Origin of the sequence: Mycetocola sp. CAN_C7, from assembly GCF_015752285.1 — a bacterium.
Classification (GTDB): Bacteria; Actinomycetota; Actinomycetes; order Actinomycetales; family Microbacteriaceae; genus Mycetocola_A.
In genome coordinates this window covers 113,057-170,727 of sequence record NZ_JADOUY010000005.1, presented here as the reverse complement: position 1 = coordinate 170,727, position 57,671 = coordinate 113,057, and the positions used below count along the sequence as shown (strand labels likewise).

The 57,671-nt window shown below is 66.2% G+C and carries 51 protein-coding genes (2 of these 51 running past the window's edge); 15 read left to right on the top strand and 36 right to left on the bottom strand.

Features of this window, described 5'->3' with window-relative positions:
- The 5 genes from glf to IWX78_RS12595 all read right to left on the bottom strand — a co-directional run.
- A protein-coding gene (gene glf, locus IWX78_RS12615) for a UDP-galactopyranose mutase (RefSeq protein ID WP_196833890.1) crosses the window boundary here: on the bottom strand, positions 1-420 show its beginning. Its footprint begins 738 nt before the window's first position; 420 of the gene's 1,158 nt are visible here — the first part of the coding sequence; the start codon lies at positions 418-420; its stop codon lies off the left edge, out of view.
- A gap of 90 nt (positions 421-510) precedes the next feature.
- Positions 511-942 (bottom strand): hypothetical protein, encoded by a 432-nt coding sequence (locus IWX78_RS12610; protein ID WP_196833889.1) that lies wholly within the window; start codon positions 940-942, stop codon positions 511-513.
- Positions 943-960: 18 nt separating this feature from the next.
- Positions 961-2,262, bottom strand: coding sequence for a nucleotide sugar dehydrogenase (locus IWX78_RS12605; protein WP_196833888.1), 1,302 nt, complete (start codon positions 2,260-2,262; stop codon positions 961-963).
- A 26-nt stretch (positions 2,263-2,288) separates the two neighbouring features.
- Positions 2,289-4,316, bottom strand: a complete 2,028-nt coding sequence (locus IWX78_RS12600) for a serine hydrolase (RefSeq protein ID WP_196833887.1) — start codon at positions 4,314-4,316, stop codon at positions 2,289-2,291.
- A gap of 74 nt (positions 4,317-4,390) precedes the next feature.
- A complete protein-coding gene (locus tag IWX78_RS12595) occupies positions 4,391-5,473 on the bottom strand; it encodes a glycosyltransferase family 2 protein (RefSeq protein ID WP_196833886.1) in 1,083 nt (360 codons plus the stop codon).
- Positions 5,474-5,780: 307 nt separating this feature from the next.
- On the opposite strand from IWX78_RS12595, the gene IWX78_RS12590 reads away from it, so the two are divergent.
- A complete protein-coding gene (locus IWX78_RS12590; protein WP_196833885.1) occupies positions 5,781-6,845 on the top strand; it encodes an acyltransferase family protein in 1,065 nt (354 codons plus the stop codon).
- Between the two features lie 6 nt (positions 6,846-6,851).
- Here IWX78_RS12590 and IWX78_RS12585 read toward each other — a convergent pair whose 3' ends face one another.
- Complete coding sequence (locus IWX78_RS12585; RefSeq protein ID WP_196833884.1) at positions 6,852-8,084, bottom strand: glycosyltransferase; 1,233 nt, start codon at positions 8,082-8,084, stop codon at positions 6,852-6,854.
- 146 nt (positions 8,085-8,230) lie between these two features.
- Between IWX78_RS12585 and IWX78_RS12580 the strand changes: the two genes are divergently transcribed.
- On the top strand, positions 8,231-9,385 hold the full coding sequence (locus IWX78_RS12580; RefSeq protein ID WP_196833883.1) for an acyltransferase family protein: 1,155 nt from the start codon (positions 8,231-8,233) through the stop codon (positions 9,383-9,385).
- On the opposite strand, the gene IWX78_RS12575 is transcribed toward IWX78_RS12580, so the two are convergent.
- The 4 genes from IWX78_RS12575 to IWX78_RS12560 are packed head-to-tail and all read right to left on the bottom strand — an operon-like array spanning position 9,382 to position 14,654.
- Positions 9,382-10,521 (bottom strand): glycosyltransferase, encoded by a 1,140-nt coding sequence (locus IWX78_RS12575; RefSeq protein WP_196833882.1) that lies wholly within the window; start codon positions 10,519-10,521, stop codon positions 9,382-9,384. The two genes, IWX78_RS12580 and IWX78_RS12575, sit on opposite strands and share 4 nt — an antisense overlap.
- A gap of 30 nt (positions 10,522-10,551) precedes the next feature.
- Positions 10,552-11,739: a glycosyltransferase gene (locus tag IWX78_RS12570; RefSeq protein ID WP_196833881.1), complete on the bottom strand. Its 1,188-nt coding sequence runs from the start codon at positions 11,737-11,739 to the stop codon at positions 10,552-10,554.
- A gap of 31 nt (positions 11,740-11,770) precedes the next feature.
- Positions 11,771-12,871 carry a glycosyltransferase gene (locus tag IWX78_RS12565; protein ID WP_196833880.1) on the bottom strand — a complete coding sequence of 367 codons (1,101 nt, stop codon included), beginning with the start codon at positions 12,869-12,871 and terminating at the stop codon, positions 11,771-11,773.
- Between the two features lies 1 nt (position 12,872).
- On the bottom strand, positions 12,873-14,654 hold the full coding sequence (locus IWX78_RS12560; RefSeq protein WP_196833879.1) for an ABC transporter ATP-binding protein: 1,782 nt from the start codon (positions 14,652-14,654) through the stop codon (positions 12,873-12,875).
- Positions 14,655-14,760: 106 nt separating this feature from the next.
- Here IWX78_RS12560 and wecB point away from each other — a divergent pair, with 106 nt between their 5' ends.
- A complete protein-coding gene (wecB, locus tag IWX78_RS12555; protein ID WP_196833878.1) occupies positions 14,761-15,822 on the top strand; it encodes a non-hydrolyzing UDP-N-acetylglucosamine 2-epimerase in 1,062 nt (353 codons plus the stop codon).
- A gap of 39 nt (positions 15,823-15,861) precedes the next feature.
- Here wecB and IWX78_RS12550 read toward each other — a convergent pair whose 3' ends face one another.
- The 6 genes from IWX78_RS12550 to IWX78_RS12525 form a co-directional block, all read right to left on the bottom strand.
- The gene (locus tag IWX78_RS12550; protein WP_196833877.1) at positions 15,862-16,986 is read right to left on the bottom strand and encodes a glycosyltransferase family 1 protein; all 1,125 of its coding nucleotides are present in this window, start codon (positions 16,984-16,986) and stop codon (positions 15,862-15,864) included.
- 15 nt (positions 16,987-17,001) lie between these two features.
- Positions 17,002-18,447 (bottom strand): glycosyltransferase, encoded by a 1,446-nt coding sequence (locus IWX78_RS12545; RefSeq protein ID WP_196833876.1) that lies wholly within the window; start codon positions 18,445-18,447, stop codon positions 17,002-17,004.
- Between the two features lie 80 nt (positions 18,448-18,527).
- Complete coding sequence (locus IWX78_RS12540) at positions 18,528-19,676, bottom strand: glycosyltransferase family 4 protein (protein WP_196833875.1); 1,149 nt, start codon at positions 19,674-19,676, stop codon at positions 18,528-18,530.
- 4 nt (positions 19,677-19,680) lie between these two features.
- Complete coding sequence (locus tag IWX78_RS12535; protein WP_196833874.1) at positions 19,681-20,667, bottom strand: Gfo/Idh/MocA family oxidoreductase; 987 nt, start codon at positions 20,665-20,667, stop codon at positions 19,681-19,683.
- Positions 20,667-21,767, bottom strand: coding sequence for a DegT/DnrJ/EryC1/StrS family aminotransferase (locus IWX78_RS12530; RefSeq protein ID WP_196833873.1), 1,101 nt, complete (start codon positions 21,765-21,767; stop codon positions 20,667-20,669). Before IWX78_RS12530 ends, IWX78_RS12535 begins: the two co-directional genes overlap by 1 nt.
- Positions 21,760-22,371 (bottom strand): acyltransferase, encoded by a 612-nt coding sequence (locus IWX78_RS12525; RefSeq protein ID WP_334684726.1) that lies wholly within the window; start codon positions 22,369-22,371, stop codon positions 21,760-21,762. Before IWX78_RS12525 ends, IWX78_RS12530 begins: the two co-directional genes overlap by 8 nt.
- Before the next feature lie 72 nt (positions 22,372-22,443).
- Between IWX78_RS12525 and IWX78_RS12520 the strand changes: the two genes are divergently transcribed.
- Positions 22,444-23,154, top strand: coding sequence for a glycosyltransferase family 2 protein (locus tag IWX78_RS12520; protein WP_196833872.1), 711 nt, complete (start codon positions 22,444-22,446; stop codon positions 23,152-23,154).
- Positions 23,155-23,158: 4 nt separating this feature from the next.
- Positions 23,159-23,524 (top strand): DUF2304 domain-containing protein, encoded by a 366-nt coding sequence (locus tag IWX78_RS12515; protein WP_334684725.1) that lies wholly within the window; start codon positions 23,159-23,161, stop codon positions 23,522-23,524.
- A gap of 28 nt (positions 23,525-23,552) precedes the next feature.
- Here the strand turns inward: IWX78_RS12515 and IWX78_RS12510 are convergent, their stop codons facing one another.
- From IWX78_RS12510 to IWX78_RS12490, 5 genes are all read right to left on the bottom strand, one after another.
- A complete protein-coding gene (locus IWX78_RS12510; RefSeq protein ID WP_196833871.1) occupies positions 23,553-25,514 on the bottom strand; it encodes a DUF6541 family protein in 1,962 nt (653 codons plus the stop codon).
- Between the two features lie 34 nt (positions 25,515-25,548).
- On the bottom strand, positions 25,549-26,532 hold the full coding sequence (gene galE, locus IWX78_RS12505; protein ID WP_196833870.1) for a UDP-glucose 4-epimerase GalE: 984 nt from the start codon (positions 26,530-26,532) through the stop codon (positions 25,549-25,551).
- Between the two features lie 31 nt (positions 26,533-26,563).
- Complete coding sequence (locus IWX78_RS12500; RefSeq protein ID WP_196833869.1) at positions 26,564-27,472, bottom strand: glycosyltransferase; 909 nt, start codon at positions 27,470-27,472, stop codon at positions 26,564-26,566.
- A complete protein-coding gene (locus IWX78_RS12495) occupies positions 27,469-28,422 on the bottom strand; it encodes a glycosyltransferase (protein ID WP_196833868.1) in 954 nt (317 codons plus the stop codon). Before IWX78_RS12495 ends, IWX78_RS12500 begins: the two co-directional genes overlap by 4 nt.
- Positions 28,423-28,504: 82 nt before the next feature.
- Positions 28,505-30,595: an LGFP repeat-containing protein gene (locus IWX78_RS12490; RefSeq protein WP_196833867.1), complete on the bottom strand. Its 2,091-nt coding sequence runs from the start codon at positions 30,593-30,595 to the stop codon at positions 28,505-28,507.
- A 112-nt stretch (positions 30,596-30,707) separates the two neighbouring features.
- On the opposite strand from IWX78_RS12490, the gene IWX78_RS12485 reads away from it, so the two are divergent.
- Entirely contained in the window at positions 30,708-31,844 is a 1,137-nt protein-coding gene (locus IWX78_RS12485) for a glycosyltransferase family 4 protein (protein ID WP_196833866.1), read from the top strand.
- A gap of 9 nt (positions 31,845-31,853) precedes the next feature.
- Here IWX78_RS12485 and IWX78_RS12480 read toward each other — a convergent pair whose 3' ends face one another.
- Genes IWX78_RS12480 through IWX78_RS12465 form a run of 4 tightly spaced genes read right to left on the bottom strand, consistent with a single transcriptional unit; the run spans position 31,854 to position 37,005 of the window.
- Positions 31,854-33,911: an acyltransferase family protein gene (locus IWX78_RS12480; protein ID WP_334684724.1), complete on the bottom strand. Its 2,058-nt coding sequence runs from the start codon at positions 33,909-33,911 to the stop codon at positions 31,854-31,856.
- 30 nt (positions 33,912-33,941) lie between these two features.
- Positions 33,942-35,315, bottom strand: a complete 1,374-nt coding sequence (locus IWX78_RS12475; RefSeq protein WP_334684723.1) for an LCP family protein — start codon at positions 35,313-35,315, stop codon at positions 33,942-33,944.
- The gene (gene purE, locus IWX78_RS12470) at positions 35,312-35,821 is read right to left on the bottom strand and encodes a 5-(carboxyamino)imidazole ribonucleotide mutase (protein ID WP_196833865.1); all 510 of its coding nucleotides are present in this window, start codon (positions 35,819-35,821) and stop codon (positions 35,312-35,314) included. Before purE ends, IWX78_RS12475 begins: the two co-directional genes overlap by 4 nt.
- A gap of 17 nt (positions 35,822-35,838) precedes the next feature.
- Positions 35,839-37,005: a 5-(carboxyamino)imidazole ribonucleotide synthase gene (locus IWX78_RS12465; protein ID WP_334684722.1), complete on the bottom strand. Its 1,167-nt coding sequence runs from the start codon at positions 37,003-37,005 to the stop codon at positions 35,839-35,841.
- 136 nt (positions 37,006-37,141) lie between these two features.
- Between IWX78_RS12465 and IWX78_RS12460 the strand changes: the two genes are divergently transcribed.
- The gene (locus IWX78_RS12460; protein ID WP_196833864.1) at positions 37,142-37,669 is read left to right on the top strand and encodes a GtrA family protein; all 528 of its coding nucleotides are present in this window, start codon (positions 37,142-37,144) and stop codon (positions 37,667-37,669) included.
- Here the strand turns inward: IWX78_RS12460 and IWX78_RS12455 are convergent.
- A complete protein-coding gene (locus tag IWX78_RS12455) occupies positions 37,630-38,184 on the bottom strand; it encodes a PH domain-containing protein (protein ID WP_196833863.1) in 555 nt (184 codons plus the stop codon). The genes IWX78_RS12460 and IWX78_RS12455 overlap by 40 nt on opposite strands.
- 192 nt (positions 38,185-38,376) lie before the next feature.
- Positions 38,377-39,174: a biotin--[acetyl-CoA-carboxylase] ligase gene (locus IWX78_RS12450; RefSeq protein ID WP_196833862.1), complete on the bottom strand. Its 798-nt coding sequence runs from the start codon at positions 39,172-39,174 to the stop codon at positions 38,377-38,379.
- A 99-nt stretch (positions 39,175-39,273) separates the two neighbouring features.
- On the opposite strand from IWX78_RS12450, the gene IWX78_RS12445 reads away from it, so the two are divergent.
- The gene (locus IWX78_RS12445) at positions 39,274-40,890 is read left to right on the top strand and encodes an acyl-CoA carboxylase subunit beta (RefSeq protein WP_196833861.1); all 1,617 of its coding nucleotides are present in this window, start codon (positions 39,274-39,276) and stop codon (positions 40,888-40,890) included.
- Positions 40,887-41,189: an acyl-CoA carboxylase subunit epsilon gene (locus tag IWX78_RS12440; protein ID WP_334684721.1), complete on the top strand. Its 303-nt coding sequence runs from the start codon at positions 40,887-40,889 to the stop codon at positions 41,187-41,189. The genes IWX78_RS12445 and IWX78_RS12440 overlap by 4 nt, the downstream gene beginning before the upstream one ends.
- A gap of 238 nt (positions 41,190-41,427) precedes the next feature.
- Here IWX78_RS12440 and IWX78_RS12435 read toward each other — a convergent pair whose 3' ends face one another.
- From IWX78_RS12435 to IWX78_RS12420, 4 genes are read right to left on the bottom strand one after another with little or no spacing between them, the layout of a single operon-like run.
- Positions 41,428-42,447, bottom strand: coding sequence for a hypothetical protein (locus IWX78_RS12435; protein WP_196833860.1), 1,020 nt, complete (start codon positions 42,445-42,447; stop codon positions 41,428-41,430).
- Positions 42,444-43,763, bottom strand: coding sequence for a sensor histidine kinase (locus IWX78_RS12430; RefSeq protein WP_196833859.1), 1,320 nt, complete (start codon positions 43,761-43,763; stop codon positions 42,444-42,446). The genes IWX78_RS12435 and IWX78_RS12430 overlap by 4 nt, the downstream gene beginning before the upstream one ends.
- Positions 43,753-44,418: a response regulator transcription factor gene (locus tag IWX78_RS12425; RefSeq protein ID WP_196833858.1), complete on the bottom strand. Its 666-nt coding sequence runs from the start codon at positions 44,416-44,418 to the stop codon at positions 43,753-43,755. Before IWX78_RS12425 ends, IWX78_RS12430 begins: the two co-directional genes overlap by 11 nt.
- A gap of 40 nt (positions 44,419-44,458) precedes the next feature.
- Positions 44,459-45,727, bottom strand: coding sequence for a class I SAM-dependent RNA methyltransferase (locus IWX78_RS12420; protein WP_334684720.1), 1,269 nt, complete (start codon positions 45,725-45,727; stop codon positions 44,459-44,461).
- Between the two features lie 74 nt (positions 45,728-45,801).
- On the opposite strand from IWX78_RS12420, the gene IWX78_RS12415 reads away from it, so the two are divergent.
- Together IWX78_RS12415 and IWX78_RS12410 are read left to right on the top strand one after the other, a co-directional pair.
- Positions 45,802-46,449, top strand: coding sequence for a Maf family protein (locus tag IWX78_RS12415; protein ID WP_196833856.1), 648 nt, complete (start codon positions 45,802-45,804; stop codon positions 46,447-46,449).
- 79 nt (positions 46,450-46,528) lie between these two features.
- Positions 46,529-48,298, top strand: a complete 1,770-nt coding sequence (locus IWX78_RS12410) for an acetyl/propionyl/methylcrotonyl-CoA carboxylase subunit alpha (RefSeq protein ID WP_196833855.1) — start codon at positions 46,529-46,531, stop codon at positions 48,296-48,298.
- A gap of 224 nt (positions 48,299-48,522) precedes the next feature.
- On the opposite strand, the gene IWX78_RS12405 is transcribed toward IWX78_RS12410, so the two are convergent.
- Positions 48,523-49,959 carry an NAD(P)H-quinone dehydrogenase gene (locus IWX78_RS12405; protein ID WP_196833854.1) on the bottom strand — a complete coding sequence of 479 codons (1,437 nt, stop codon included), beginning with the start codon at positions 49,957-49,959 and terminating at the stop codon, positions 48,523-48,525.
- 171 nt (positions 49,960-50,130) lie between these two features.
- On the opposite strand from IWX78_RS12405, the gene IWX78_RS12400 reads away from it, so the two are divergent.
- Together IWX78_RS12400 and IWX78_RS12395 are read left to right on the top strand one after the other, a co-directional pair.
- Positions 50,131-50,964, top strand: coding sequence for a purine-nucleoside phosphorylase (locus IWX78_RS12400; RefSeq protein ID WP_196833853.1), 834 nt, complete (start codon positions 50,131-50,133; stop codon positions 50,962-50,964).
- Entirely contained in the window at positions 50,964-52,655 is a 1,692-nt protein-coding gene (locus tag IWX78_RS12395) for a phospho-sugar mutase (protein WP_196833852.1), read from the top strand. Before IWX78_RS12400 ends, IWX78_RS12395 begins: the two co-directional genes overlap by 1 nt.
- A 23-nt stretch (positions 52,656-52,678) precedes the next feature.
- On the opposite strand, the gene IWX78_RS12390 is transcribed toward IWX78_RS12395, so the two are convergent.
- The 3 genes from IWX78_RS12390 to IWX78_RS12380 form a co-directional block, all read right to left on the bottom strand.
- Positions 52,679-52,951 (bottom strand): PTS sugar transporter subunit IIB, encoded by a 273-nt coding sequence (locus IWX78_RS12390; protein WP_196833851.1) that lies wholly within the window; start codon positions 52,949-52,951, stop codon positions 52,679-52,681.
- A gap of 13 nt (positions 52,952-52,964) precedes the next feature.
- On the bottom strand, positions 52,965-53,411 hold the full coding sequence (locus IWX78_RS12385; RefSeq protein WP_196833850.1) for a PTS sugar transporter subunit IIA: 447 nt from the start codon (positions 53,409-53,411) through the stop codon (positions 52,965-52,967).
- A 79-nt stretch (positions 53,412-53,490) separates the two neighbouring features.
- Complete coding sequence (locus tag IWX78_RS12380) at positions 53,491-54,621, bottom strand: adenosine deaminase (protein ID WP_196833849.1); 1,131 nt, start codon at positions 54,619-54,621, stop codon at positions 53,491-53,493.
- Positions 54,622-54,693: 72 nt separating this feature from the next.
- On the opposite strand from IWX78_RS12380, the gene uriH reads away from it, so the two are divergent.
- Both uriH and IWX78_RS12370 read left to right on the top strand, forming a co-directional pair.
- The gene (uriH, locus tag IWX78_RS12375; protein ID WP_196833848.1) at positions 54,694-55,638 is read left to right on the top strand and encodes a uridine-preferring nucleoside hydrolase UriH; all 945 of its coding nucleotides are present in this window, start codon (positions 54,694-54,696) and stop codon (positions 55,636-55,638) included.
- Between the two features lie 200 nt (positions 55,639-55,838).
- Positions 55,839-56,750 (top strand): hypothetical protein, encoded by a 912-nt coding sequence (locus tag IWX78_RS12370; RefSeq protein ID WP_196833847.1) that lies wholly within the window; start codon positions 55,839-55,841, stop codon positions 56,748-56,750.
- Between the two features lie 99 nt (positions 56,751-56,849).
- Here the strand turns inward: IWX78_RS12370 and IWX78_RS12365 are convergent, their stop codons facing one another.
- A protein-coding gene (locus IWX78_RS12365) for a thymidine phosphorylase (protein WP_196833846.1) crosses the window boundary here: on the bottom strand, positions 56,850-57,671 show its 3' portion. The gene runs 486 nt beyond the window's last position; 822 of the gene's 1,308 nt are visible here — the last part of the coding sequence; its start codon lies beyond the right edge, outside the window; its stop codon occupies positions 56,850-56,852.

Here is a 57,671-nt window from a genome sequence, read left to right as displayed (position 1 = left end):
GATGCCCTTTTCCTCGAGGTTCGCTGCGGTCTTCGAATCGAACTCGGCTGCCTGCCCTGCAATCAGTTCGCGCGCTTCCCCAGGCGAATATGCGGCAGAGAAGAACTGGTTGATCGTGCCGAGGTTCACCGGGAGCGGAAAGACGACGCCCTTGTGGTTCGTGTACACCTTGTGCTGGTAGTTGGTGAAGTCCGTGAACCGGTTGACGTACTCCCAGACCGTCGGATTCGACGTGTGGAAGAGGTGGGCACCGTAGTTGTGCACCTCGATCCCGGTCTCAGGTTCAGCCGAGCTGTACGCGTTGCCGCCGATATGATTGCGGCGGTCGATGACGACGACCTTCCGCCCGAGTTCGGCGGCACGCTCGGCGATGGTGAGGCCGAAGAAGCCCGATCCGACGATAACGAGGTCTGCATTCACGGGCTGCTCCTGAGCGGATCGGCGCTGCTGGCGCACGGTCAAAGCCCCAGCCTAACAATCGAAGCGCTGGGTTGGTGTGTGGTGCCGGTGCTACTCGCCAGGTGATTCCTCGATGACGGGGGCGTCAGGCGTTCCCGAGATCGCGCAGGAGAACTCCGCTGGTACGGCGGATTCCCCCGGCGGCGTGAAGGTTCCGGCGAGGTACACGTACCAGAGGCCGCCGTTTTGCTGCGTCGTCCCGGGAACGGTCCAGGTGAAGTCGTCGGCCGCGTACCCGTTGTCTGCCGCCCACTCGGCCTGGAAGTCCACGCACACAGTGGTGAGCGCTTCGGGGGTCCAGTCGGCTGGAGCCGAGGTTGCCGGTGGAGCGCTGGGAGTTTCGCTCGGGCTCGGCGTCGTCGAGCCGCCGCGCGGGATCTCCGATGTCCTCGATGGGGCGGGCTCAGGGCTCGAACACGCCGTGACTGCCAGCCCGGCGAGCAGCACGATGCTGGCGACGGACAGTGCTCGGGTGCGGGTCATGGCCGGTCCGTCCGTTCTCTAGCGTGCGCCGCCGGCGCCGATGACGAGCCGCGGTGTTCCCACCCACGACTCGGGGGAGGTGCAGTTGCGGCCGTCGACGAGCAGACGGATGCCGGGAAGGTCGGATGCCGTGAGGCTTGTGTACTCGGCGTGGTCGGCCTGCACGATCGCGAGGTCGGTCGGCTCTCCGAGCGTGTACGGGGTGAAGCCGAAGCGGGTCAGTTCCTCGTCGGTGTACATCGGGTCGTGAACGAGCACGTGCGCTCCACGGGAGGTGAGAGCGTCGACGGTCGGGAAGACCCCGGAGAACGCCGTCTCCTTGACTCCGCCACGGTAGGCGGCACCGAGCACGACGGCGCGCAGGCCGGTGAGGTCACCGAGGACGCTGGCGGCCTGGTCGACCACACGTTCGGGCATGGAGGCGTTCAGCGTGCGAGCGGTGCGAACGATTTCGGCATCCTGATCGGTGGAGAGGTACAGGCGCGGGTAGACCGGGATGCAGTGGCCACCGACGGCGATTCCCGGCCGGTGGATGTGGCTGTATGGCTGGGAGTTGCACGCGTCGATGACCGAATAGACGTCGATTCCGACCTGGTCGGCGAAGATGGCGAACTGGTTGGCGAGGCCGATGTTGACGTCACGGTACGTGGTTTCGGCGAGTTTCGCCATCTCGGCGGCTTCGGCAGATCCGAGGTCCCACACGCCGTTCGGACGCGGCAGGTCGGCGCGCTCGTCGAAGGTGAGCACGGCGTTGTAGAACTCCGTTGCGCGAGCTGCACCTTCGGGGCTGAGACCACCGATGAGCTTCGGGTACTTCTTGAGGTCGGCGAAGACGCGACCGGTCAGCACACGTTCCGGCGAGAAGACGAGGTGGAAGTCGGTCCCTTCGACAAGGCCTGAACCCTCTTCGAGCATGGGCTTCCAGCGCGTGCGGGTCGTTCCGACCGGCAGCGTCGTCTCGTAGGAGACCAGCGTGCCAGGAGTGAGGTGCTCGGCGAGCGACCGCGTCGCGGCATCCATCCAGGCGAAATCCGGCGCCCAGGTCTCGTCGTTGACGAAGAGCGGAACGACGAGGACGACGGCGTCTGCTCCCGGGATCGCTTCGGCGTAGTTCGTTGTCGCGCGGAGACGGCCGGCGGGAACGAGTTCACTGAGCTTCTCCTGCAGTTGCGCCTCCCCCGGGAAGGGTTCGACCCCCGCGTTGACGAGGTCGACCGCTGCCGGGTTGACGTCGACTCCGATGACGTCGTGTCCGGCGTCCGCGAACTGGACCGCGAGGGGAAGACCGATTTTTCCGAGGGCTACTACCGCAATACGCATGGACTCAATCCTATGGCTCTTCGCGATCAGTACCGGTTAGCGAGGTACGAGCTCGACACGTATCCGGTACGCCCGTTGGCGATCACGCGGTACCAGAGCCGCACGCTGTCGAGTGCTTCGACGTGCGTTCCCGCCGCGATCGTGAACATCGCGGCCCCGCCGGCTGACGAGCGGACAGCGGTCGTCGCCGTCGCGGTGAGTTGCTGGATTGGATAGGTGGCGACCTTACCGATCACCCCGTTGAAGTGCTCGTAGACGACGCGCGCGAGTCGGGCCACCCCTGCCTTGGTTGCGCCCTTGTAGCCCATGATCACCACGGAATAGGTTCCGGCGGGCGAATAGACGAGCCCGGCGTCGATCTGCGTCATCCCGGACGAGACCCAGAGTTCGCCCGGTTTCGTCGCGATGCCGACGCCAGACGGGATCGCCGAACCGATGCGTGACTTCCAGAATTGTTCCTTCATGAGCTTGAGCATGAAATCGGAACTGGCTTTGCTCAGTAGCGTCCCGGAGTTGAGGCGCAGAAGCAGCGTGGTGAGATCGTTCGTACTGCTCGTCTTGTACGAGTAGTACTTCCCCTTCCACGTGCCTGCATAGTGGGTCGCGGTGTATCCCTCGGAGGCGAAGATAGCGTTCATCGTGTTCGCGCCGATGAGCTTGATGATGTCGCTGTGGCAGTAGTTGTCGGAAATGTGGATCATGGCCCGCAGACACTGGGCGAGCGTATAGCCGGACGACAATTTTGTGGAGTAGTACAGCCTGCCCTGGTCGATCCGTTTCATGGCGGCGTACGCAGCGAACAACTTGATGCTGCTCGCCGGCTCCGCCGCTGTGCCGCCGCGCACACTGACGGCACGCTTCAGTCCACCGGCTTCGAACGCCGACACGTTGTATGCGCCAGGAAGGCCGGGCATGGCCGCGTTGAGCTTGTTGACGAGAGCTTTTTCGGAAGCTGCCTTGGTCTGCGTGTTCGCGGTCGAACACGCCACAAGTCCGGCTGGACCCGTGCCCAGTGTCTTCGTGCTTCCGACCAGGGCGACGGCGGTGAGGGCGGTGCGCTGCACGATCTCGGCGCGGACGACGTCTGGAACACACGTCGGCTGAGCCATGAACACCGGGCCAGGACGCACGGCAGCGAGGGAGGCGACGCCCAGCGCTTCGGAGTAGTCGTAGCCGCTGGCGAGATACGCCCTGCTCGCGGCGGGGAAGAGCAGCTTGTTCAGACTGATGGAGACGGCGTATTGGTCAGCGCCTGCCGCCCGCTCGACGGTCGGAACGACAGTGCGCATGGCTGTTTCAACGCCGGAAGAGACCGCAGAGGTGCCGCCGACGATCACGGCGCGAGTAACGCCCAGCGTCGACAGGTGATCCTTCGTCGCCTGATCGAGGGTGGCAGCCGTGCCATCGACGGGGATGACGGGTGAAGACAGCTGCGCCGCGGCAGCCATCGCTGAGATGACGCCCGACCAGCCCTGACGGGAGACGATCAATGCGGTGGCCGCCGTCGGGAATCCGCTGGCCACGATGTTTCTGGCGGACTCAGCAGACGTGGATCCGATGCCGATCCTGCTCACGTCCGGCGCGACCTTCGATCGGAGGGCGTTCACCACGGCGTCACTGATCTCGGATGCGTCACCGACGACAACGATTTTCTGAGCGCCGAGACGGCGGATTTCGGTGACGGTCGGCGTCGAAATCGACGTAGGAGTCGACAGGAGAAGGGGGGCGTCAGCCGCCGCCGCAACGGGTCCTGCGGCGAAGTTGTCGGCGAACTGCACGGACGACCCGAGATAGACGACTGGGGCGCCGTTCGGGTACGCGGACTTCGAGACGGCGATCGCGCTCGACGTCCGTTCGGTCCCGCCGATCCGGCTGATCGTCGGATTGGCCGCCGTTTTTGCGACTCCGCTCGCCGTCTCGATGCTCGTTGTCAGCGGCGCGATGACCAGGGCGGCGGCGGCGAGAACGGCCAGCGTGGCCGTCACGACGCCGCGACTGTGCCGTCGGTGGTGTTCCGCGGTCGGTTTCGATCCGTCTTCGCTCATCAGTGTCATACCGCGCCCCTCGTCGCTCACAGCGGAGACTAGCACGACCCCCACTCGGGGCGTCGCCGGCCAGGCGACCGGCTCTACCGCAGTCCGCGAACTCCAGCCGACGCCGCGATCATCCGCACCGGCGCCTCCCTGGCCAGCGAGAGAAGGGCGTTCCGGGAGACGAGCGAACCCGGCCGAAGAAACCGACGACGCAGGCGCGCCCGTTCGATCAGCAGCCTGACCGGGACCTCCAGATCATCGATGGCGTCGAGGACGAGGTTGTCGGAGCGCGACAGGATGTATGGCGCGAGGGGAGCGATCGCGATCAGTCGCGCCGTCATATCGCGGAGGTCACGCCGGTCCTCGTCGCTCCAGCGTGCGGTGTCCATTCGGTTGTTCACGATTCCGAAGATGTGGATCCTCAACAGCTTGAGAACGAGCGCGAGTGTCTGGTCGTGGTCCAGGCCCGTGAAGCGGGGATCGTCGACGAGCAGTCGCAGGAACGCAACGTCTGCTGCAACGGACTTCAGTCCCATCGTCACCCGGTCACCGGCGTCGTCGTGCACCAGGTAGGCGGGTCCGCTGCGATCGAAACTGATGCGGTGACCGGAGAACCAGACCGCGGTGACGTAGGCGACATCCTCCCCCGACCCGACTCCCGGCACGAATCGTTCTGCGCCGAAATGCTCGGTCGACACCAGCCCGAGGGGCGCACTCCTGTACGAGAGCCGGTCCCGCACAGCGTCGAGAGCCGAGACCCGGCCCGGTCGCACCGGTGGCGTCGGAACGTCGCGACCGCCGACGAGTCGAAGGCGCGGTATGACGGCCGCAGCGTCGTCACGGTCGGCGCGAGCGAGCCACGAATCCACTGCACCCGGTTCGAGTTCGTCGTCAGACCCCATCACAGAGGTGAATCGAGCCGTGGCCTCATCGAGACCCAGGTTGAATGGACCGGTCGGGCTGCGGATACCGTCCTGGAGCTCGAGGATCCGCAGGCGCGGATCACCGGCATGCGCCGCGATCAGGGAGCTGATGAGGTCGGCAGAGGTGTTGTGGCAGACGACCGACACCCGCAGTGCTCGCGCGTTGTGGTCGAGGACCGACCGGACGGCCCTCGCGATCGGACGTCGCGGGTCATGAACGGGGATGATCACATCGACATCGGGATCTGGACTCACCCGTCGACGCTAGCACCATGAACCCAGCGTCAGGAGTCGGCGGCAGGGGCTTCGTGCATGCGTGGCGGCCTGACTTGCCACGTCGGGCGGCACGGCAGCGCCGCCGGAATCGGAGCATCCGCTACTCTGGGCCAGCGGCAGGCGTCTGCGCTCTCGAATCGGCCGGTGGGCCGGTCTCCGCGCCGATGATCGCCACCATTCGACGAGCGGAGCTGGCATGGCCGACCGGGGCAGAGAAGTACCAGTTGCGTCCTCGCCGATTCCGGCGTCCGGACCGTCGACAGAACAGTCGAGTCGGCTGTCCTGGGTGGATGTCGCCAAAGCAGGCGCCATCATCCTCGTCGTCGTCTTCCACGTCGCCGGTGCCGCCGTGGCGTTTTTGCTGCCGGGCGCCGACGATGTCTGGTTGCGAGCATGGAAGGCGCTCAGCACGTTCCTCATTCCTGTGCGCATGCCCCTGTTCTTCCTGATGTCCGGCGTTCTCGCCGCATCAGCTGTGCAGCGCCCGTGGCCGACGCTGTTCCGGTCCCGGTATGCGAATCTGCTCTGGCCGTACCTGCTCTGGTCTGTTGCGTTCAGCGTCGTGTTCGGCTGCGCCGTCAGCCCGGAGAACTGGTGGCCGACCACGGCCACCAGCCTCGCCACGATCGTGCAGGGTGGGGATGCCTACTGGTTCCTCCCCTCCCTCGTCGTCTTCTTCACGCTCGCCAGGGTCTTCAGGAGCGTGAGCCCTGCCTTGCTTTTCGTCGCGTTCCTCGCGTGGCTAGTGATTCCGCTGACCCAGCCGCTTCTGACGGAGTTCCTGCCAGACGGCCTCGCCACCAACATCGGGCGGTGGTGCAGTTTCGCACTTTGGTTCCTTCTCGGCTGCTTTGGCCGGACACTGGTGAACCGGGTGGCTGCGCTCCCCTGGTTCCCGCTGCTCCCCCTGGCGGCGGGAAGCTACGCCCTGATGGCCTACTTCTATTACGTCGCAGACAACCGGGACCTGCCCTGGACCATCGGGCTGAATGTGTGCGGACTTCTCAGCGCGGTTCAGCTTGCCGTCGTGCTGTCGGCAAGCCCCCGCATCGCCGCTGTGAGCGGCTACATCGCCCGCAGGACCCTGCCGATCTATCTCCTGCATCCGCTCATCGTCTACTCGATCGTCGCGCTCAGCCAGGTAGCGGGCAACCCGCTTCGGCTGCCGACCGACTCGTCGGTCCTCAACTTCCTCTTCGTTCCCGTTCTCACCGCAGCGCTGGTCTGGGCGAGCATGGTTCTCTACGACGGTGCACTCAGAGGCCCGCTCCGCGTGCTTTTCGTCCCGCCAGGGGGTAGGCGCAGCGCGCGGCCCCACGACGACTCCGCAGCTCGGCCGAAGCCGGTTTAGTGCATTTCAACCTCGGGATGGGGTGAGAAACGATCTCAGCGCCTCGGCGGATGCCCGGCCGTCATGGACCTGCCGCACGAAGTCGATTCCTTCGCGGGCGATCTCGCGGTACGGCGCAGGCCGCGCGACGACGTCGAGAAGAACCTCGGCCAGAGTCGCCGGCGTCGCTTCGACGATGGGGAGTCCCCGACCGGTGAACTCGCGCACGTGATCCCTGGAGTATCCGTCGACGTGACCGATGACCAGCCGTCCGGCCGCGAGCGCCTCGCAAGCGGCGACTCCGTAGATTCCGAGCCGGAACTGGTCGAGCACGATATCGGCCGAGCCGTAGATCGAAGGCATCAGCGTTGCGGGCACACCGTCGTACCGTCGGTACTCGATGACGCCGGAGTCATGCAGGTCGCGGAGGACGGGATCGATGAGGTCGGAGCCCTTCAGCCTGGGACTGCTCGGGACGTGAGTGACGACGGGTCGGCTGCGATTCAGCGCAGCCGTTTCTTCAGCCCACCGTGCGCAATCGATCACGACAGGCAGCCATCGACCCGTCGGATAGTCCCTGAGAAGATCAGGCGTCGAGAGGAAGACAGGAACACCGACCGTGTCGAGGATCGCCCGGTTGCGGACAGCCTGGTCCTCGAGCTCGGTGACAAGACTCCACGATGTGTCACGGAACGGCGACCACTCGTCGCGCTCGCGATGCAGGCTCGGCAGGCGCAGGTCGCTGCCATGGGACACCAGAGCGACGGTCAGGCCTCGGCGCCGAAGGTCGGCGATCTCGCGCGGGAGTGAAGCGTCAAAGAGCGCTCCGAAGATACTCCGCTCAGCTTCGATGAGCACGTGCGTGAACCCTCGAGTCACCGCGGAATGCTGCGCGGTCTGCCAGCGACGCGACCGGGAGAACACCTCGACGGGCACCGCGTTGTCGACCGGGAAGCCATACGTTTTCTTGGACGAGTACTGCATGCTGACGGCGGTCACCCCAGGCAACCGTTCGGCCGCCCTGGCCCAGGAATGGCCCTGACCGGCGAAATTCACGGGGGCGATGTAGAGACGGATGCCGCGATGCCCCGCTGTCGGAGGAGCGGGGATGTCCGTCTCCCGGAATCCAAACTTCGCCGGGTTGAGTCGCATCTCCAGCTTTTCGGGTACCCGTTCGAGCACAGCACCGACGAATCTCCGCACTCGGCGGGACCAGTCGGCTCTGGCCGTTGCGAGCAGAGAAACCACCGAGGACGTCATCCCTCCCATTATCCGCCGACGCAGACATTGCTGGAAGCGATCGGCACGGACGAGCGCCGCAGGTTCACCGCTTACAATGGCTTCCCGTGACGGGTGAACGGCAGACAGCGCAGAGGCCGTCGCCCGCGCCCTCAAGCGCAACTGTCGTGCGTCCGCCTCGGCTCGATTCCCTGACCGGTCTCCGGTGGTGGGCAGCATTTGCTGTCTTCGCACACCACATGACCAACATCGCCCCGCTCCCGGGCTCGTACGCCCTGAGTTTCGGATCGTACGGCGTCACCTTTTTCTTCGTCCTGTCCGGGTTCGTCCTGACCTGGTCAGCACGCCCGGGCACGGCCGTATCGACCTTCTACTGGCGGAGATTCGCCCGGATCTACCCGTCTCACTTCATCGCACTGCTGCTCGCCATCCCCGTGTTCTACAGCTTCTCGCCCGCAGCGGAAGACTGGTGGGTGAAGCCGGTGAATGTGGGCATCCTCGCGCTCTCCTTCGTACTGCTGCAGGGCTGGTCGCGTGACCCGGTGATCCTGTTCTCGGGCAACCCCGCAGCCTGGACCCTCACCTGCGAAGCGTTCTTCTACGCTCTGCACCCGGTGATCAACCGGATATTCGGCAAGCTGCGGGTGAGGGGCTCGCTCCTCCTGGTCGGTGCGGTGATCGCCGCCGCGTTCCTGTACCGCTTCGGGGTGGTCCTGTTTCCCGGATCGTGGCTCGCAGATGCCCCACTACCGGTCGTGAGACTCAGCGAGTTCGTCATCGGTATAGGAATCGCGCAGGCGATGCTCTCGGGCTGGAAGGTCCGAATCGCTCCGGTCTGGTGTTATCTCGGCGCCGGCGCGCTGATCGCCTGGCTGGTGATTTCTCTTCGGTGGTCCGGAACCCCGATCGTCGACTTCTTCCGTCTGACCGCGAACGAGTGGATCATCGTCGCCTGCGCCATCACGATCGCGGCCGTCGCCTGGAGCGACCTCACTGGAAAGCGGTCGATCATGCGCTGGCGGCCGTTCGTACTGCTCGGCGAATGGTCGTATGCGTTCTACCTCGTTCATGCCACGGTCATCTACGCCCTGCTGGCCGTCGTAGGAGTGCAGCCGAAGGGGTGGAGCAACCTGCTCTGGTACGTCGGGCTCCTCATCGTGACCGTGGCAGCGGCCGCCGCGCTGCATTACCTGGTGGAGCGGCCGTGTGAGCGTTTCCTCCGCTCCTGGTGGGATCGGCGGCTGGAACGCCGCACGCAGCTGGCGGCATCCGTTTCCGACGTCACGACGCCAGGCGACGGGCGGGCTGACCGCGATTCCTAGTCGACGGGCGGCGAGCCCAGAAGATCGGCGATGGCCCGATCCCAGATGGCGACCTGACTGTCAGCGTTGAGGTCGCCTGCGGTCACGGCTGAGGCCGCCTTGAACATCGCAACCGATTCGACCGTGAGAGCGTCGAGAGCGTCGGCCAGCGACGCAGCGGTGAAATCGTCGGCGACGAGACCGAGAGCATGCTTCGAGACGATCGACGCCATCTCCGGAGAGGGTCCGACGACGATCGCCAGTCTCGCCTGAATGAAATCGAAGATTTTATTGGGCAGCGCCCAGCGGTAGCTGAAGTTCACCGGAGGAAGCACGAAGACTCCGACATCGAACCGGTTGAGGGTCTGGATGAGTTCGTCGTACGGGACTGCATCGTGCACCGTGATGCCGCCGAGCTCCGCTGCCCGCGACCGCAGCTCCTCGATGTACGGCGGATCGTTGGCGGTCAGGTACAGGTCGAGCGTGAACTCGTTCCTGGTCAACGCGAGTGCTTCGAGCATGATGTCGAGTTTGCGGTTGCGGAGACCGGCACCGCTGTGCACGAGACGCAACGGCGTCGCGACCTCGGCCGCCGGAAGTTCCCAGTACGGTGCGGCGTTGGTCACCACACCGGGGAGGAAACCGAAATCCTGCTGGTACTGCGTGGCGAGTCCCTGACCCACCGTCGTCCACGAGCTGGCCCTGCTGACGTGTCGCCGGCACAGCCAGCGATAGTACGGTGACAGCCACCTCATCCATTTGGGATTCTCGGTCCGGAGCTTCGGCGAGTACTCGTGCAGGTCGGCATGGACACCGTGCGGCGCGCTCAGCGTCAACGCGAGCGGGACCGTCTCCACATCGTTGGCAAGGATCACATCCCACTCACCCGGCCCGAGGTTGTCCCTGCACCACGCAACAGCGCTTGTGCGCCAGTAGGTCGAGGCGAACACGCGCAGGGCGAGAGTCGGGGGGAAGAAGTCGTTCTGCGGTTTGTCATCCGGGATTCTGATGTGCCGAGCGACACCGTCCGGTGCTTCCCCGTACCCGCAGGTCGTGACCTCGTACCGTTCGACGAAGTGCCGGACCTGCTTGAGAACGCGGGCGTCACCTGCGATCGGCGAGAACGAGAGGATCAGAAGCTTCGGTACGGGGCTCATCGGTGCCTTCGGTGTCGGAGGTCGTGCTGGTCAGTGAGAGAGGAAGGGCTGGAGGACGCCGGCGGAGAAACGACCGTCGTGCACGGTGTCGACATAGGTGCGCCCGGCGGCCCCGAGCGGCAGGTACGCGTCAGGGCGGGCGCAGATGTCCCGGATGACCGCGTCGATCGAGTCAGGGGTCGCTTCGACGATCGGAAGGTCGAGGCCGGTTCGCTCCCGCACGTACTCGCGCGCTTCGGCCGTCACGTGACCGACGACGATGCGCCCGGCGGCCATCGCTTCGCAGGCGGCGACCCCGAAGGAGCCGATCCGGAACTGATCCAGCACGATATCGGCTTCTCCGTAGATCGCAGGCATCTCGTCGGCTGGGACGCCCTGCACACGGCGATAGTCGATGAGGCCATCGGCGTCGAGCCGCTCGAGAATCGGGTCGATGAGGTCGGAGCCCTTGAGCACGCCCTTGCTCGGGGCATGCACGACTCGAGGGATTCGCGACGCGAACACGACGGAGTCGGTGCTCCAGATGGCCGGGTCGACGACGACGGGGAGCCAGTCAGCCTCGGGGACGTCGGCGAGCAGATCGGGAGTCGACACGAAGACGGGGGCGTCGATCGCGTCGAGGACCCGGCGGTTGGCAGCAGCCTGGGTCTCGAGAAGTGCAGTGTCCGGGTAGCGCGCATCGGTGAACGGGGACCAGCTGTGGGCGGCTGCATGCCTGCTCGGCAGGCGGATGTCACTGCCGTGGCACAGCATGGCGAGGCTCAGGCCCGCTCGCTGGATGTCCTCGGCCTGTTCGACGACCGTCTGGTCGTAGACGCGCCCGAAGACGTGACGCTCGGCTTCGAGAAGCACGTGGGTGAAGCCGCCGAGAACGGCGCGGCGCTGCTCGCGCTGCCACCGCCCTGAGAGGACGAATGCGCCGACGGGAACGGACACGTCCACGGGGAAGCCGAAGTCCGAATCGAGGCGGTACGCCATGCTCACCGACCGGACATCGGGAACGAATCTCTCGGCCGCCCTGGCCCACTGCCACCCCTGCCCGGCCCAGTTGACCGGTGCGACGTAGAGCCGGATCGGTGCATCGGGTGCGACCGTCGGAGCGGGGACCGCCCCGACGTCGAATCGAAATCGGCCGGGAAGAACAGCGACGAGCACCCGGTCGGGTACACGTCTGGTGAGAAAGCTCAGCACGCGGAGGACGGTTGCCGGTACTTTCATGCGTCGCCCTCCCGCTTGGTCGTCGTGAATCTCATCGGTCGAACCGATAGAGCAGGAAGCGGACCAGGTTCGATTCGCGGTCGAGCAGTCGAACCGGGTTGCGCGGGACGATCTGGTCGAGGCGGGATGCCGACCGGTGCCGCTCGCCAGCGAGCACGAGATCTCCGGCAGTCGACCCCTCGTCGAGCAGCGAATCCAGCAGCGACCGATCGGCCCGTGAGAGCGGAGAAACGGCAGGCGGTGCCGCGGCGATCACCGAGCGGGCGCTCGCGCGGAGATCACCAACATCTGCCGCGCTCCACGCCTCGACAGTGGAGCGCGTGATCACCGCCCCGAGTACGTGGATGCGGAGCAGCTTGGTCACGAGCGATCGTCGAAGTGGCTCGCGAGCGGCCGCCACCCAGTTCCTGCCGACGAGGTCGAGGACGGCCGCCATCGCCTCGACGATCGGTCGTGGCGTGGTGGTCACCCGCGATACGGCATCCGCGCCGATGACGTAGGCCGGGCTCCGTTTGAGATAGTCGATCCGTACTCCGGCCGACCACAGCCGGGCGCTGAAGGCCATGTCCTTGCCGACCGGCATTCGCGCCGTGAACTCCAGGCCGAGCGACCGGACGAGAGAAAGGCGGAGCAGGCCGAGTGGCGCAGTGCGGTAGAACAGCCGATCCTTCACCGGATCGAGACGCTGGGTCCGCCGCCACCTGGTCAGCGGGTTCATCAGCAGGTCTCCGTGCTGGTGGCGCAGGGGAACCAGCGCGGCATCCGGCCCGCTCGCCCTGAGATGAGCGATCCACGCGGCCATCGCTCCTGGCTCGAGGAAGTCGTCCGATCCCATGATCGACACGTACGGCGCCTCGGCGATGGACAGCCCGTGGTTGAACGGGCCGGCCGGGCTGCGGATGCCGTCGTTGAAGGGGATGAGGACGACGCGCGGTCCGATCAATCCGTCGAGCTGGCGGCTGATGCCCTCTTCGGGGATGTTGTGGCAGATCACGAGCACGCGGACGACGCCGTCCGGCGTGCCGTCGATGACGGATTCGACGGCACGTCTGATCGGCCGGGTCACGTCGTGAACGGGCACGATCACGTCGACGAGAACGGTGGTCGCCGGTGCCGGGATGTCGCTGGCCACGTCAGTCGACGAGACCGGCGAGTCGCGCCTGCACGGAGAAGTCCTCGACGTCCCGGACGACCTCGGCGAAGGTGCCATTGGTGACGATCCGACCGTCACGCATGAAGACGACCTGATCGTTGTCGCGGATCGTCGAGAGTCGGTGGGCGACCGAGATGATGGTCACCTGCCCGCGGAGTTCCCTGATCGCCGTCGAGACGTCGGATTCGGTCTTGGTATCCAACGCGCTCGTCGCTTCGTCGAGTACGAGAATGAGCGGGTCACTGTAGAGCGCCCTGGCGATGCCGAGACGCTGACGCTGCCCTCCGGAAAGCGACATTCCCCGCTCGCCCACCCTGGCGTTCATGCCGCCGGGCCGTGACATCACGACATCCCAGAGCTGGGCCCGTTCCAATGCGGCCTGCACCCGGGCGCGGTCGAAGTCACCGGTCCAGGACAGGGCGACGTTTTCGGCCACTGAGCCGTCGAACAGCGCGACGTCCTGAGGAACGTAGCCGACACGCGATCGCCAGTCGGCAAGCACACCTTCGAGCGGAACGCCGTCGATGAGGATGTCGCCGCCTGACGGAACGAGAAGTCCGAGCAGGATGTCGACGAGGGTGGACTTTCCCGCTCCAGACGAGCCGACGAGCCCGACGGTGCTCCCCATCGGGATCGTCAGGTCGATACCGAGTACGGCCGGCTGGGCGGAGTTCGGATAGGTGAATTCGACGTTCCTCAGCTCGAGGAGTCGCGGTTCGCTCTTCAGCGGATCGTGACCGATGCGCTCCCCGCGCTCGAGGTAGCCCTCCGCTTTGTGGATGTCACCCATCACTGCCTTGACCTGCGGGATGTTCGAGTGGGTCTGGGTGATCACCGACTGAAAACCGGTGAGAGACGGAACGAGCCGGAAGCCCGCAACAGCGAAGAGCGCGACGGCTGCAAAAGCGCCCGCCATCCCTCCGGTGATGTATGCGACACCACCGACGAGAATGAAGCCACCGACGAGGGCGGACTCCAGGACGAATTTCGGGACGGCTCCGAGGAAGCTGAGGTTCGCGCGTGCCCTGGTCGTGTGCAACCGGTTGGAGTGGATGACCCCGGCGACCTCGCCTGCCTTGTTGCGGAGCGTGATCTCTTTCAGGGCGGACACCATGTCTGTCATCAGGCTGGCCACCTTGAACGAGTAGTCACGGTTCACGCGACCGGCTTCCACCGACTTCCTGGACACCCAGAAATAGAGAAGGAAGGCGATGAGGCCCAGGTAGACGACGGTGACGAGAGCCGTGACCGGCTGGGCGATCACGATGACGACGAGAACCGAGATCGACGTGGTGAAGAGGGTGGGGAGGCTGAGGACGGGCAGGAGGAAGCCGGCGACAACGGCGGCGATGCCGACGTCGGCCATGCGGACCAGCTGTGAGGTGTTCCTCTGCAGGCGTTCCGTCCACGGAGCCTGGATGTATGCACCGAAGAGCCGGTCACCGATCTCCAGCTCGTACTTGGCGAATCGCCGCGTTGCCCGCCACTGGAGCAGGACGCTGAGGCCGGATTTGAGGATGATCAGTCCTGACACGGCCACGAGGATCCAGACGTAGCCGGACTGGTCGATGGTGCCGACGAGGGGAAGACTCACCGGATCGGACTGGACCATCGCCGCCATCGACAGGGCGAGGAGACCGATCGCCGCAACGTCGAGCAGCGCGAGGGCGGAGGAAAGGATGACGTAGACCCAGAGGAAGTTCCTGGCCCGGGGTGGCAGTAGCGGCAACAGTTGTTTCAGGGTCTGCCAGAGGAGTTTCACGGAGCGTCTATCCTTCGAGTGATCGAAATCCCATGATCCCACAGTTCCCTGACCGGGCGAGCGGGGCCGGATGCGCCGCAATCCGGACGAACTAGGATGTTCCCTCGTGAAGATAATCAGCGTCGTCGGTGCCCGCCCGCAGTTCGTGAAGCTTGCCCCTATTGCAAAGGCGGCCGCCCGCGCTGGCGTCGATCACGTCATCGTGCACACTGGCCAGCATTACGATCCGATGCTCTCCGATGTCTTCTTCCAGGATCTCGGCATCCCCCAACCGGATGTCCATCTCGGCATCGGATCCGGCTCGCACGGCGTGCAGACGGGCGCGATGCTCGCCGCTCTCGACGCGGTCTTCGTGGAGCACCAGCCCGATTGGGTGCTCGTGTACGGTGACACGAACTCCACGGTCGCTGCGGCGCTGAGCGCCGTCAAGTTGCACTTCAAACTCGCGCACCTCGAAGCAGGACTGCGTTCGTTCAATCGCCAGATGCCTGAAGAGCACAACCGGGTGCTCACCGATCACGCGGCAGATGTGCTCCTCGCCCCGACGACGGTGGCGGCGGGCCACCTCGCGAACGAGGGCCTCGCGGATCGGACCGTCGTCGTCGGCGACGTCATGACCGACGTCCTCCTGCTCATCCGCGACGAGATCGCCGGCAAGCCATCTGCGCTGGTCGACGAGCTCGACCTCGAGCCAGGCGGTTACTACGTCGCCACCATCCATCGAGCCGAGAACACCGACGACCCGAACCGGCTCAGGCAGGTCGTCGATGGGCTCGCAGGGCTCGAGGCCCCCGTCGTGCTCCTCGCTCACCCTCGCGTCGTCGCCAAGGCGGCTGAGCACGGCATCGATCTCACATCAGGATCGCTTATCGGCCACGCTCCTCTCGCCTACCCTGACCTCCTCGCGGCCGTCGTGTCCAGCCGAGGAGTGATCACCGACTCGGGCGGACTCCAGAAGGAAGCATTCCTGCTGCGCATCCCGTGCACAACAGTGCGAGCGGAGACGGAGTGGGTCGAGACGATCGAACTCGGCTGGAACGTGCTCGCGAACACCGGAGAAGAGATCGCGGTCGCTGCGACGCGACCGCACCCGGCTGAGACCGATGCCACGCCGTACGGCGACGGTGACGCCGCCACGAGGACCATCGCCTATCTGACCAGCCACTGACCGCGGCCCGTCACGGGAGCGGCCTGACCGACGGCTTGCTCAGCTGGCGAGTCCGGCCACGCAGCCGTCCCACACATCGACCTGCCTGGCGGCAGACAGCTCGTCTGCTGCGGTATCAGCACTAGATTTGTACACGGCGACGTCCTCAACGTTCAGACCGGTGATCGCAGCCTGCAGTGCACCGATGCTGAAGTCGTCTGCAATGACGCCGAGTCGGTAGCGTTCCACGTATTTCGCCATCTCGGCCGACGGTCCGACGATAATTCCCAGCCGGGCCTGAACATAGTCGAACAGCTTGTTCGGCAGCGCCCACTCGTTGTTGAAGTTCACCGGGGGCAGGAAATGCACCCCGACGTCGAAGGCGTTGAGCGTGCGCACCAGGTCAAAATACGGCACCGGGTCGTGCAGGGTGATCCGGTCGGACTCGCCCGCTGCCGCCCGGAGTTCCGCGAGGTATGCGGGGTCGTTGGGGGTGAGGAAGAGGTCGAGCGTCACGTCGGCGGACGAACCGGCGACCGCCGTGATGAGGGTGTGGATGTTCCGCTTGCGCAGGGCTGCGCCGCTATGGACGAGCCGGATCGGTCGGTCGACCGGCTGCGGGTCCATCGCCGCGAACGGAGCCGCGTTGGTCACCACAAGCGGCTCGAAGCCGAAGTTCTTCTTGTACTCCTTCGCCAGACCTTCGCCGACCGTCGTCCACGATTGCGCTTTTCGCACGTATCGGCGGCACATCCATTCGTAATACGGGGCGATCCGGCGGAGCCAGCCCTCGAACTCCGCGTGCAGGCGAGGACTGTACTCGTGCAGGTCGGCGTGGATACCGCGGGCCGGGCGGAGGGTGAGCGCCAGTGGTACCGTCTCCACATCGTTCGCGAGAATCACGTCGAAGCGGCGACCGGACAGGGCTTTCTTCGCCCAGGACACCGCTCCGAGGGTCCAGTATGCGCGGGAGTAGAGGTGGAGGGTGATGAGGCGACCGTTCAGGTCGTTCGCCGGCACGTCATCCGGAATTCGGATGTGCTCGTTCACGCCCTCAGGTTTCGGTCCGTACCCGCAGGTTGTCACCGAATACTGCGAGCTGAAGCGTTCGACCTGCTTGAGCACGCGCGCGTCGGTGGCGATCGGCGAGAAGGAGACGATGAGGAGCTGAGTCGGTGAAGGCACGATCCCAGTTTCCCATTACTTTCGCCTGCGGCGGGTTCCGCTACCGCGCCGGCCCGTCAGCAGCGACCGGTAGACCCCGAGGAGCCTCGCCGACTCGCCCTGCCACGTGAGCTCGGGTGCTGCCCGCCTGATCGACGCTCGCCGTTCGTCCGTCGACGCGAGGGCTGCGGTGATCGCCTCGGCCAGAGCGCTCGCCGGCATGTCGGTTGCGACGATTTCGCCGACGTCGTACTGACGGACGAGCGCTGCAGCGTCGACCAGGTCGGTGGCAACGATGGGGAGCCCGGCCTGGATCGACTCGAAGAGCTTGTTCGGCAGGGAGTACTCGTAGCTGAGACAGGCCGGACGGGTGAGGACAAGCGACACGTCGGCGTCGGCGAGGGCGGTGGAGACTTCGGCTGACGGCACAGCACCGACGAAGTGGACCCGGTCGGTGAGCCCGAGACGCCTGACGCGGGCGTCGAGGCCGGCACGGTACACCTCTGATCCGAAGCCGAGCAGAACGAAATGCACGCTCTCCGGCAACAGAGGCAGGGCGTCGATCGTCTCCTCGATGCCCCTGTTGGTCGTGATGCCGCCGCAGTAGGCGAGCACACGGTCATCGCTGGTCAACGCAGCCAGTTCGCGGAGGCGACCGGCCGATGGCTCGGGAACCTGTCCGGTGAAGAGCGGGATGTTCCGCACCAGCACAGGCCGGGCTTTGAGCCTGAACCGCTTCTTCAGCCAGTCGGCGATGCTGGGCGAAACGGTGACGACGGCGCCGGCGCGTTTGGCACCGATGCGTTCGTACAACCGCTCGAAGCGTTTTGCGACCGGTCTGTCCGCCCGGATGTTGCGTTCGGTCCAGAGTTCGTGAGAGTCGTATACATACGGAATACCGAGTCGTCTCGATGCCGACAGGGCAGCGACGAGCGTGTTCGCGTCGTGGGCGTGGATGAGGTCGGGGCCCCAGGCCGCCATGTGCGAACGCGCGCGGATCCAGAAGGACCCCTGTTTGATGGTGGCGTCGGCGCGGCGCCACAGGTCGATGGCCATGTTCTTGGCGCCTGCCGGCTTCGACGGGACGGATGCCGCTGGCGCACCGGCCGGTGCGGCCTGCGGTGAGGACGAGACCACAGCTGCAGGGGCTGCGACGGATTCGTCCGTCCGGGCAGTCGGGGCATACGTCGGAACCGGGCGACCGAGAAGACGACGGGCAGACAGCCCCCACCTGGTCAGGAGGTGGGCGATCTCGCGCAGGGGAACCCGGTCGATCTCGACCGGACCGGTTTCAAGCCCAGGACCGAAGTGACCGGTCCGCGACGAGAACGCGAAGATCCGGACGTCCGCCCCCGCGTCTGCGACCGTCGCAGCGATCTTGAGGACGCGGGTGTCTGCGTAAGTGTCGTTGTAGACGACGAAGGCGATGCGGGGACGTCGGCCGTCGATCGTCGGCAGGAGATCCGTGGTGCTGGTTGGCATGCTCAGTTCCCGACTGGTCGTAGGTGTGCGTTCATTATTCGCGTTCCCGGCCTGTCCGGCCGCTGTTGGCGGTCTGCGGGTCACAGAGATGCCGATCCGGCGTCCGATACCACCTGGGCGGCCCGTCGACCCGCGGTCTGCAGCGAGGCGTTCTCCCGGCACCATTCAGCCAGTCGCTGGGGGTCCCAGCGGCTGTCGACGCTCAGCATCACCGTGAGCGCGTTCGCGACCGCCTCCACCTGATAGTCGACGGCCAGTCCGATATCGGCGGACTCGATGATCGTGGCAGCGGGCCCCTGGCCGGTGAAGAGCACCGGGGTTCCACATGCGACGGCGGCAAAGATCTTCGTCGGGATGGCGAAATCGTAGCCCTGCCCCGGCTTCAGGCTGACGGCGGCAACCCTCGCTCCGCGGAGGCTCTCCGCAGCGCGCTCAGGTGCAACCACCCCGTGGAAGTCGACGGCGCCCGGTGCGACCTCGGCCGCAAGCTCCTCGAGGGATTCCCAGGCGCTCCCCTGCCCCAGGAAAACCAGCTTCACCCCGGGGATCTGGCGACGAACCGCAGGCATCGCACGGACGAAAATATCCGCCCCCTGCCACTCCGATGTTGTGCCCGCATAGATGATGACGGGTGCGGCCTCTCTGCCGGGGTCGCCGGGGGAAAATATGGAGGTGTCGATTCCGTTCGGGACGACAGAGGTCCGCCCGGATCCTGAGAGCTCATCGACGCGCCTGGCGACGCCATCGCTGACGGCGATCACCCGACGCGCGTGCCTGAGCACATGCGATTCGACCAGGCGAAGCATCCGGACGACGAAGCGAGGTGCCCCCGTCGACTCCGCGGCATCCGACCAGATGTCTGCAGCGTAATAGACGTAGGGAACACGGGTCAGGGCAGAAACGACTCGGACGACGACCCCGGTCGTCGGAGGCGGCTCGCTCACATACACGTCCGGCCGGGGCGAGAGAAGCAGCCGGAAGAACAGCGGGATGTCGAAGCTGAGGTACTGCAGGTACCCCCTGACGTATCCGTCGCGATCCCTGAGCACCGGGAATCGTCTCACGTCGACACCCGTCGACGTCGCCGCCGGTTCCGAGGAGCGCGTGGTCGTCGTGATGACCCTGACGCGCGCTCCCGCCTCGGTCAGCCCGTTGGCGAGAGCGGCGAGCCGAAATGATGCGGCGGCAGGATCGGGCGAGAAGATCCGACTCGCGATGGTGACGCGCATCTGCCTAGAACTCGACCGACTCACCCGTCCTGGCGGACTCGATGATCCCTTCGACCACGGCGAGCGTGCGCAGCCCCTCTTCCATGGTGACGACATCGGTGCGCAGCCCGAGGACAGCGTCACGGAAGGCTTCGTGCTCCACCCGGAGCGGTTCGCGTTTGTTGAGCGCGAACCTGGTGACGTCTCCTTCGGAGACTCCCCTGAATGCGGAGACGTACTCCCACTCCGTCGGGAAGGTGCCGTTTGCGTAGAAGGTCAGGTCTCCACTGTTGGTATCGGCGATGTATGCGCCCCGTTCACCGGTGACGATCGTGACGCGCTCCTTCATCGGGGAGAGCCAGTTGACGACGTGGTTGACGATGATGCCGTTCTCGAGCCGGCCGGTGGCGAGGATCATGTCTTCGTAATCGCGCCCGCTCTTGTGCATCGTCTGAGCGAAGATCGTCTTGTGCGGCGACTGGGCCACCCACGCGGTGAGGTCGACGTCGTGCGATCCGAGATCCTTCGCGACGCCGACGTCGGCGATGCGCGACGGGAACGGACCCTGGCGACGGGTGGCGATCTGGTAGACCTCACCGACGTCTCCCGCTGCGATCCGGCGACGGAGTTCCTGTAGCGCCGGGTTGAAGCGTTCGATGTGCCCGACCGCGCCGACGAGGCCCTTGGCCTTGAACGCGTCGACCATGCGCTGTCCGGCCTCGACCGAATGCGCGATCGGCTTCTCGACCAGCGTGTGCACACCGGCTTCCGCGAGCGTCAGTGCAGCTGCCTCGTGGAAGGCCGTCGGTACAGCGACGACGGCCATGTCGATGCCCGTTGCGATGAGCGCATCGATGTCCGGCAGGACTGCCAGAGAGCCGGCGACACCGTGCGGATCTCCGCCTGGATCGGCGATGGCGACGAGGTCGACGCCGGGAAGTTCGCGGAGGACCCGGGCGTGGTGCCGGCCCATCTGGCCGACTCCGAGGAGCCCGACCCGCAACTCGGCCACTATGCGCCGGCCTTCGCGACGGAGTTGACGGCGTCGACGATGCGTGCCAGGTCATCTTGGGACAGCGACGGGTGAACCGGCAGCGACACGACTTCTGCCGCGGCCCGCTCGGTCTCGGGGAGGTCGAGACCGGGAGCGAAGTGGGTGAGCGACGGGAGTCGGTGGTTGGGGACCGGGTAGTACACGCCGGAGCCGACCTGGTACTCCTCCTTCAGCGCCGCGACGAAACCGTCGCGGTCTTCCGGGACGCGGATCGTGTACTGGTGGTACACATGCACGGCACCGGCGGCGACCGGGGGGACGGTGACACCCTCGAGGTTCGCGTCGAGGAATGCGGCGTTCTGCTGGCGGGTCGCCGTCCAGGCGCCGACCTTGGTCAGCTGCACGCGCCCGATGGCGGCGTGAATGTCGGTCATGCGGTTGTTCAGCCCGACGACCTCGTTCTGGTACTGGGTCTCCATGCCCTGGTTCCTGAACAGCTTGACCCTCCGTACGAACTCGTCGCTGTCGCAGGTGACCATGCCGCCCTCCCCGCTCGTCATGTTCTTGGTCGGGTAGAGGCTGAACATGCCGAACCGGCCGAACGTTCCGACGCGCTTACCGTCGAGTTCAGCACCGTGCGCCTGGGCGGCGTCTTCATACAGGTCGAGGTCGTGCTTCGCGGCCAGTGCCATCAACTCGGTGAGGTGAGCCGGGTGACCGTAGAGGTGCACGGGCATGATCGCCCTGGTGCGGCTGGTGATCGCGGCTTCGACCGCGACCGGGTCGAGCGTGAACTGCGAGGGCTCGATGTCGACGAACACCGGCGTCGCCCCAGTGAGCGCAACGGAGTTGGCTGTCGCTGCGAAGGTGAACGACGGGACGATGACTTCGTCGCCGGCGCCGATTCCGGCGGCCAGAAGGCCGAGATGGAGCCCGGAGGTTCCTGAGTTGACCGCAACGCTTGCCCTCCCCTGCACCATGACGTCGGCGAACTCGCTCTCGAACGCGGCGACCTCGGGCCCTTGGGCGACCATCCCCGAGCGGAGGACGCGATCGACGGCCTCGCGTTCCTCGTCGCCGATGATCGGCTTGGCCGGGGGGATGAAGGACTTAGTCATGTGCGACTACCTCTCTGAGTGTGCCGTCGATTTCTTCGTACAGTGCCGAGGTTTCCGGGCACTGCCAACCGGCATCCGTTTCGGTCAGTCGGAGGCCGGCTTTTCCGACCCATCCGATGCGCTTGGCGGGGACTCCGACCATGAGGGCGAAGTCGGGAACATCGCGGGTGACGACAGCACCGGCCGCGATCGTCGACCAGGCGCCGATCGTGACGGGGGCGACGCAGACGGCGCGCGCGCCGATCGCAGCACCCTCTCGGATCGTCACGCCGACGGGCTCCCAGTCGTGCGCGCTCTTCTGCGAGCCGTCCGGGTTGATCGCCCTGGGGTAGGTGTCATTGGTGAGAACGACGGCGGGTCCGATGAAGACGCCGTTGCCCAGCGTCGCCGGCTCGTAGACCAGCGCATAGTTCTGAACCTTGCAGTTGTCGCCGAGTACGACGCCTGTGCCGATGTATGCGCCACGTCCGATGATGCAGTTGCGACCGAGCGAGGCCTCTTCGCGGACCTGCGCGAGGTGCCAGACCGAGCTTCCTTCGCCGATGTCCGCCTGGTCGGAGACGTCTGCTGACGGCACGATTCTGGCGGTGGGGTGAATACTCAAGTGGGCTCCTCGCACACATTCTTTCGTCGGCTGGTGCGCACCAAGACTATAACGTTCTGTCACAATGGGCGTATGACCCCCGCCGCTTCGATCGAGCCAGACGCTGCCGTCGAACGGGACTCCGAAGCCTGGATCATCATTCCCCTCTACAACGAGGCGACGGTCATCGGTCGTGTCGTCGACGAGCTGCTCGAGCGCTTCGTGCACGTGGTCTGCATCGACGACGGCAGCACAGACGGTTCGGCGGCGGTTGCTGCGGCGGCAGGCGCCCGCGTCATCCGTCACCCGGTGAACCTCGGCCAGGGCGCCGCTCTGCAGACCGGCCTTTCCTATGTCACGCAGAAGCCGGAAGCCCGCTACATCGTCACCTTCGACGCCGACGGCCAGCACCGGATCGAGGATGCCGATGGCATGCTCCGTGCCGCACGCGAGCACGACGTCGCCATCATCTTCGGCTCCCGCTTCCTCGACGACCGCACCAAGCCCGGCTGGCTCAAGAAAGTCATCCTCAAGACGGCCGTCTGGGTGACGAACCGCACGACGGGATTGCGCCTCACTGACGCGCACAACGGCCTGCGGGTGATCCGGACAGATGCCGCCAGCCTCATCGACCTGCAGCAGGACAGGATGGCGCACGCGACGGAGATCGTGCACCAGCTGGGGAAGACGAAGCTTCCGTGGGAGGAATACCCCGTCGAACTCCTGTACACCGACTATTCGAAGGGGAAGGGCCAGTCAGTGTTGAACTCGGTCAACATCCTCGTCGACCTTCTCGTGCGTTAGGACGATGACCATGTGGATTCAGATCATTCTCGTCGTCGGAGTCGTCGTCGTCGGCCTTTTCCTCACGCGGCCGTCCGGGCGGGACAGCCATCTGGCGCTTCGCCGCCTGTTCCTTGCTGCCTTCGTCGTCGTCGCCATCGGCTCGATCATCTTTCCGCAGTGGCTGACTTGGGTCGCGAATCTCGTCGGCGTCGGGCGTGGCACCGACCTTCTGCTCTACGGCTTCGTGCTTTCGTTCCTCATCTATGTCTCCACGACCTATCGCCGCAACGTGCAACTCGACCGTAAACTGACGCGCCTCGCCCGCGAGCTCGCTCTCGCCGAAGCGCGCATCGAGGATGCCACGAATCGTCAGGACGACCCGAACTGATCCGTCCCGGCTTCGGCTCAGACAGGACCTACTCGCAGGCCGTGATCCGGTAGAGGACCTTGTCGCCTTCGCGATCGATCTCCTCGACGACGCCTGACTCGGCGAGATCGAGGAATCCCTTGTAGTTCGTCGTGCTGTCGAACGACAGCGTTCCACCGGCATCCCTCGTGTACACCCCGAAATCGAGCACGTAGCCGACACCGAGGGTCGTCACGGCGTCACACACGGCCGGGTCGGACGCTGCCTCGTTGAGGCGCATGTTGATCAGGACGTGATCGGGCTCGGCGGACACGTTGAAGTGCGGGTTGAGCACGCGCCGGTCGCCGACCGCGTAGGCAAGCGATGCTCCCGTCCAGGGATTGCCGGCGACGACGGCATCCTCTGGCACGTTCTCGTGCAGCCGTTCCAGCAGGCTGCGCTCGTCGATCGACAAGATCGGTGACCACTCGGTCATGGCATACTTCGGCCGTGCTTCGACGACAGCGGCCTGCATGCCGCCCTGGGTCGTCGCGAGAAGCAGCACCCCGGCGATGACCGGGACGACGAGCGGCGTCCGACCGCTGCGCAAGCGGGCGAAGAGCTCGGGCGCGAGCCGGCCGGCGGCCCAGGTCCACACCGCCACGACACCGAGGGCCGCGAGCGGGGCGGCGATGGTTCCGAGAAGCGCCGTCAAGCGTGGGGTGTCTTTATAGAAGAGCCCGATCGCCACGTTGCGCAGGTCGCCGTACGGCAGGGACGCGCCGAGAATGAACAGAGCAGCGGCCACAGTCCACATGCCGGCGATCCACCACCGTCCACCGCGGAGAACGGCCACGAGACCGATGACGGTGAGGATACTGATCACGAGCGCGGGGGCTGCCCCCTCCCTCGAGTTGCTGAAGAGCTCGACCAGCGCATAGAGCGGGGTCGCGTAGGCGTCCCACGGTGCCGTGTTGCCCAGCCGGCCGATCACATACCACGCCACCGCGAGCACAGCGAGTGCGGCACCGCCGGCGAGAAGCACCGGCCAGCGAAGACGCGAAGACGGATGCCGCCGCCAGACGTCGATCACGACGGCCAGCAGCACAGGCACCAGCATCGCCGCCCAGGCGAAGACCGCCGCAGACTGCGCAAGCCCCATGGCTGCAAGTGTCGCCATCAGGGCCAGTGCGCGAAGGAGAATCGGCGCGTCGAAGGGGAAGGACACCAGACGCGTGAACGACAGCGCGAGGGCGAGAGCGAGCGGGATGAACGCGAGCGCCAGGAAGTACGGGTACAGGACGCCGTAGTCGAGCGGCAGCAACGGGAACCCCGGGATGCCTGCACTGACGATCCCCGCTGCGACGATCGCGACTCTGCTGCCAGGAACGAAGACACGGGTCAGCATCATCACACCGGCCGGCCAGACGGCTGCGGCGATGACGATGTTGACCATGTTCGCCGCGACGAGGATCCCCCCGCCCGATGACGCGGACACCAGAGACACGATCCCGTGCCAGGCGGCCGGGTAGAAGCTCGATGCGCCTTCGGGAAGGATCAGCCCGGAGAGATGGAAGGACGACGCATTCGCGGTATCCAGGATGAACTTGACGCCGTTGAGGTGGAAGGCTGCGTCGAATGTCTGCGACATGTTCGCCGGCTCGCCGATGACGATGATCAATTGCGCTGTGATGACGACTGCGGCAGTAGCGAGCCCCGCGACCGTCCAGAGCGCAGTGACGGCATTCTGTTCGACCCGCCTGACAGCCCATGATCCCGCAACGATTCGCCGGATCACCGCGACGACCGCCACGAGTCCGGCAAGGACAAGCAGGACGAGGGGAACCGTCCAGGTCAGATTCAGGTAAGGGAAAACGATGGCCAGCACCGCGACGGCGGCGACGGACACAGCGGGTGCAGCGACGTAGAGCAGGAACCCTCTGGCTCCTGCGGCGACCAGCAGCGCGAGACCCGGCAAATAGAGGACTCCGACGGCGACGACGAGCACCGGCAGAGCGAGAAGCCAGTTCACCGCATCATCTCGACGTCCAGGCGCAATTCGCTACTCACGGCTGAGCACCCTGCCTGGCCTGCTCTGACGCCTGCCAGGCGGAGCCGACCATGTCTTCCAGTCCGCGGCGTGCCCGCCAGCCGAGTTTCTCGCTCATCCGGGAGACGTCAGCGATGACCGCACCGGGGTCGCCGGGTCGGCGATCCATCAACAGGGGCGACAGCTCACGGCCGCTCGATTCGGAGAGTTGGGTGAGAACGTCGAGGACGCTCGCACCTGTGCCGGTTCCGACGTTGAGAACCGTCGAACGCTCATCGGCCCGCTGCAGGTAGTCGAGGGCGGCGATGTGGGCATCAGCGAGGTCGAGGACGTGCACGTAGTCCCGAACACCGGTGCCGTCCGGGGTGTCGAAGTCGTGCCCGAACACGCGCGGCTGTTCACCACGGTGCACGGCATCGATGGCGAGGGTGAGCAGGTTCATCGGCACGGAATCCCCGAGTTCAGGCCAGCCCGCACCGGCGACGTTGAAATAGCGCAGGCTCGCCGTGTTGATACCGAGGGCGCGACCGGCGGACGCGACGAGCCATTCTCCGGCGAGTTTCGTTTCGCCGTACGGATTGATGGGTCTCGTCGGCATCTCCTCGGTGACCGGGAAGCTGTCCGGGTTGCCGTACACGGCTGCGGACGACGAGAAGACGAACCGATCGACGTCGCTGCCGTCGATCGCGGCGAACACATTCGCGAGCCCGCCGATGTTTTCGCGATAGTAGCGAGCCGGCTGTTCGACGGACTGACCCGCCTGCTTCAGCGCAGCGAGGTGAACAACCGCCGTAACCTCGTGTTCGGTGAGAACGGCGCGCAAGGCAGCGACCGCCGCGTCACCGGCAAGGTCGATGGTGGCAAGCGGGACATCACCGATTCGGGACCGGTCGCCGCTGGCGAGGCTGTCGACGACGACGACGTCGTCTCCCCGCTCGAGAAGAAGTCGGACGACGTGACTACCGATGTACCCGGCGCCGCCGGTAACGAGAACTGACACTCGTCAATAGTAGTCGGCAGCATGTGGAACGTCAGGAATGGTCGTTCCGAAAACCACGGGCGATCAGTCGTCGGTAGAGGACCGTGCGGATGCCAACGGGCACAAAGCGGTAGATCCCTCGCACGGCGATGTTGCGGAGAAACTGTGCCCTGGTCGTGAAGCCGATGGAGCGCAGAGCACGCTGGAGGTTGAGCTCGGCCTCGAACTGTTTGCGGCCACCGCGACGCGAGTACGCGCCAGCGCCGACCCGGTACATCAGCAGTGCATCAGGAAGGTTCTCCACTCGAGCGCCCGAGTGGATCATCCGCGCGAAGAGCCAGTAGTCCTCCATCAACCCGATGTCTTCGTATCCCCCGGCCCGGTCAACGGCGGCCCGCCGGTACATCACGGTCGGGTGGTTGAACGGATCGTGGAATCGCGCGTACTTCGCGATCGCGGTCGCGCCGATCGGCGGAGTTCTACGGCCGAGAACGGCACTCGTATCGTCGGCGAATTCCAGCATCCCGGTGCCGACCAGATCGAATCCCTCGTGCACGCGAGCCAGTTGACGCTCGAATCTGCTCGACAGCGACACATCGTCGGCGTCCATTCGGGCGACGACGTCGAACGAGCACGCGGCCAGACCGGCGGTGAGGGCGTCAGCGAGACCGCCACGGTCGGGGATCCGGACGTGGACGACCGGGACGGTCGTCGAGGCGATCGCCTCGGTCACGGCCTGATGCAGCGGAGCGGGGATCTCGCCGTCCTGGACCAGAACGACTTCGTCTGGCGGAAGCGTTTGCGCCGTGACGGAACTCGAGAACGCGCGGGCGAAATGGGCCGGGTCATCTTTTTCGTAGACGGGCAGGAGAAGCGAGAACGGAACGGGTCTGTTGGGCGTGTCTGCGCCGGTCGGATCTGTGCCGGTCGGATCTGCGCCGGTCGGATCTGTGCCTGTCATGCCGGCAGACGCTCGAGCACAGAGAGGACGTCATCCGGCACGCCGGAGCCGCCGAGGACCCGGGCGTTCGGGCGCGGCTTGCGGCCGAATCCCTCCCTCAAACCGGCAAACAGCCCTGCCCGGAGCGTCGCCCTGTCGTTCGACAGACGGAATGTCCGTGTCCACCTGGCAATGGATGCTCCGATGTAGAGGACCCTCTCGACGACGCCGAGTGCGGCTGAGGTACGGAACAACCACACCTTGTTGCGGACTTCCAGCCGGAACCGGGGCCCGGGGTCGACATCGGTGGATGCGAGAGCCGTCGTCTTGTGGACGACCACGCTTGCCGGAACGCTGAGGCCGACGCCATGGCGAAGCAGCCTGGCACTGAATTCGAAGTCGTCGTTCCAGAGGAAATAGTCGACGACGGGAAGGCCGTGGCGTTCGACGGCGTCGGCACGATACATCGACGAGACGAACGACAGCGAGCGCACGGGCACTGCGCCGACCTGTTCTGCTCGGCTCTTCTCCCGCTTGCCTGCGAACGGGTTTCGTCTGGGCGTGTTCATGGGATGCTCAGCGCCGTTCGTCCAGATCACGCGCGAACCCACGGCGCACAGGCTGTCGTCGTCATAGTCGTCGACGGTGGAGAGGAGGGCTTCGAGGGCACCGGCCTCCGGCACGGTGTCGTCGTCCATCACCCAGATCCAGTCGGGGCTGTGGCGTGCGAGCGCAGCGGCCATCCCGACCGCGAAGCCGCCGGCACCTCCGGTGTTGGTCGAGAGTTCGATGAGGGTGGCGTCCGGAGCAACATCGCGCACGACAGCGTCGGAGTCATCGCTCGACGCGTTGTCGACGACGACAACGGCATCCAGGCTCCGCGACTGGGACCGCAGTCCGTCGAGGACCTCACGAAGGAGATCCCGGCGGTTGTAGGCGACCACAACCGCAACTACCTGACGACTGCGCACCCTGTGTTCCTCCCTGGGCCGCCGTCGCGGCCACACGCCAGTTTACCCGCCAGCTCAGGCGGGCAGGACCGGCGCGACCGGGTCAGCCGCGCCAGACGCCTCGGGCTGCCGACCAGAACAGGGTCCCGTTCTGGAACTTCTGCGACCGGGTGCCGTCGGCGTTCGCGAGGTAATCACCGATCGGGTAGCCGAGCGATCCGGTCGGGCCCCCGAGGGAGATGTATGACGAACCGATCTTGCCGGTCGTCAGTCGCATGCCGCCGACGCTCGACCAGTAGGCGACGCCGGCCTGCACCTTCTGCGAGTACCCACCACCGAGAACCACGGTCGACTGGGTCGGGTAGCCGTACGTGCCACCGGTTCCCGAGAGCTTCGAGTAGCCGGCCGCCATGTCGGCAAGCATGTACTGCGCGCCGGTAGCGGACGACCAGTAAATGGTGCCCTTCTGGAACGTCTGCGACCGACCACCGTCTGCCCGCGTGGTGTAGTCACCCGTCGGGTAACCCAGAATCCCGTTCGGTCCGCCCAGTGCCAGATAGGTTCGGCCGATGACGCCGCTGGTCAGTCGCGCTCCGGTTGCCGGAGACCAGTAGACCGCGCCTGCCTCGAGGTTCTGGCCGAAGCCGCCGCCGGTATAGGCCTTCGCCGTGCTGATCGGGTACCCGTAAGGCCCCGTGACTCCACCCTGGCTCTGGTAGCCCTCATTGAACTCGCGAAGCATGAAGTGCGCACCGTTGCCGGTGGACCAGTAGTACGTTCCGTTCTCGAAGGCCTGGCTTCGACCGTTGTTCGGTGCCACGCCGTAGTCTCCGGCGGGGAAGCCCAGCTGGCCGGCCGGTCCGCCGAGACGCTCGTATTCGCGGCCGATGACGCCGGTGGTGACGCGGGCGCCGGTGTCCGGCGACCAGTACATGGTTCCGTTCTCGAACGCCTGGGTGCGCCCGACCGAAGCGATCGGACCATACACGGATGTCGGGATCCCGAGCGAGCCGTCTGCACCACCGAGCGCATCGTGCGCGGCACGGATGAGGCCGGTGGTGAAGATCGCACCGGTTTCCGTCGTCCAGTAGTACGTGCCGTTCTCGAAGGTCTGGCTTCTAGCTCCGCTCGAGTGCGAGGTGTATTCGCCTGTCGGGTAGCCGAGGGGGCCGCCGGCTCCCCCTGCGTTCGCGTGGTCGCGTCCGATGCGTCCGGTCGTCTTCGTGATGGCGCCGGACGGGGACCGGTAGACCCAGTAGTTGTCGAAGCGCTGGCCCATGCCGCCGTCGCCATACGTCTCGGCTGATTCGGCGGGCTGGCCGAGGACTGTCTTGTTCTTGTCGTAGTAAGTGGCCAGGCTGGCATGAACCCCTGTGCCCCTCGTCGAGCCGAACCACGACGTGAAGAAGTTGAAGAAGTTCCGGTTGCCGTACGCGGAACAGCTGTTCCCTGTGCCGTAGCCTGCGTTGAGCGCCGCGGCGTTCGGCTGGTACGGCGTGTAGTAGTAAAGGCTCGCCGTCGCCTTGTTGGCGACGTAGACCTTCCCTGAACCGCAGGACGCGTTGGGGTGCCACTGGATCGGGACCGTCTTGCCCGGTCCGAACCAGGTGAAGTATTTGGAGGTTCCAGGCGGGTTCGTGTAGCGGATCAGCTGTGATCCGGCCTTGTAGATCTGGTTGAAGAGTCCGTAGTACTGCGTGTCGCACGGCGCGGTGTCCGGGCAGCCGTAGCCCATGGCGATGTTGTACCGGCCGGTGGTCGGTTTGGCCATCGAGACCAGGCTCTGCTCTTTCTCGAGCATGACGAGGAAGACCTGGGGGTTGATGCCGCAGGCCTGCGACACCTTGTAGATGATGCGCGCTGCTGTCTCGTTCGCCGCACCGGCGTAGGCCTTGCACATGGCATCTGCGGCCCGGTTGCCGGTCGTGATCTTGTAGTTCTTCAGGCACAGGGAACCGGCCGTGCACGCCGAACCCTTCGACACCAGGAACGACTGGATCGCGGACTCCGACATCGCACCGCTGTCGTAGAAGACGGCATCGTCGATGATGTTGCCTGCGCTGAACGTGGCGGCGTCTGCAGACGGAGTCTGGGAGGCCGGATGCGGTGCCGCAACGAAGATTGCGGCGACAAGCACACCGATGAGAAAAAGCGCGCTTGCGCGCGCACGAGTAAACCCTCTAACCCCAGACATGCTCCCTATCGTATGTGCATACATGCAAAACGCGCCCTCCCCGAAACGGGAGGTACTCGGTGTCGCATAGATTGGTACCGGCGAAGACGACAATGACGAAGGCGGTTTTGCAATGGCGACGACACTGCGCATAGTGGTCGACCAGATGGTCACACCGGCCCCGAACGGAATTTCCCGATATACCGAAGAACTCGCTCGGGCACTGGTTCTGACCGCCCCGCGCGGGTGCACAGTCGAGGGCATCGCATCCGCTCTTCCCGCCGAGAAAATCGCCGAGATCGAGCAGGCGCTGCCTGGGCTCGCCCAGCTGCACAGGACCACGCTGCCGCGCCGTGAACTCGCGGCGGCCTGGCAGCTCGGAATCGTGCCCACGCTCGGCACCGGAATGATCCACTCCCCCAGCCTGCTCGCCCCACTTCGGCGCCATCATCGTGAGTTCGACCAGACCCAGATGGTGGTCACGATCCATGACACGATGGCCTGGACCCATCCGAAATCGCTCACTCCTGCCAGCGTCGCCTGGCACAAGGGGATGGCGAAGAGGGCCAGAAAGCACGCGGATGCCATCGTGGTTCCCACGCACGCCGTCGCCGAACAACTCTCGGAGATCCTCGACTTCGGCGACCGGATCCGGGTGATCTCGGGGGCTGTTGCGTCCAACCTGGTGCTGCCGACGGATGCCGATGAGCGCGCCGAGCAGCTTGACCTCCCCGATGAGTATCTGCTGGCTGTCGGCACCCTCGACCCGCGGCGGGGACTGACCTCGCTGATCACCGGCCTCGGCCAGCCGGATGCACCTGAGCTCCCCCTCCTTGTGCTCGGGCCGGATTCCTGGGGCGAACTCACCCTCGCGGCTGTCGCAGACGAGGCCGGTCTCCCGGAAGGCAGGGTCCGCGCGCTCGGGTACCTCTCCGACGCCGACCTAGCCGTCGTTCTCGACCGTGCCCGTGTGTTCATCTATCCGAGCCTGCACGAGGGTTTCGGCCTTCCGCTCGTCGAAGCGTTCACCTTCGGCGCACCGGTCGTCCACTCCGATGACCCCGCCCTCGTCGAGGTCGCCGGAGGCGCGGGTATTGCGGTCGAACGCGGCAAAAAGGGTTACCCCGAGCGCCTCACTGCGGCGATTTCTTCCGTGCTCGACGATCCGGACAAGGCCGCCCGTCTTGCCGTCGCCGGGGCAGACCGGGCCCGTGCCTTCAGCTGGCGCGACTCGGCCGAACGGGTCTGGGCGCTGCACGCCGACCTGTGACGGATTCGCCTAGCGGGCAGCGGCCTGCTGCAGGGGCGTGAGGAGAACGTCGGCGAAGAGCTTCGAGATCGTCGCAGTCAGATGGTGACTGTCCCGATAGACGAGAACGTCGCCGAGCACGACAGGGCAGACGTTCGCATCGCAGAGGGAGCCGGTGGGGTCGAGGTAGCTGCCGCCCCCGATGTCGGCGGCTGAGCGCTCAGCATCCGTTATCCCGGCCCAGAAAGACGACTCCGGTGTTCCGGCACACGCGAGCGCATCGTCGACGTGGGCGGAAAGACAGGTCGACGGCGCGATCTCGAAATGCGGCGTGTCGCCGAGGACCACAACGCTCGAGCCGACGGCAAGGGTGGAGACCGTCGACTCCAGGGACTGCCTCCACATCTCGGCGAAACCGTCACTCTCGGGCTCACCGACGCTGGCAGCAAAATTCGACAGCACGACGACGTCCGGCGGGTCAGCGACGAGCCGGTCGAGAACGCCGATCCGCCAGGTGTCGCACTCCGGATACGGCAGCTCGGGCACGTCCGGCGGGATCGAAGCGGACGGGCAGGAGCTCTTGGTATGGGTGGAGAGCGCAATCTTCCCCTCCTCCGCGAGAGCGGCGAGGGCGGGATACCACTGTGCCGCGTGGGAGTCGCCGAACAACGCGACCGAGAGAGGGGCATCTGCGGGCCCGCTCTGGCATCCGGTCGCATCCGTTTCGATTTCGGACAGGTGGCATCCGCTGGCATAGATCGCCGGATTGTCTGCGCTGGCGTTCCGCAATGTCGGCCGAAGGTTATCCGGGACGAACCCGGTTGAGTCGAGATCTCCGGTGAGGGTGGGAGCGCTTGCGCTCGAACCGGATTCCAAAGGCAGGCCGACTACGGCTCGCGCAGTGCCCACACACAGTGCGGCTACGACGACCGTGACAACCAGGGCGAGCCAGAGGGTGGCGCGGGGTCGACGCGCCGTGAGCGGCTTCCACGACCGCGCGGGGTTCTCGACGAAACGGTAGATCAGCCAGGCCAGTGGAACACTCGCAGCAGCCAGGAGCAGGGTCGTTGCGAGCGGAAGCTCGGTCTGGTCGCTCACGGCCACCTGAGGGATCATCAGCAACGGCCAGTGGACCAGGTACATCGAGTACGAGAGAGCACCGACGAACACCATCGGCCTGACACTCAGAACAGCGCCGGCGCTCCACCGTGTCGCCGCAGTCGAACCACCCAGGACGAGCAGCGCCGTTGCCAGGACAGGGGCGATCGCCGCAGCCCCGGGGAAGATCGTGGAGTCGTCGTAGGTCACCGCACAGGCGAGGAGAAGGGAGAGACCCAGCCAGCCGAGGATCGCGCCCAGGCGCGGTGTCAACCGGAACCGGGCCGATGTGACGGCGTAGGCGACGAGCCCCCCGATGGCGAACTCCCAGGCGCGCGTCGGCATCATGAAGAACGCCCATGGCTGGGCACGCGCAGTCAGCCAGAGGCACAAGGCGAGCGAGACGACGAATGTCGCGACGAGGGCGAGAAGGATGCCGCGGCCCGACTTGCGAAAGAGAAGGAACGCAACGACGAGCACGGCCGGCCAGAGCAGGTAGAACTGTTCCTCGACGCCGAGGGACCAGTAGTGCTGGAAGATCGACGGGTTCGGATCAGAGAGGTAGTCGACGCTGCGGTTGGCGAACTGGAAGTTCGGCACGTACAGCGCAGTGGCGAGGGCGTCCCTCAGGACAGGTCCCAGATTCAGGGGAGGGATGAAGACGAGCGACGCCGCGACCGAGAGCACGAGCACGGTGAACGACGCAGGAAGGATTCTCCGGATCCGTCGCGCGTAGAAATCGCTGAAGCCCACCCGGCCGTCACGGCTGAGTGACGCGAGCAGATGGGCGGAGATGAGGAAGCCCGAGATCACGAAGAACACGTCGACCCCGATGTAGCCACCCGACAATCCAGGGAGGTTCGCGTGGTAGAGCACGACGAGGAGCACGGCGACCGCGCGCAACCCCTGGATGTCGGCTCGAAAGCGCACCGGCCGGAATCCCGTGGAGCCCGACCGCTGGCGAGGCTCGACGGTTTCTGTCAGTGACACGAAGAGAAGTTTAGACGGGACAGCTGTGCGCTATTCCGGCGTCGGGGTGGGCGTCGACGTCGGCGGGTACAGGTCTGCGCGAACGAGGGCACGGATCGCGTCGAAGTCGTCGAAATCGAGTTCATCCGGGTAGAGGCTGTTCTCCGGGGTGAGCTCGACCGATGTCGTCGGCAGTTCCCGCGTCTTCATCGCCAGGTTGCCGAAGTATCCGAGCATGTCCTGCGGAATGTCCGTCCGCATCACCTGCGTACCCGCCTGCGCGATGGCCTGGAACTTCGACAGCACGTTGGCCGGGGTGAACTGCTTGAGGATCGCGGTCTGCAGTTCGCGCTGCCGCTCCATCCGGTCGTAGTCGCTCGTGTTGTGGCGAGAGCGGGCGTACCACTGGGCGTAGTACCCGTTGAGAACCCGCGTGCCCGGCTCGATCCACTCGTCGACGCCCTGCAGGTTCTCGTCCCCACCGATCGGGAGTCGTTTCTCCACGGTGATCTCCACTCCGCCGAGCGCGTCGATGAGAGCAGAGAAGCCCTGCATGTCGATCAGCGCGTAGTACTGGATGTCGAGCCCGGTGATCCCCTCAGCGGCTTCCTTGGTCGCTTCGACCCCGGCGCTCGACGTCTTCGACGCGGCATCCGGATAGAGATCCTTATGACGGAGATCGGCCTCGGTGTAGATGGAGTTGAGCTTGCAGGCGCTGACGTCGCACTGGCGGTAGCCGTCGGGGTACAGCTCCTTCATTGGGGAGTCGTCCGAGAACGGCACGTTCCGCATGTCGCGGGGCAGGCCGATCATCGTCATCCGGCCGGTCTCCGCGTCGAGCGACACCACCGAGATGCTGTCCGGGCGAAGTCCTTCGCGGTCGGGCCCGGCGTCTGCGCCGAGGAGAAGGATGTTGTAGCGCCCGTCGACGGGAGGAACGGATGCCCCGTTGCCGAAGATGGACTGGAGGGTGCCGCGGGTGATCCCGGCGTAGTATGCGCCAGCCGTTGCGGTGCCGACCGAGACCACGAGCAGCAGCACTGTGCATGCGGCGATCCAGAATCGTGCCCCCGGTGCCGCCCGAACAAGGCGGAGGAGGCGGAGCGTGTCGATGGTGAGGACGAGCCAGAGGATGCCGTAGAGGGCGAGCAGGAGTTGCACCCCGGTGAGCACCCACGAGTTCGTGACGATGGTGAGCGCTGCGGTGCGCCAGAGGAACCAGGCGAGGACGGCGAGCACCCCGAGCAGCCACGTGAACAGGGTCGCACCGAGACCTAAACGACCGAGTTTTCTGTTACCGGCGAGAACCTGCACGGACCCGGGGATGAGGAAGTTGAGGGCGACGAGCCACCAGGCCCGCCTGGTCATCAGGCTCATTGCCCGCAGGTCCGGGTGACGGATCGGGCTGGCTGCGTAGACGCTCATAGGCTGGACTTGAGGGCGCGATTCTTTTCGTCGACCAGAGTGGCGAGCGACGCCGAATAGTCGCTCAGCCGCGCTGTCAGGTCGCGATCGGCTGTTGCCAGGATCTTCACGGCGAGCAGCCCTGCGTTCTTCGCGCCGCCGATGGAGACCGTGGCGACGGGAACGCCTGCGGGCATCTGGACGATCGACAGGAGCGAGTCGAGACCGTCGAGTTTCGACAGCGGAACAGGCACGCCGACCACGGGAAGGGTCGTGACGGATGCCAGCATGCCTGGCAGGTGGGCGGCGCCGCCCGCCCCGGCGATGATCACCTTGATGCCGCGGGACTCCGCCTCGCGGCCGTACGCGATCATCTTGTCAGGGGTCCTGTGGGCACTCACGACCTCGACCTCGTGGTCGACTCCGAACTCGGAGAGAACCTCGGAGGCGGCAGCCATCACCGACCAGTCGGAATCGCTGCCCATGACGACGCCGACGAGTGGGCGCGCTGAATCGTGAAATGGCATGAGGCCTATGGTAAATGTCAGTCCTGAAAAACAGCCGCTGCGGCGCGCGCTTCGTAGGCAACTACGTCGAGGTCCCTGCCGCTCGCGTTGACGTGTCCCACCTTGCGGCCCGGCCTCGGGTCCTTGCCGTAGTTGTGGATCTTCGCCGTGGGGTGCACCCCCATCGCTGCGGCGTACCGGTCTGACAGCGCACCATCGCTCGGCCCCCCGAGGATGTTCACCATCACGGTGTGGGGCTCGCAGCATCCCGTAGCGCCCAGGGGGAGATCGAGGACGGCGCGGAGGTGCTGCTCGAACTGGCTCGTCGTCGAGCCGTCCTGGGTCCAGTGTCCGGAGTTATGCGGTCGCATGGCCAGTTCGTTGACGAGGAGTCGGTCGTCTGTGGTCTCGAACAGTTCGACGGCAAAAACGCCGGTGACCCCGAGTCCGGTAGCAACATCGGTGGCGATCTGGGCGGCGACATCGGCGATCCGGCCGGCCGACCCTGGCGCCGGCGCGAGGATTTCGGCGCAGACACCGTCACGCTGGATGGATTCGACCACAGGCCAGAGCATGAGGTCGCCCGATGGTCTGCGGGCAGACAACTGGGCCAGTTCGCGGCGGAAATCGACGAGTTCCTCGACGAGGAGCGCGTCTCCTGCGCCGTTCTCGGCGAGAACGGTGAACCAGTCGGTCGCCTCGGTTGCTGCGGAAACGACCCTCACACCCTTACCGTCGTAACCTCCGCGCGGTGTCTTGACGACGGCACGGCCGCCGTTGGCGTCGAGGAACGCCTGAAGCTCCTCTTCCGTTTCGACCCGCGCCCAGACCGGAACCGGCAGTCCGAGATCGCTGAGTTTCTGACGCATGAGGAGCTTGTCCTGGGCGTAGAGGAGAGCGTCGGGGCCGGGGTGCACGGCCACTCCGGCGTCGACGAGGCGGGAGAGCACGTCCTGGGGAACGTGTTCGTGATCGAACGTGACCACGTCGACGTCCGCGGCGAACGCGAGCACTGTGTCGGCGTCGCGGTAGTCCCCGACCGCGGTCGCGGCCAGTCCGGCGGCCATGCCGTCGGACTCCGCGAGGACTCGCAGGTCGATGCCGAGGTTCACCGCCGCCGGGATCATCATCCGGGCGAGCTGTCCGCCACCAATTACTCCAACACGGACCACGGCCGTCGCCTCCCAGCGGTAGATGTCACACACCTGACGCAGCGAACTCCCAGCGAGGCTCCCCTGCCGGTCGCATAAACTGCGTACGCCAGACTATCCTCGCGCATCGCCCTCACAGTGCCCAACCGCCGGGGCCGCCAACCGCCCCCGCCGAACCGGAACAGGACACATGACCCGAACAGCGCCGCCCGCCCGCGTGCGACGCGTCGTCGTGCAGGCCGCGCAGTTCGGGCTCGTCGGAGCCGCGGGGTTGCTCGTCGACCTCGTCGTGTTCAACGCGCTCAGGCTGACCGTGTTGTCACCGGATGCCGTCGAGACCGGTCCGCTTCTCGCGAAGGTCCTGTCGACCATCCTCGCCATCATCACCAACTGGCTGGGCAACCGGTACTGGACCTTCTCACGTGAGCGCCAGTCGAACACGGTGAGAGAAGGCGTCGAATTCTTCGCCGTCTCGCTCGCCGGCATGGCTATCGGCCTGGCCTGCCTGTGGGTGTCGCACTACGTGCTCGGGTTCACCTCGGTGCTCGCAGACAACATCGCGGCCAATGTCATCGGGCTCGGGCTCGGCGCCGTGTTCCGGTTCACGCTCTACCGCCTCTGGGTCTTCTCGCCCAGCAGGAAGGCATCCGTCCGCCAGCCGGCGACAGCTGGGGCGCGTCAGAACGCAGCTGTCGCTGTTCCGAGCGAACCGGCATGACCTGACACCGTCACCTGGTTCTTCTCGATCAGGTCCTGGAGAGTGTCGAGCACCTGCTCTGCACCGGGCAGGTCGCGCAGGACGAGGGGCTTCTCGACCCCTGAGTTGATGAGGACGTCGCCCGAACGGAACGCACTCTGCACCCAGTTCTGCTTAAGGGTGACGTGGTAGCCGCGGCTGTGGAAGATCTCGCGGCGTTCGCGGACGAAGAACCCACGGCGGGCGATGACCCTCCGCGTCGTGATGGTGCAGCGATGGTTGAGCCAGAAGATGTACGGGAAGAGCACGAGCAGCACGAAGAGCGCGGCGGCGGCGGCGATGATCGCCACGTGCTGCCAGGTCTCCGCGAAGAGGCTCAATCCATAAACGGATGCCCCCGGCAATGCGATGAGCAGCAGCGCCGGCCAGAGCAACGCCCGGGCATTCGGCCGGAGGCGGGCGACGACCCGCTCGGTGGGGACGGGTCGGGAACCGTCGTGCGGCAGGCTCGCCGGAACATTCGGGTACTCGGCCATGCTCCATTCCTACCATCGGTCGGCGCGACAGCCCGACCGCACCGCCGCCATCGCGCGACTGGAGCCGCAGACCACAAATTCAGGAGATCTGTGCGACTCGCCGGAGTGGGAGCGCTCCCATACGGCGTGTCGCGGCAGATCTCCTGAATGTGGAGGCTTCGCCCGGCTGTGCGCAACCGGCGGGGCGGATGCTCAGCGCGGTCGCAGGTGCGTCACGTCGCCGGCGGAGACGGGCGTGAGATCAGCGGATCCGTCTGCCTGCACGACGATACGACCGGAGACGTCGATCCCCCTGGCGACGCCGGCGAGGATGGTGCCACCCGGCAGCTCGACGCTGACCCGCGACCCGACTGTGCCGCAGGCATCCGTCACAGCGGCCTGCAGACCGCTGGCCTGTGCGTCTCCACCCGTCGCCCGGAACGCCGACAGCAGCGCGAAGAACTCACGCAGGTAGGCCTCGAGCAGGGCGTCGGGGTCCGGATGCTCCGCCCCGGCAAGAACGAGAGAGGTCGCCGTCGGCACCGGCAACTGTTCCTCGGTCATGGTGATGTTCACTCCGGCCCCGACGACGACGCTCGGGGTCGCGCCCACGACGAGCTCGGAGAGGACGCCGCAGACCTTCCGCCCACCGACGAGGACATCGTTGGGCCATTTCAGTGACACATCGGTGCGCGCGGGCAGGGCACCCCGCACCGCCCGGGTCATCGCGAGTCCGGCAGCGAGCGGCAGCCAGCCGAGCGCGTCGATCCGGAGCGAGGCGTCGGCCCGAACCAGGACCGAGACGGCGAGCGCCGAACCGGCGGGACTCTGCCACGACCGCCCGAGTCGGCCCTTCCCCGCTGTCTGGGTGTCGGTGACGACGACCGAGAGGTCGGGCCAGCCGTCTGACCCGCCTGCAGCAGCGACGAGAACGTCGTTGGTCGACGGGGTCTCGGCGAGGATCTCGAAACGGGAGGTGAGAGCGGCGGCGCGGGGGAACTCGGCGGTCATGGCACCACGATACGCGCGTCAAGTCCACAAGGCTCCCGACCCCTCCTTGTAGGCATCCGCCAACGGTATAGCCCTATCCCTGCACAGTAGAGTGAATAAGTGACCGATGACGCAGCTACGCCAGACGTATCCGACGCCCCCGACCTGTACACGACAGCAGGCAAACTCGCCGATCTGAAGCAGCGGTACCACGAGGCCGTCACGGCGTCTGGGGATGCCGCGATCGCTAAGCAGCATGCCAAGGGCAAGATGACCGCACGTGAGCGGATCACCGAACTGCTCGACCCGGGCAGCTTCGTCGAACTCGATGAGTTCGTGCGGCACCGCACACACGCCTTCGGCATGGAGAAGTCCCGGCCGTACGGTGACGCCGTCGTCACCGGGACCGGTACCATCCACGGCCGGCAGGTCGCCGTCTACTCGCAGGACTTCACCATCTTCGGCGGATCGCTCGGCGAGGTGGCCGGCGAGAAGATCATCAAGATCATGGATCACGCGCTCAAGACGGGCGTGCCGATCATCGGCATGCTCGATTCGGGCGGCGCGCGGATCCAGGAGGGCGTCGTCGCCCTCGGCAAGTACGGCGAGATCTTCCGCCGCAACACCGCCGCGTCAGGGGTCATCCCGCAGATCTCGATCATCATGGGCCCTGCGGCCGGTGGAGCGGTCTACTCCCCCGCCCTCACCGACTTCGTCATCATGGTCGACAAGACCAGCCAGATGTTCGTCACCGGACCGGACGTCATCAAGACGGTCACCGGTGAAGACGTCGGCATGGAGGAGCTCGGCGGCGCGCTCACCCACAACACCCGGTCGGGTGTCGCGCACTACCTGGCCAGCGACGAATCGGATGCCCTCGACTACGCCCGCACCCTCATCGGCTTCCTGCCCGACAACAACCTCGCCGAACTTCCCGTGTACGAGAGCGAGGTTGAGCTCGAGACGACGGATGCCGACCGCAAGCTGAACACGATCATCCCCGACTCCCCGAACCAGCCGTACGACGTCACCACCGTGATCGAGCACGTCGTCGACAACGGCGACTTCCTCGAGGTGCAGCCACTGTTCGCGCCCAACATCGTCATCGGTTTCGCCCGGGTCGAGGGTCGCACCGTCGGGATCATCGCGAACCAGCCGAACGCCATGGCCGGCACACTGAACATCGAGGCCGGTGAGAAAGCGTCGCGTTTCGTGCGGTTCTGCGACGCGTTCAGCATCCCGATCCTCACCCTCGTCGACGTCCCCGGCTACCTGCCTGGAACCGACCAGGAGTGGACAGGCGTGATCCGCCGCGGCGCAAAACTGCTCTACGCCTATGCCGAGGCGACGGTGCCACTCGTCACCGTCATCCTGCGCAAAGCGTACGGCGGCGCATACATCGTCATGGGCTCGAAGCAGCTCGGCGCTGACATCAACCTGGCCTGGCCGACGGCGGAGATCGCCGTGATGGGCGGCCAGGGCGCCGTCAACATCCTGTACCGCGGCGAGATCAAGCGCGCAGAGGCCGCCGGTGAAGATGTCGCCGCCGTGCGCACGAAGCTCGCCAACGAATACACCTACAACGTTGCGAGCCCGTTCCTCGCCGCCGAACGGGGCGAGCTCGACGGTGTGATCGAACCGGCAGCCACGCGCGTCGCCGTGATCAAAGCGCTGCGGTCGCTCAAGGGCAAGCGGGCCAGCCTGCCGCCGAAGAAGCACGGAAACATCCCGCTGTGACGAACGCCGATCCGCACGCGAGGCGCACGGGGCGCCGTGCGGCACCTCCGACACGCTCCGAGCGCTTCACGACAGACGACGAGTCCGGGCACGGTATCGACGTGCACATCCTGCGCGGCTCGCCCACGCCGGATGAGATCGCTGCAGTGACGGCCGTGCTCACCACCGCTGTCGTCGAGGAGGCAGCCAACGCGGATGCCGTTCCGACGAACGGCCCGTCGGCATGGCAGCGCAGCCAGAGAGTGATGCGTTCACCGCTCACAGCGGGGGCAGGACGCTGGCGCAATTTCACCGCATGACCGGTCCCCCAAAGAGACGACTAGCGGGCCCCGCCCGTTCCGATCAGAATGAATGCGCAAGGTGTCTCTCTTTTAGGGTTGCACCACCAAACGATTCGCTCGATTAGGGTAGCAGCGGCGTTTGGGGGCGGGTCAGGGCATTATTCGGGTTACTGCTCTGACCCGGGGCTTCACAGGGCCGGTTCGAAAGAACCGGCCCTTTCCCGTTCCGGCACGCAACCGGCTCGGGCGGTCCAGGTCAGCGGCGAACGGTCCAGCCGTTTTTCTCCCGCGGGATCTCGAGCCACAGGCGCACGGCGTCGCCAGGCTCGTCCGGGTCGGTCGAGGCGCTGAGCGCGACGAGGGTGACGGAAACCTCGGAATCGGCCGGGGCGGTGCGCACGATCATCCGGTCGGCTTCGGTGCGATCGATCGCGTCCGCGACAGCGTTGAGCACCGACTCGAGTTCGTCGCCCGGCATCTGGTCGAGAGTTCCCTCATCGAGCATGCTGACGGCTGTGCCGCGACGGCGAGCGGCGAGCACACTGTTCCTGACCCGGTCGTTGAGGAGTCGCCTGCCGCGGATCTCGTCGCGGAGTCCGGCTTCGAGCACGCGAGACTCGATCCGTTGCGCGTCGCTGAGTTCTCCTCCGGAAAGGATGATGTCCCGAAGGATCGGCAGGGCGCGGATGCCGGTCTGTTCGAGTCGCGTGCGCCGCTCATTCTCGTGCGCATCCTGCGCCGCCTGCCATTTGGCCGCGGCTTGTTCCGCCACGGTAAGGGTCTGGGCGTCGTGGCCCACCTTCACCAGCGACCGGGTCAGGACGCCGGCGCCGAACACCCACATCAGGCTCCCGGTGACGCCGATCTCCATCGATGTGCCGAGACCGCACCAGAGGATGGACTGAACAGTGAGGAAGATGACGCCGATCCAGCCGATGATCTCCTGCCGTCTCACGACGGTGATGGTCATCAGCGTTCCGATCGCAGAGACATGCCAGGTCGCATAACCGTTGTTGATGCTCGGGTCGAGCTGGCTGGTGACGAGCAGCGGAACGGTGACGGCGGTGGCGAGGCAGAATGCCGCCAGCCACGGCGGCATGGCCGTTGGACTCGACGGCCACAGGGCGATCCCCGTCGCGGCGAGGTAGAGCACCATCGCTGCGATGCTCGGCCACGGCGATTCCGCCTGCGGAAGGGTCAGCAGGCCGCGGACGACATGGTAGAAACTGAACGCTGCGGCGAGGGCGATCATCGTGTAACGGTTGAGGGAGATCACGATGTGGCCTCACCCGCTTCGAGAAGGTCCCGCTGCGCCTCGGCATCGCCGGCCCAGCGGATGCTCACCGTCGTTCCCGATCCGGGCGAGGAACGCACATCGACGGAGCCGCCGACGGCGATGACCCGTTCGATGATCGAGATCCGGATGCCCAGACGGTCGGCGTCGACGGCGGCGCGGTCGAAACCGACTCCGTTGTCGCCGATGGTGACGAGGATGACCCCATCGTCTCCGGCATCGACATCGACGCGGCGCTCACAGGGTTCACCGGCGTGCTGCACACTGTTCGTCATCGCCTGGGCCGAAGCGAGGTAGAGGCCCTCGGCAACCCGGAACGGGAGCACATGTTCGACCGACCCACTGGCGACGACATCGAACGGCACCTCGAGGTGGGCGGCGTGCTGGTGGAGCAGGTCGATGAGCCAGCCGATGGTGATCGTCTGTGCCGGCCCGTTCGCCGGTGCGTCGAGCGCCGCGAGCCGGCTGATGGCGTCACTCGCCATCGCGACTGTCGCTCGCGCCTGCTCGGGGGTGGACGCGCGGTCCGCCGCCTGCAGGGAAGCGAGCACGGTGTCGTGGACCAGGGCGTCGACCTCGATCCGCTCGGCCTCAAGCGCGTGCTGCCTCACGGCTTCGTCGTAGCGCGTGAACGCGGCGGAACGTGCTTCGTCGACGGTCCGGGCGGCCCGTCGGAACATCGTGATGAGCACCATGATGACCAGACCGATCATCGAGCCGTACAGGGCATCCTGCACCGCGATGTCGAGGTGGGTGAAGAACCCGTCTCCGTCGATCACCCGGGCGACGCCGTACACCGCTGGGGTGATCACGATGTACGTCGTAGCGAGCCACGGTCGTACGGCCTGCGAGATGCAGCCGCACGCAATGGCGCAGAGATACCAGGTCCACGGTTCGGCCCGGGAGTCAGCGCCGGCCCCGCCGGTGACGACCGGCCACAGGGCGACGGCAACAAGGTAGGTCAGGGCGAAGACGATGTTCGCGACCCGCTGGACGCGAGCGCTGACCACGCCGGCAACGATGACGATGACGAGAAGCCCGAGCAGGGAGAACAGATACACCGTTCCGAGCGGCTCGGGCACGACGAGTCCTGACCCGAGGGCGATGCTCAGGGTCTGCGCCCCGAAGACGAGCGCGATGAGGCTGATCGACTGCGCGATCACCTTCTCGATTCGCGCAACGCTGAACCGCGGCTGCGTGTGCGCGGCATCGCGGGCGGCGCGGTCGAGCTTGTCGAGCACGGGTCCACGCGGGATCGGCGAGAAAATCGCCCCTGAGCGCGGTGGGTTACTTGTCATCACCCGCGCCCGGGTTGAGTTCGGGCAGGATGCCGTCTTCGACGGCGCGACGGAGCAGGTCGACCTTCGTCGGCGCCGGGCGGCCGATCTCCACGTACTTGCCGCGGATCCGGTCGAGGTACTCCTTCACCGTCGACGGGGCGATGCCGAGCTGGCTGGCCACATCCTTCATCGGGAGACCCGATGCGTAGAGATGGAGCACGTCGCGTTCACGGCGGCCGAGCTGGGCGCGACTGAAGTCACCGTCTGCGTCGATCGCGCTGGCCCATTCCAGGTTGTTCAGCGCCTCTCCGCTCGCGACAGTCTCGATCGCGGCCACGACGGCATCCGTCGGCGCGCTCTTGGGGATGACCCCGGCGGCTCCGGCGGCGAGGGCCTCTCTGACCGAGGCGACACGATCGGCGATCGAGTGGATGAGTACGGCAGACCCCGAGCCGTGCACGGCACGCACATTGTCTGTGATGTTGCTTCCGTCGCCGAGGTTGAGGTCGAGTACGACGACGTCGCACGGGACGCCGTTAGCCGCGGCGACGAACTCCCGCACGGTGGACGCACTGTGCACGACCGTATGCCCGGCCGCCTCGCAGACGGCCGTCAGGCCCATCCGGACGGACTCATGATCATCGATAACCGCTATGCGCACCACAGTGCCCATCGTAGGCGGTATGCGGGCAGAATCGGCCGACGGCCCGCCATCATCGGGTCAGCAACGCTATCGACTCGATGTGGTGGGTGTGCGGGAAGAGGTCGAACGCACGGATGCTCCTCAGCGAGTAGCCCTCGGCGGCGAACAAACCGATGTCACGGGAGAGAGCGACCGGGTCGCATGCGACGTAGAGAAGCTGCGCAGGGCCGAGCTCAGCGAGACTCGCGACGACCTCTTTGCCTGCGCCGGAGCGGGGCGGGTCGAGGACGACGGTTCCAGCCGCGAGTCGCGCACGTTCGGTGGCGCTGGACTGAGCGACGAGGCCACGCAGGTAGGCGTCGACGCGGGCGGTGATGCTCTGCGCGCCGACCCAGTCCGAGAGGTTCTCCGCAGCGTGGTCCGTGGCCCGCGCAGACGATTCCACGCTGGTGATCCTGGTGGTGCTGCCGAACTTGTCCCCGATCGCCGCGGCGAGCAGGCCAACGCCCCCGTAGAGGTCGAGGTTGGCGGCGCGAGGGTCGAAGAGCGCTTCGTCGACGGTGGACTGCACGAGGTCGGTCAGCAGTTCGGCCGCTGCCCGGTGCACCTGCCAGAATCCGCCCTCATCGAGGAAGAAGTCACGGTCACCGACGCGTTCGATGATTCTCTGTTCACGACGGTTCGCCGGGCTCACGCCCTTCTTGATGGGCTCGCGTACGACGATCCTGGCGCTGTCGGTGCTGCTGGGCGCAACGATATCGACGGACTCCGCGCCACGGAACAACTGGTCGAGCGGTGCGGCGGATGCCACTTCGTCTGTCGCCAGCGGAAGGTCGCCCACCCGGATCACCCGGTGGCTGCGTGCGGCGTACGGTCCGACGTTGCCGTCTTCGTCGACGTGGAGGCTCACCCGGGTGCGCCAGGCAAGTCCGTCGCGCTCGTCGTCGCCTGGCGCGGCTTCGACCTGCACGTCGCTCTCGACCCCGCCGAAGCGCTGCAGCGCGTCGGTCAGGACCTGGCGCTTGAGTTCTCGCTGGTGGCCGAGCTCGATGTGGCCGAACTCGGCCCCTCCGGCGCGGTCGGCCGGCGAGACGTCGATCGCGGCTGACGCCCAGACGTGCGACTGCCGGTGCGGTGACGCCTCGAGGACCTCCACGGTCTCTGCACGCCAGAAGCTCTTCTTCGACGCCTGGCTGATGCGCGCACGGACACGCTCGCCGGGGATCCCATCTGCGACGAAGACCACGCGTCCGTCGAGCCGGGAAACGAAGACACCGCCGTGGGCTACGTTGGTAATCTCGAGCTCGACGTCGTCCTGGGTGTTCGATTGTGCATTCACCCTTGAATCGTCCCACGGATCACCGGCGCATCGCGCGCGGTCATCGCGAATCGGCCACGGAAGGAACTGACGACATGCAGTTGTATCTCGCCTCCACCTCCCCCGCCCGACTGATGCTGCTGAGGCAGAGCGGCATCGAACCGGTCGTCGTTCCATCTCACGTCGACGAGGACGCGGCGGTCGCTGCTGCGGAAACCGCCGCGGGTTCGTCACTCGACCCCGAAGCGACCGTCGCACTCCTTGCCCAGGCGAAGGCCGAATCGGTATGGCGCGATCTTGCCGGTGGGAGCGGGCTGGTTCTCGGGGGTGACTCGGTCTTCGTGGTCGACGGTGTCATCTACGGCAAACCGCACACGCCGGAGGCCGCGCTCGAGCGCTGGCGCCAGCAGCGCGGCACGACCGGGAGGCTGTATTCCGGGCACTGGTTGATCGAGCACCGATCGGACGGCAGCGTCGGAGGTGCCGTCGGCGCCGTCGCGTGGGCGGATGTCACGTTCGCGGCAGACATCACAGATGCAGAACTCGACGCGTACATCGCCACGGGCGAACCGTTGCACGTCGCAGGCGCCTTCACCATCGACAGCCTCGGCGCCCCCTTCATCGAGCACATCTCCGGCGACCCGTCGACGGTCGTCGGGCTGTCGCTACCGACCCTCCGGTCGCTGGTGCGGCAACTGGGTTTCGAGTGGACCTCACTGTGGAACCGGGGCGGGAGCTTGTAGGCATCCGCAGTGCTTCTCCGGACATTTCTGTGGGCACCGACCAAAAACCTCGCCGCTGCGGGCAATAGGCTAAGGGACTGTGTCGCGTATATCCAAGGTCCTCATTGCCAATCGGGGCGAAATCGCCGTCCGAGTGATCCGCGCAGCGCGCGACAGCGGGATCGGCTCGGTGGCCGTCTATGCAGACCAGGACCGCGACGCCATGCACGCGAAACTGGCGGACGAGTCGTACGCGCTCGACGGCACGACCAGCGCTGACACCTACCTCGTCATCGACAAGATCCTGTCGATCGCCCGGCGTTCAGGCGCGGATGCCGTTCACCCCGGTTACGGCTTCCTCGCCGAGAATGCCGACTTCGCGCGCGCCGTCATCGGAGCTGGACTGATCTGGATCGGCCCGTCACCCGCTGCCATCGAGCAGCTCGGCGATAAGGTCTCTGCCCGTCACATCGCGCAGAAGGTGGGCGCTCCGCTCGCCCCGGGAACCCTCAACCCGGTGTCAGGTGCCGACGAGGTTCTCGCGTTCGTCGACGAGCACGGACTCCCCGTCGCCATCAAGGCCGCTTTCGGCGGTGGAGGCCGTGGGCTCAAGATCGCCCGCGAACGCGATGAGGTCGCCGAAGCCTTCGACTCCGCGACCCGTGAGGCGATCGCTGCTTTCGGCCGCGGTGAGTGCTTCGTCGAGAAATATCTCGACCAGCCCCGCCACGTTGAGACCCAGTGCCTGGCGGATGCAACGGGCAACGTCGTCGTCGTCTCCACGCGCGATTGCTCCCTTCAGCGTCGGCACCAGAAGCTCGTCGAGGAAGCTCCGGCGCCGTTCCTCACCGATGAACAGAACGACCTGCTCTACAGCGCATCCAAAGCCATCCTCAAGGAGGTCGGCTACGTGGGTGCAGGCACCTGCGAGTTCCTCATCGGTAAAGACGGCACCGTCTCCTTCCTCGAGGTCAACACCCGCCTGCAGGTCGAGCATCCGGTCTCTGAGGAGATCACCGGGATCGACCTCGTGCGCGAACAGTTCCGGCTCGCCGAGGGTGGAACGCTCGACTACGATGACCCGATCCCGCAGGGCCACTCGATCGAGTTCCGCATCAACGGTGAAGACCCCGGTCGCGGCTTCCTGCCGCAGCCCGGCCCGATCCACGTCTTCAAGACGTTCGGAGGCCCGGGCATCCGTCTCGATTCCGGCGTCACCGCCGGCGACGAGATCTCGGGAGCGTTCGACTCGCTGCTCGGCAAGATCATCGTCACCGGTGCCGACCGCGCTCAGGCGCTCGAACGGTCGCGGAGGGCGCTCGACGAGTTCGAGGTCGCCGGACTGCCCACCGTCATCCCGTTCCACCGCAAGATCGTGCGTGACCCGGCCTTCACTGCGGAGAACGGCACCTTCGGCGTCTACACCCGGTGGATCGAGACCGAGTTCGTCAACGACATCGAACCGTGGGACGGCGAGTTCGACGGACCGAAAGCGTCAACCACCCGTCACAGTGTTGTCGTCGAGGTCGAGGGCAAACGCATCGAGGTGAGCCTGCCGACGACGCTCGTCCCCGGTTCGGGCGCCGCAGCACGGGCGCTCGCACCTGCACCGAAGCGCCACGGCGGGTCCGGGGTCGTGAGTTCTGCCACCGGCGACGCCGTGGCATCCCCGATGCAGGCCACCATCGTGAAGCTCGCCGTCGAGGACGGACAGCAGGTCGTCAAGGGCGACCTCGTCGTCGTGCTCGAGGCGATGAAGATGGAGCAGCCGATCACCGCCCACAAGGACGGGACGATCGGCAACCTCAACGTCGAAGTCGGTGCGACCGTGTCGAGCGGACACCGGTTGCTGACGATCACCAGCGCCTGACTCTCCGCCCTGTCAGCCGCGGCCCGGACATCCGGGCACCGCACAGTCAGGAACGTACTCCGAATTCAGGAGAAACTCGCGACACGCCGTTGTGGGAGCGCTCCCGTACGGCGTGTCGGCACAGAACTCCTGAATGTGCAGGACGCTCCTGAATGTGCAGGAGGCTCCTGAATGTGCGGGACGCTCCTGAATGTGCGGGCCAGCGAAAGCCGTGGGCGAGCGCGCTAGTTGACGATGTGCATCGCTTTGGCGGCATCCGTGATGCTGCCGGTCAGCGACGGGTACACGGCGAACGCCCGCGCGATCTCGTCGACGTTGAGCCGGTGCTCGACGGCGATCGCGAGCGGGAAGATGAGCTCGCTGGCCTTCGGAGCGACGATGACGCCACCGATGACGGTGCCGGAGCCGGTGCGCGCGAAGAGCTTCACGAAACCGTCCTTGATGCCGAGCATTTTCGCGCGCGGGTTCGATTTGAGCGGCAGCTTGTAGATGACGCCCTGCGCGACGCCGTCTTCGATCTGCTTCTGGGTCCAGCCGACCGTCGCGATCTCGGGCTGGGTGAAGATGTTCGCGGCGACGTTGCGCAGCTCGGTCGGGTTCACAGCGTCGCCCATCGCGTGGAAGATGGCCGACCGGCCCTGCATCGACGCGACGGATGCCAGGGGCATGAAGGTCGTGCAGTCTCCCGCCGCGTAGATGTTCGGGATCGACGTGCGCGCTACCCGGTTCACGCGAATGTGACCCGATTCGGTCATCTGCACGCCAGCCTCTTCCAGGCCGATGCCTGCGGTGTTCGGAACCGCGCCGACCGCCATGAGGCAGTGGCTGCCCTCGACCGTGCGACCGTCTGACAGGGTGGCGACAACTCCGTTCTCGGTGCGGACGACGCTCGATGCGCGCGACTTCGACAGCACGGTCATGCCGTTGCGCTTGAACACTTTCTCGATGACGGCTGCGGCGTCGGCGTCTTCCCCCGGCAGGACCTGGTCGCGGCTCGAGATGAGGGTGACTTCAGACCCGAGGGCACGATAGGCGGACGCGAACTCGGCACCGGTCACACCGGAGCCGACGACGATGAGGTGTTCGGGGCACGCTTTGAGGTTGTACAGCTGGGTCCAGCTGAGGATCCGCTCGCCGTCCGGCATCGCCGAGGGGAGCTGGCGCGGGCTGCCGCCGACAGACACGACGATGGTGTCGGCTTCGACGCGATCGAAGTCGGTGCCGCGGCCCCCTGACTCGGTCGACACGATGATCGCGTCACGGCCGTCGAGCCGGCCGTCGCCGTTCACGATCTTCACGCCGGCCTGCTCGAGGTTCGAGCGCATGTCCTCCGACTGCTGGCGGGCGAGTCCGAGGAGCCGCTTGTTCACAGCTGCCAGGTTGACGGTGACCTCTGGCTTCACCGGCTTGCCGTTTTCGCCGCGCGCGAAGAACTGCACGCCGAGTTCGCTGGCTCCGCGGACGGCGTTGGTCGCCTCCGCGGTGGCGATGAGGGTTTTTGAAGGGACAACGTCGGTGATGACGGCGGCGCCGCCGACTCCGGTCCGCTCGATGAGCGTGACGTCTGCTCCGAGTTGTGCACCCGCGAGCGCGGCCTCGTATCCGCCCGGGCCTCCCCCGAGTACAGCGATCCGTTGTTTGCGCTCGAACTCGTAGGTCATTGCTCTATTGTCGCAGCCCTGAACACCGTTCCCAAAACGCCCGATGACGCCCACATCCCCGTCGTCGCGCGGATCCCGCCGTGCGGGTAGCCGCCGTGCTCAGATGGTGCGGCCGGTCGGCATCCGTTCGAATCCCCGATCAGCACGACCTCCGGCAAATATGATGGAGGGATGTCTGACGCATCCTTCCATCCGCTCGACGACCCAGCCGTCGATCCCTTCGAGGTCGCCGCGCGCGCGGCCGCCCAGATCGCCGAGAGAACCGGCGTCGAACGGCACGAGATCGCCCTCACTCTCGGCTCCGGCTGGGGCAAGGCGGCCGAGCTCATCGGTGAGACCACCGCCACGATCCCCGCCCACGAGATCGAGGGCTTCTCCCGCCCCGCCCTGGAGGGCCACGTCGGCACGCTCCGCTCGGTCCTGCTGCCGAGCGGTAAGCGCGCCCTCGTCATCGGAGCGCGCACCCATTATTACGAAGGCCACGGCGTGCGTCGGGTCGTGCACAGCGTGCGGACCGCAGCGGCCGCCGGAGCAGCCACCATGATCCTCACCAACGGAGCGGGCGGCATCCGCGAGACCTGGTCACCCGGCACCCCCGTGCTGATCAGTGACCACATCAACCTCACGGCCGACTCGCCGCTGGAGGGCGCCACCTTCATCGACCTCACCGACCTCTACTCGAGCCGGTTGCGCGCGCTCGCTCACAGCATCGACCCGACCCTTGACGAGGGTGTGTACTGCCAATTCCGCGGTCCGCACTACGAGACGCCCGCTGAAGTCCAGATGGCGAAGGCCATCGGCGGCCACATCGTCGGCATGTCGACCGCCCTCGAAGCGATCGCCGCCCGCCAGGCCGGCATGGAGGTCCTCGGAATGTCACTCATCACCAACCTCGCCGCAGGCATCCAGTCGACCCCGCTGAGCCACCTGGAGGTGCTGGAGGCCGGCCGAGACGCCGAGCCCGTGATCAGCGCCCTCCTCGCGCGAATCGTGGCAGCACTGTGATGACCGACGCAGGAACAGCGCACGTTCTCACGGTCGCCCAGAACTGGCTAGACCAGGATCCGGATGCCGAGACCAGGATCGAACTGGAAACCCTCATCAGGGACGCAGCGAGCGGGAGCGAACCAGCACTCGACGAACTGCACAGCCGGTTCGACACCCGGCTCGAGTTCGGCACCGCCGGCCTGCGCGGGCGCATCGAAGCCGGCTCCGCCCGGATGAACCGGGTGCTCGTCGGCCAGGCTGCTGCCGGCCTCGCCGCGTTCCTCCTCGAACGTGAACCGGGTGCCACCCCAAGCGTCGTGATCGGCTACGACGGCCGGCGCAACTCGAAGATCTTCGCAACGGACACCGCTGAACTGATGGCCGGTGCCGGCATCCGTTCGATCCTGCTGCCTCGCCTCCTCCCGACGCCCGTGCTCGCCTTCGCCGTGCGTCACCTCGGAGCGTCGGCCGGAGTGATGGTCACTGCCAGCCACAACCCGCCTGCCGACAACGGCTACAAGGTCTACCTCGGTGGAGCAGACGACGGATCACAGATCGTGTCGCCGTCGGATGCCCGGATCGAAGCGCACATCTCACGCGTGGCCTCCACCGGAAACGTCCTCGAACTTCCGAGGAGCACGTCATACGAGATCGCGGGCGATGATGTCGTCGACGCCTATGTCGATGCGACCGCAGCGGTGATGACCAGCGAAAAAGTCGACCTGAACGTCGTCTACACGGCGATGCACGGTGTCGGCTGGGAGACCTTCTCCCGTGTCGCCACCACAGCAGGGCTGACGCTCCCCTCCTCCGTCCCTGAGCAGCAGGAGCCAGACGCCGCGTTCCCGACCGTCGCGTTCCCGAACCCGGAAGAACCCGGTGCCCTCGACCTCGCGTACGCGCTCGCCCGTGAGACCGGCGCCGAACTCGTCGTCGCCAACGACCCGGACGCCGACCGGCTCTCCATCGCCATCCCGGACGTCTCGCATCCCGAGGGCTACCGGCAGTTGTCCGGCAACGAGGTCGGCGCACTCCTCGGCTGGCGTGCCGCCGTTCTTGCCGCGGAGCAGGGCACCACAGGCGGAGTCCTCGCCTGCTCGATCGTCTCGTCTCCTGCCCTCGCGGCCGTCGCGGCCGCGTACGACCTCGACTTCGTCGAGACGCTCACCGGGTTCAAGTGGGTGTCGCGGGTGCCCGGACTGATCTATGGATACGAGGAAGCACTCGGCTACCTCGTCAACCCGCGAACAGTGCGCGACAAGGACGGGATCTCGGCGGCGATCGACTTTCTCTCCATGGCCTGCTTCTTCAAGGCCCAGAACATCACCATCGAACGCGTGCTCGACGCCTTCGCCGAGAAGTTCGGCTACTTCGCCAGCGACCAGTTGTCGCTCCGGGTGACCGACCTGTCCGACATCGCCGCGATCATGGCGCACCTGCGGGCAAACCCTCCCACAAGCCTCGGGGGTGTCGGCGTCGTCGGCATCGACGACCTGCGCAACGGATCAGACGCCCTCCCGCCGACGGATGCCCTCCGCTTCCGCCTCGAGGACGGCTCACGTGTGATGGCCCGACCGAGCGGCACCGAGCCGAAGATCAAGTTCTACCTCGACGTCCAGCGCCCGAACGATCGCCGCGACGAGGCATCCGTTCTCCTGGCGGCGATGACCACCGAGTTGCGCGAAATCGCTGCGGCCGCAACGGCCTGACGGTCGCCCCTCGGCTGCCGCGTTCAGCCGAGGGCGCGTTCGAGCTTCTCGGTGAGCTCCTCGAGGTCGAAGTAGTTGTTCACGACGACGACGTCGGCGAACGTCTTGCCGATCTTGTCGACGAGCTCGGGCGAGGTGAGGATGACCTGGGCGTCTGCGGCAGCGACCGGGAGGTTCGCGATGTCGGATGCCGTCACCTCGGCCTCGATGTCGAGGCGTTTGAGCACACGTTCGGCGTTGACTTTGAGGATGCCGGATGTTCCGACACCGGCCCCGCAGATGGCGACGATTTTCACGGGAATCTCCTCGTTACTCGGCCGCGCCGAGAACCCGACGGACGTCGTCCGGGGTGGTAGCTGAGGCGACCGCCGGGATCGCCGTGGCGTCGTTGAACACATTTGCCAGGTCGGCGATGGAGGTGACGTGCGACTCAGGAGTGGTGACGGCGAGGCCGAGCACGACGTTCACCGGGTCGTTGTGCGGATGCCCGAAGGCGATCGGCTCCGCGAGAGTGACGACGGACAAGCCTTCATGCAGCACATCGGCGCCCGGGCGGGCGTGAGCGAGCGCGAGTCCGGGAGCGATCACGATGTACGCGCCGAACTCGTCGATGACCTGAATCATCCGGTCGGTGTATGACTCCTCTGTCGCCCCGCTCCGCTCCAGAGCCGCGCCGGCGAGCCGGACGGCGTCACGCCAGTCGGACGCCGCGGCGCCGAGCTGGATCGCGGAATTCGGAAGAGGGGGCAGGGACATCGGGGCTCACTTCAGGAGGTGGGGGGCGAAACCAGCTACAGCGTATCGGCTCGTCCCTCTCCCCCGCGGTCGGCGGGGGTCAGGCGCGGTAACTCTCGGCATCCTCGAAGCCCGCCGAAATAATCTCGGCGAGTTCCTCCCGGTCTTCGAGGGGCAGGAACGTGGCACTGGCCGCATTCTGCTGGAACACCTCGAGGTCGTCGAGATCGTAGGCGAAGGCATCCGCCAGCAGGCCGAGCTCCCGGGTGAGCGACGTGCCGCTCATCGTGCGGTTGTCGACGTTCACTGTCGTCTTGAAACCGAGCTGGTAGAGCAGGTCGAACGGGTGGTCGATGAGGTCGGTTCCCCACGCCGCGATCGCCCCGGTCTGCAGGTTCGACGACGGGCTCAGCTCGAGGGCGATCTCGCGGTCTTTCACCCATTGGGCGACCGGGCCGAGCGAGACGTATGTGCCCTCGTCGTCGCTGCGCTCGACAGTGATGTCTTCGGCGATGCGCACGCCGTGGCCGAGCCGCAGGGCTCGGCCGTCGAACAGCGCGCTCTTGATCGAGTCGATGCCGTCGGCCTCGCCGGCATGCACAGTGACCGGCAGGTATTCCTGGGCGAGGAAGTCGAAGGCGACGCGGTGACGGCTCGCCGGGAAACCGGCTTCGGCACCGGCGATGTCGAAGCCGACGACGCCGTTGCCGCGATGACGGACGGCGAGTTCAGCGATCTCGAGACCGCGATCGGCGTGCCGCATAGCGGTGACGAGCTGGCCGATCTGGATGCCGCGGCCAGAACGCTCGGCGTCGTCGATTCCCTGCTCGATGCCCTCCTGGACGGCTTCGACGACCTGATCGAGGCTGAGCCCACGGGTCAGGTGTTGCTCGGGAGCCCAGCGGATTTCACCGTAGATCACGCCGTCAGCGGCAAGGTCCTGCACGAACTCGCGGGCGACCCTGCTGAGGCCATCCTCGGTCTGCATCACGGCCGTGGTGAGGTCGAATGTCTTGAGGTAGTCGACGAGATTGCCTGCGTCACACTGGGCGAGGAACCACGCGGCCAGTTTCGCGGCATCCGTTTCGGGGACGTCGACGCCGACGGCATCCGCCAGCTCGAGAATCGTCTGCGGGCGAAGGCCGCCATCGAGGTGATCGTGCAGGGAGATCTTCGGAAGGTCGATGATGTCGACGCCGTTGGGGAGCTGGAACCGGTTCTCAGAAGTCACCCGCTCAGACTATCGCTCAGCCTGCTGGTGCGCACCGGTCGGATGCGAGGGACCTCGTTCTAGGATCGGAGGATGCCGACCTCGATTCTGCTCGATTGCGACCCTGGGCACGACGACGCGATCGCGCTGCTCCTCGCCCACGGAAACCCCGACATCGAGCTGCTCGGCGTCACGACGGTGATGGGCAATCAGACGCTCGACAAAGTGACGCACAACGCCCTCTCGATCGCACGCGTCGCCGGAATCACCGGAGTGCCGTTCGCCGCCGGATGCCCCCGGCCGTTGGTGCGGAATCTCGAGACGGCGCCGTCCATCCACGGGGAGTCCGGTCTCGATGGGCCGGTACTGCCCGAGCCGGTGATCGAGCTGGACACCCGGCACGCCGTCGACCTGATCATCGACACGGTCATGGAACGCGAGCCGGGCACGGTGACGCTCGTGCCCACCGGCGCCCTGACCAACATCGCGATGGCAGCACGCAAGGAGCCGAGGATCGTTCCGCGGGTGAAGGAGGTCGTTCTCATGGGTGGTGGCTTCCACACCGGGAACTGGTCTGCCGTCGCTGAGTTCAACATCGTCATCGACCCCGAAGCGGCGCACATCGTTTTCAACGAGAGGTGGCCACTGACGATGGTCGGGCTCGACCTCACCCATCAGGCGCTCGCGACTCCCGCAGTGGCCGAACGGATCGCTGCTGTCGGCACCGGGCCGGCGCGGTTCGTGGGCGAGCTGCTCGACTTCTTCGCCGAAACGTACCGGGAGGTGCAGGGCTTCGATGCTCCTCCGGTGCACGACCCGTGTGCCGTCGCCTACGTGATCGACCCGAGTGTGCTCACCGTGCGGAGGGCACCGCTCGACGTCGAACTCACGGGCACACTCACGCTCGGCATGACCGTGGCCGACTTTCGTGCGCCGGCGCCTGACGGCTGTACCACCCAGGTCGCCGTCGATCTCGACGTGGATCGGTTCTGGGATCTGATCATCGATGCCCTCGTGCGCATCGGCGACCCCGAGTAGGTCCCCTGCCGGCACCCTGACTTGCCGCAAATCGTCGTTCGTTCGCTCGCCCAGCGACGAATCGTGGCAACTCAGCACGGGAGCGTTCGTTGTACAGCGAGTCGGTGGGCGCGTTCTCCACAGCTGGCCGAAGAAGCTGTACTTCCCACCGAGACCACCCACACCCGCAGCGCTCCTGCGGCCAGGCCCAGGATGAGTCGGTGACCTTCCGAAAGCCCCTCCCGGCAACGATGCCACAGACCTTCTCGGTGGCGGCTGCGAGCAGAAACGGCATCACAGCCCGGCAGTTGCGCAACCCTGCTTTCGGCACCCTGTTCTTCGGGACGCGGAGCGCGCCTGGCGCAGCGGATCACCTCACCCTTCTCTGCTCCTCACTGGCAACGCGGATGCCGCTGGGATGCGCGTTCAGCCACACGACAGCTGCCCGGTTGTACGGCATCCCGCTCCCGCGGCAGCATGAGGGCGGTCCCATCCACGTCACGTCGCCAGCGCCAGCTCGTGCGCTCCGGTATCGCGGAACGGTCGGACATTCTTCCCTCCTGCGGGCGGATGAGGTCGACGAGCTGGCGGGGGTACCTGTCACAAGTCCGGAGCGCACCTGGTGTGATCTCGCCGCGATACTCGATTTCTCTGATCTGGTCGCCGCCGGCGACTACCTTCTCTGCTGGAAGGCACCACTCACGACAGCGGAGCGGCTGCAAGCCGCAGTGGCCGGCCATCCCTCGCGACGGGGAAGAGTACGTCTACGCGACGCCGTCGAAGCGCTCAGTTCGCGTTCACGGTCGCGCCCTGAGTCCCTCGTGCGTGTGGCTCTGGTTGCGAGCGCTCTGCCCGACCCGATCCCGAACTTCGAGGTTCATTTGTTTCTGAGCCATCGCTCTGACGAGATCGACCTGGCCTACCCGCGGTTTCGTGTCGGGCTGGAGTATCAGGGCGACCATCACCGGGAAAATCGGGCACAGTGGCGGCGCGACGTCAAACGCGGCAATGACGCCGTGGACGAAGGCTGGAGCACGATCTTCTTCACCGGCGACGACACCGCCGATATGACTGGCGTCATCTCGAGCGTCGAACGGCGACTTCGTTCGCGCGGCTGGGTGGCTGGGGCGTGACGTCCAGCCTCAGCAACGGGCGTGAGTTGCCACGAATCGTCGTCGGGCGTCGACATGAACGACCAATTGTGGCAACTCACCGAAGTGAAGCGGCGCGCGCTACTGCACGCGGGCGCGCACCAGCGGCTCCGGTGTGAACGCCGTGCCAGGGGCAGCGAACTCGTATGCACCCTCGATCGCCTCGAGAGCACGCGGGAATCGTCCAGCGTCGTCGGCTGACAAGGTGAACAGCGGGTCTCCTGCGCGCACGGTGTCGCCCGGCTTCACGTGCAGGTCGACACCAGAGGCGTGCAGAACCGGGTCCTGCGCCCTGGCCCGCCCGGCCCCGAGTCGCCACGCGGCGATCCCGAACGGCAAAGCATCCTGGCGCACGAGGACGCCATCGTCGGATGCCGTCACGGTGTGCGTCTCGCGCGCAACCGGCAGAACGGCATCCGGGTCTCCACCCTGGGCCCGGATCGAGCGACGCCAGGTGTCCATCGCACGTCCGTCGGCCAGCGCAGCCTCGACGTCGGCATCCGGCTGGCCGGCGAGGGTGAGCATTTCGCGGGCGAGCGCGATCGTCAGTTCTACGACGTCTGAGGGTCCGCCACCCGCGAGCACCTCCACCGACTCACGCACCTCGTTGGCGTTGCCGATTGCGAGGCCGAGCGGCACGCTCATGTTGGTGAGCAGTGCAGAGGTTTTCACACCTGCGTCCTGACCGAGCGACACCATCGTGCGTGCGAGTTCTTCGGCCTTCGCGTAGTCCTGCATGAACGCCCCCGAGCCGAACTTGACGTCGAGCACGAGAGCGCTGGTGCCCTCTGCGATCTTCTTCGACATGATCGAGGAGGCGATGAGCGGGATGGCTTCGACTGTTCCGGTGATGTCCCGCAGGGCATACAGTCGTTTGTCCGCCGGCGCCAGCCCGGCCCCTGC

Coding starts and splice junctions, on each gene's coding strand:
- IWX78_RS12490 (WP_196833867.1), bottom strand. CDS start 30,595: ATGTCTGGGGTTAGAGGGTTTACTCGTGCGCGCGCAAGCGCGCTTTTT.
- IWX78_RS12600 (WP_196833887.1), bottom strand. CDS start 4,316: ATGACACTGATGAGCGAAGACGGATCGAAACCGACCGCGGAACACCAC.
- IWX78_RS12540 (WP_196833875.1), bottom strand. CDS start 19,676: ATGCGCGTCACCATCGCGAGTCGGATCTTCTCGCCCGATCCTGCCGCC.
- IWX78_RS12570 (WP_196833881.1), bottom strand. CDS start 11,739: ATGAAAGTACCGGCAACCGTCCTCCGCGTGCTGAGCTTTCTCACCAGA.
- IWX78_RS12405 (WP_196833854.1), bottom strand. CDS start 49,959: ATGACCTACGAGTTCGAGCGCAAACAACGGATCGCTGTACTCGGGGGA.
- IWX78_RS12460 (WP_196833864.1), top strand. CDS start 37,142: ATGACCCGAACAGCGCCGCCCGCCCGCGTGCGACGCGTCGTCGTGCAG.
- uriH (WP_196833848.1), top strand. CDS start 54,694: ATGCCGACCTCGATTCTGCTCGATTGCGACCCTGGGCACGACGACGCG.
- IWX78_RS12585 (WP_196833884.1), bottom strand. CDS start 8,084: ATGACGTCCTCGGTGGTTTCTCTGCTCGCAACGGCCAGAGCCGACTGG.
- IWX78_RS12475 (WP_334684723.1), bottom strand. CDS start 35,315: ATGAGCGTCTACGCAGCCAGCCCGATCCGTCACCCGGACCTGCGGGCA.
- IWX78_RS12395 (WP_196833852.1), top strand. CDS start 50,964: ATGACCGACGCAGGAACAGCGCACGTTCTCACGGTCGCCCAGAACTGG.
- IWX78_RS12515 (WP_334684725.1), top strand. CDS start 23,159: ATGACCATGTGGATTCAGATCATTCTCGTCGTCGGAGTCGTCGTCGTC.
- IWX78_RS12385 (WP_196833850.1), bottom strand. CDS start 53,411: ATGTCCCTGCCCCCTCTTCCGAATTCCGCGATCCAGCTCGGCGCCGCG.
- purE (WP_196833865.1), bottom strand. CDS start 35,821: ATGCCATTTCACGATTCAGCGCGCCCACTCGTCGGCGTCGTCATGGGC.
- IWX78_RS12400 (WP_196833853.1), top strand. CDS start 50,131: ATGTCTGACGCATCCTTCCATCCGCTCGACGACCCAGCCGTCGATCCC.
- IWX78_RS12485 (WP_196833866.1), top strand. CDS start 30,708: ATGGCGACGACACTGCGCATAGTGGTCGACCAGATGGTCACACCGGCC.
- IWX78_RS12605 (WP_196833888.1), bottom strand. CDS start 2,262: ATGCGTATTGCGGTAGTAGCCCTCGGAAAAATCGGTCTTCCCCTCGCG.
- IWX78_RS12415 (WP_196833856.1), top strand. CDS start 45,802: ATGCAGTTGTATCTCGCCTCCACCTCCCCCGCCCGACTGATGCTGCTG.
- IWX78_RS12520 (WP_196833872.1), top strand. CDS start 22,444: ATGACCCCCGCCGCTTCGATCGAGCCAGACGCTGCCGTCGAACGGGAC.
- IWX78_RS12530 (WP_196833873.1), bottom strand. CDS start 21,767: ATGACTAAGTCCTTCATCCCCCCGGCCAAGCCGATCATCGGCGACGAG.
- IWX78_RS12430 (WP_196833859.1), bottom strand. CDS start 43,763: ATGACAAGTAACCCACCGCGCTCAGGGGCGATTTTCTCGCCGATCCCG.
- IWX78_RS12425 (WP_196833858.1), bottom strand. CDS start 44,418: ATGGGCACTGTGGTGCGCATAGCGGTTATCGATGATCATGAGTCCGTC.
- IWX78_RS12455 (WP_196833863.1), bottom strand. CDS start 38,184: ATGGCCGAGTACCCGAATGTTCCGGCGAGCCTGCCGCACGACGGTTCC.
- IWX78_RS12545 (WP_196833876.1), bottom strand. CDS start 18,447: ATGCCAACCAGCACCACGGATCTCCTGCCGACGATCGACGGCCGACGT.
- IWX78_RS12575 (WP_196833882.1), bottom strand. CDS start 10,521: ATGAGCCCCGTACCGAAGCTTCTGATCCTCTCGTTCTCGCCGATCGCA.
- IWX78_RS12610 (WP_196833889.1), bottom strand. CDS start 942: ATGACCCGCACCCGAGCACTGTCCGTCGCCAGCATCGTGCTGCTCGCC.
- IWX78_RS12450 (WP_196833862.1), bottom strand. CDS start 39,174: ATGACCGCCGAGTTCCCCCGCGCCGCCGCTCTCACCTCCCGTTTCGAG.
- IWX78_RS12500 (WP_196833869.1), bottom strand. CDS start 27,472: ATGACAGGCACAGATCCGACCGGCGCAGATCCGACCGGCACAGATCCG.